Annotated in this window: 55 protein-coding genes (2 of these 55 only partly in view); 23 read left to right on the top strand and 32 right to left on the bottom strand. The window is 38.5% G+C overall.

Annotation, left to right across the window (positions count from 1 at the left end):
- From pdxR to IW16_RS13035, 3 genes are all read left to right on the top strand, one after another.
- A protein-coding gene (pdxR, locus tag IW16_RS13045) for a MocR-like pyridoxine biosynthesis transcription factor PdxR (RefSeq protein ID WP_034744928.1) crosses the window boundary here: on the top strand, nucleotides 1-727 show its 3' end. Its footprint begins 737 nt before the window's first position; only the last 727 of its 1,464 coding nucleotides appear in the window; its start codon lies beyond the left edge, outside the window; its stop codon occupies nucleotides 725-727.
- An 88-nt stretch (nucleotides 728-815) separates the two neighbouring features.
- A complete protein-coding gene (gene map / locus IW16_RS13040; RefSeq protein ID WP_034744926.1) occupies nucleotides 816-1,580 on the top strand; it encodes a type I methionyl aminopeptidase in 765 nt (254 codons plus the stop codon).
- A gap of 328 nt (nucleotides 1,581-1,908) precedes the next feature.
- Nucleotides 1,909-4,800, top strand: a complete 2,892-nt coding sequence (locus IW16_RS13035) for an AsmA-like C-terminal region-containing protein (protein ID WP_051890203.1) — start codon at nucleotides 1,909-1,911, stop codon at nucleotides 4,798-4,800.
- Nucleotides 4,801-4,831: 31 nt separating this feature from the next.
- On the opposite strand, the gene IW16_RS13030 is transcribed toward IW16_RS13035, so the two are convergent.
- Complete coding sequence (locus tag IW16_RS13030) at nucleotides 4,832-7,885, bottom strand: DNA polymerase III subunit alpha (RefSeq protein WP_034745324.1); 3,054 nt, start codon at nucleotides 7,883-7,885, stop codon at nucleotides 4,832-4,834.
- A 16-nt stretch (nucleotides 7,886-7,901) separates the two neighbouring features.
- On the bottom strand, nucleotides 7,902-9,050 hold the full coding sequence (gene dinB / locus IW16_RS13025; protein WP_034744924.1) for a DNA polymerase IV: 1,149 nt from the start codon (nucleotides 9,048-9,050) through the stop codon (nucleotides 7,902-7,904).
- Between the two features lie 970 nt (nucleotides 9,051-10,020).
- Here dinB and IW16_RS13020 point away from each other — a divergent pair.
- The 4 genes from IW16_RS13020 to IW16_RS13005 all read left to right on the top strand — a co-directional run bounded on the left by IW16_RS13020 (nucleotide 10,021) and on the right by IW16_RS13005 (nucleotide 13,864).
- Nucleotides 10,021-11,052, top strand: a complete 1,032-nt coding sequence (locus IW16_RS13020) for an SDR family oxidoreductase (RefSeq protein WP_083536178.1) — start codon at nucleotides 10,021-10,023, stop codon at nucleotides 11,050-11,052.
- Nucleotides 11,049-11,693, top strand: coding sequence for an NAD-dependent epimerase/dehydratase family protein (locus IW16_RS13015; RefSeq protein WP_034744920.1), 645 nt, complete (start codon nucleotides 11,049-11,051; stop codon nucleotides 11,691-11,693). The genes IW16_RS13020 and IW16_RS13015 overlap by 4 nt, the downstream gene beginning before the upstream one ends.
- Nucleotides 11,690-12,496 carry a helix-turn-helix domain-containing protein gene (locus tag IW16_RS13010; RefSeq protein WP_034744919.1) on the top strand — a complete coding sequence of 269 codons (807 nt, stop codon included), beginning with the start codon at nucleotides 11,690-11,692 and terminating at the stop codon, nucleotides 12,494-12,496. Before IW16_RS13015 ends, IW16_RS13010 begins: the two co-directional genes overlap by 4 nt.
- A 315-nt stretch (nucleotides 12,497-12,811) precedes the next feature.
- A complete protein-coding gene (locus tag IW16_RS13005) occupies nucleotides 12,812-13,864 on the top strand; it encodes a hypothetical protein (RefSeq protein WP_131327891.1) in 1,053 nt (350 codons plus the stop codon).
- A gap of 117 nt (nucleotides 13,865-13,981) precedes the next feature.
- Here the strand turns inward: IW16_RS13005 and IW16_RS13000 are convergent, their stop codons facing one another.
- Nucleotides 13,982-14,731, bottom strand: coding sequence for a DeoR/GlpR family DNA-binding transcription regulator (locus tag IW16_RS13000; protein WP_034744915.1), 750 nt, complete (start codon nucleotides 14,729-14,731; stop codon nucleotides 13,982-13,984).
- 6 nt (nucleotides 14,732-14,737) lie between these two features.
- Nucleotides 14,738-15,910, bottom strand: coding sequence for an MFS transporter (locus IW16_RS12995; protein ID WP_034744912.1), 1,173 nt, complete (start codon nucleotides 15,908-15,910; stop codon nucleotides 14,738-14,740).
- A 70-nt stretch (nucleotides 15,911-15,980) separates the two neighbouring features.
- Here IW16_RS12995 and IW16_RS12990 point away from each other — a divergent pair, with 70 nt between their 5' ends.
- The 3 genes from IW16_RS12990 to IW16_RS12980 all read left to right on the top strand — a co-directional run bounded on the left by IW16_RS12990 (nucleotide 15,981) and on the right by IW16_RS12980 (nucleotide 17,931).
- Nucleotides 15,981-16,379, top strand: a complete 399-nt coding sequence (locus IW16_RS12990) for a VOC family protein (protein WP_316931924.1) — start codon at nucleotides 15,981-15,983, stop codon at nucleotides 16,377-16,379.
- A 133-nt stretch (nucleotides 16,380-16,512) separates the two neighbouring features.
- On the top strand, nucleotides 16,513-17,295 hold the full coding sequence (locus tag IW16_RS12985; protein WP_034744909.1) for an XRE family transcriptional regulator: 783 nt from the start codon (nucleotides 16,513-16,515) through the stop codon (nucleotides 17,293-17,295).
- Between the two features lie 21 nt (nucleotides 17,296-17,316).
- Nucleotides 17,317-17,931, top strand: coding sequence for an alpha-ketoglutarate-dependent dioxygenase AlkB family protein (locus IW16_RS12980; protein WP_034744907.1), 615 nt, complete (start codon nucleotides 17,317-17,319; stop codon nucleotides 17,929-17,931).
- Nucleotides 17,932-17,954: 23 nt separating this feature from the next.
- Here IW16_RS12980 and xth read toward each other — a convergent pair whose 3' ends face one another.
- Nucleotides 17,955-18,728, bottom strand: coding sequence for an exodeoxyribonuclease III (gene xth, locus IW16_RS12975; RefSeq protein WP_034744904.1), 774 nt, complete (start codon nucleotides 18,726-18,728; stop codon nucleotides 17,955-17,957).
- 176 nt (nucleotides 18,729-18,904) lie between these two features.
- On the opposite strand from xth, the gene IW16_RS12970 reads away from it, so the two are divergent.
- The 3 genes from IW16_RS12970 to IW16_RS12960 all read left to right on the top strand — a co-directional run bounded on the left by IW16_RS12970 (nucleotide 18,905) and on the right by IW16_RS12960 (nucleotide 20,084).
- Entirely contained in the window at nucleotides 18,905-19,132 is a 228-nt protein-coding gene (locus IW16_RS12970; protein ID WP_034744902.1) for a hypothetical protein, read from the top strand.
- An 11-nt stretch (nucleotides 19,133-19,143) separates the two neighbouring features.
- Complete coding sequence (locus IW16_RS12965) at nucleotides 19,144-19,371, top strand: hypothetical protein (protein ID WP_034744900.1); 228 nt, start codon at nucleotides 19,144-19,146, stop codon at nucleotides 19,369-19,371.
- A 146-nt stretch (nucleotides 19,372-19,517) separates the two neighbouring features.
- Complete coding sequence (locus tag IW16_RS12960; RefSeq protein WP_034744898.1) at nucleotides 19,518-20,084, top strand: YciE/YciF ferroxidase family protein; 567 nt, start codon at nucleotides 19,518-19,520, stop codon at nucleotides 20,082-20,084.
- 77 nt (nucleotides 20,085-20,161) lie between these two features.
- Here the strand turns inward: IW16_RS12960 and IW16_RS12955 are convergent, their stop codons facing one another.
- Genes IW16_RS12955 through IW16_RS12945 form a run of 3 tightly spaced genes read right to left on the bottom strand, consistent with a single transcriptional unit; the run spans nucleotide 20,162 to nucleotide 21,654 of the window.
- Nucleotides 20,162-20,584, bottom strand: coding sequence for a hypothetical protein (locus tag IW16_RS12955; RefSeq protein ID WP_034744895.1), 423 nt, complete (start codon nucleotides 20,582-20,584; stop codon nucleotides 20,162-20,164).
- A gap of 9 nt (nucleotides 20,585-20,593) precedes the next feature.
- Nucleotides 20,594-20,950: a hypothetical protein gene (locus IW16_RS12950; RefSeq protein WP_034744893.1), complete on the bottom strand. Its 357-nt coding sequence runs from the start codon at nucleotides 20,948-20,950 to the stop codon at nucleotides 20,594-20,596.
- A gap of 26 nt (nucleotides 20,951-20,976) precedes the next feature.
- Nucleotides 20,977-21,654: a hypothetical protein gene (locus IW16_RS12945; protein ID WP_034744891.1), complete on the bottom strand. Its 678-nt coding sequence runs from the start codon at nucleotides 21,652-21,654 to the stop codon at nucleotides 20,977-20,979.
- Between the two features lie 232 nt (nucleotides 21,655-21,886).
- Between IW16_RS12945 and IW16_RS12940 the strand changes: the two genes are divergently transcribed.
- Together IW16_RS12940 and IW16_RS12935 are read left to right on the top strand one after the other, a co-directional pair.
- Complete coding sequence (locus tag IW16_RS12940; protein ID WP_034744888.1) at nucleotides 21,887-22,579, top strand: aspartate/glutamate racemase family protein; 693 nt, start codon at nucleotides 21,887-21,889, stop codon at nucleotides 22,577-22,579.
- Between the two features lie 106 nt (nucleotides 22,580-22,685).
- A complete protein-coding gene (locus IW16_RS12935) occupies nucleotides 22,686-23,294 on the top strand; it encodes a DNA-3-methyladenine glycosylase (protein WP_034744886.1) in 609 nt (202 codons plus the stop codon).
- Between the two features lie 54 nt (nucleotides 23,295-23,348).
- Here IW16_RS12935 and IW16_RS12930 read toward each other — a convergent pair whose 3' ends face one another.
- The 3 genes from IW16_RS12930 to IW16_RS12920 all read right to left on the bottom strand — a co-directional run bounded on the left by IW16_RS12930 (nucleotide 23,349) and on the right by IW16_RS12920 (nucleotide 26,382).
- Nucleotides 23,349-24,746, bottom strand: a complete 1,398-nt coding sequence (locus tag IW16_RS12930) for an alkaline phosphatase (protein WP_034744884.1) — start codon at nucleotides 24,744-24,746, stop codon at nucleotides 23,349-23,351.
- A gap of 83 nt (nucleotides 24,747-24,829) precedes the next feature.
- Complete coding sequence (locus tag IW16_RS12925; RefSeq protein ID WP_034744882.1) at nucleotides 24,830-26,032, bottom strand: GTP-binding protein; 1,203 nt, start codon at nucleotides 26,030-26,032, stop codon at nucleotides 24,830-24,832.
- 11 nt (nucleotides 26,033-26,043) lie between these two features.
- Nucleotides 26,044-26,382, bottom strand: coding sequence for a MerC domain-containing protein (locus IW16_RS12920; protein ID WP_034744879.1), 339 nt, complete (start codon nucleotides 26,380-26,382; stop codon nucleotides 26,044-26,046).
- Nucleotides 26,383-26,540: 158 nt separating this feature from the next.
- Between IW16_RS12920 and IW16_RS12915 the strand changes: the two genes are divergently transcribed.
- Nucleotides 26,541-27,068 (top strand): hypothetical protein, encoded by a 528-nt coding sequence (locus IW16_RS12915; RefSeq protein WP_131327890.1) that lies wholly within the window; start codon nucleotides 26,541-26,543, stop codon nucleotides 27,066-27,068.
- 5 nt (nucleotides 27,069-27,073) lie between these two features.
- Here IW16_RS12915 and IW16_RS12910 read toward each other — a convergent pair whose 3' ends face one another.
- Entirely contained in the window at nucleotides 27,074-27,538 is a 465-nt protein-coding gene (locus tag IW16_RS12910) for an NUDIX hydrolase (protein ID WP_034745320.1), read from the bottom strand.
- 38 nt (nucleotides 27,539-27,576) lie between these two features.
- Nucleotides 27,577-28,428, bottom strand: a complete 852-nt coding sequence (locus IW16_RS12905) for an AraC family transcriptional regulator (RefSeq protein WP_034744875.1) — start codon at nucleotides 28,426-28,428, stop codon at nucleotides 27,577-27,579.
- A 90-nt stretch (nucleotides 28,429-28,518) separates the two neighbouring features.
- On the opposite strand from IW16_RS12905, the gene IW16_RS12900 reads away from it, so the two are divergent.
- The 3 genes from IW16_RS12900 (at nucleotide 28,519) to IW16_RS26300 (ending at nucleotide 30,312) form a co-directional block, all read left to right on the top strand.
- The gene (locus tag IW16_RS12900; RefSeq protein WP_034744872.1) at nucleotides 28,519-29,484 is read left to right on the top strand and encodes a polysaccharide deacetylase family protein; all 966 of its coding nucleotides are present in this window, start codon (nucleotides 28,519-28,521) and stop codon (nucleotides 29,482-29,484) included.
- Nucleotides 29,485-29,534: 50 nt separating this feature from the next.
- Nucleotides 29,535-29,924 carry a DoxX family protein gene (locus tag IW16_RS12895; protein WP_034744870.1) on the top strand — a complete coding sequence of 130 codons (390 nt, stop codon included), beginning with the start codon at nucleotides 29,535-29,537 and terminating at the stop codon, nucleotides 29,922-29,924.
- Between the two features lie 220 nt (nucleotides 29,925-30,144).
- Nucleotides 30,145-30,312: a lmo0937 family membrane protein gene (locus IW16_RS26300; protein ID WP_034744868.1), complete on the top strand. Its 168-nt coding sequence runs from the start codon at nucleotides 30,145-30,147 to the stop codon at nucleotides 30,310-30,312.
- A gap of 82 nt (nucleotides 30,313-30,394) precedes the next feature.
- On the opposite strand, the gene IW16_RS12885 is transcribed toward IW16_RS26300, so the two are convergent.
- From IW16_RS12885 to IW16_RS12865, 5 genes are all read right to left on the bottom strand, one after another.
- Nucleotides 30,395-30,943 (bottom strand): GNAT family N-acetyltransferase, encoded by a 549-nt coding sequence (locus tag IW16_RS12885; RefSeq protein ID WP_316931923.1) that lies wholly within the window; start codon nucleotides 30,941-30,943, stop codon nucleotides 30,395-30,397.
- 11 nt (nucleotides 30,944-30,954) lie between these two features.
- On the bottom strand, nucleotides 30,955-31,485 hold the full coding sequence (locus IW16_RS12880; protein WP_034744866.1) for a GNAT family N-acetyltransferase: 531 nt from the start codon (nucleotides 31,483-31,485) through the stop codon (nucleotides 30,955-30,957).
- An 88-nt stretch (nucleotides 31,486-31,573) separates the two neighbouring features.
- Nucleotides 31,574-33,049, bottom strand: a complete 1,476-nt coding sequence (locus IW16_RS12875) for an aminotransferase-like domain-containing protein (protein WP_034744865.1) — start codon at nucleotides 33,047-33,049, stop codon at nucleotides 31,574-31,576.
- Between the two features lie 161 nt (nucleotides 33,050-33,210).
- Nucleotides 33,211-33,738 carry a TlpA family protein disulfide reductase gene (locus tag IW16_RS12870; protein ID WP_228376938.1) on the bottom strand — a complete coding sequence of 176 codons (528 nt, stop codon included), beginning with the start codon at nucleotides 33,736-33,738 and terminating at the stop codon, nucleotides 33,211-33,213.
- A gap of 1 nt (nucleotide 33,739) precedes the next feature.
- Entirely contained in the window at nucleotides 33,740-34,174 is a 435-nt protein-coding gene (locus IW16_RS12865; protein ID WP_034744863.1) for a rhodanese-like domain-containing protein, read from the bottom strand.
- A 150-nt stretch (nucleotides 34,175-34,324) separates the two neighbouring features.
- On the opposite strand from IW16_RS12865, the gene IW16_RS12860 reads away from it, so the two are divergent.
- Together IW16_RS12860 and IW16_RS12855 are read left to right on the top strand one after the other, a co-directional pair.
- Nucleotides 34,325-35,992 (top strand): FAD-binding dehydrogenase, encoded by a 1,668-nt coding sequence (locus tag IW16_RS12860; protein WP_034744862.1) that lies wholly within the window; start codon nucleotides 34,325-34,327, stop codon nucleotides 35,990-35,992.
- Between the two features lie 52 nt (nucleotides 35,993-36,044).
- Complete coding sequence (locus IW16_RS12855; protein ID WP_034744859.1) at nucleotides 36,045-36,848, top strand: SDR family oxidoreductase; 804 nt, start codon at nucleotides 36,045-36,047, stop codon at nucleotides 36,846-36,848.
- Nucleotides 36,849-36,913: 65 nt separating this feature from the next.
- Here the strand turns inward: IW16_RS12855 and IW16_RS12850 are convergent, their stop codons facing one another.
- Together IW16_RS12850 and IW16_RS12845 are read right to left on the bottom strand one after the other, a co-directional pair.
- On the bottom strand, nucleotides 36,914-37,450 hold the full coding sequence (locus IW16_RS12850) for a hypothetical protein (protein ID WP_034744857.1): 537 nt from the start codon (nucleotides 37,448-37,450) through the stop codon (nucleotides 36,914-36,916).
- 48 nt (nucleotides 37,451-37,498) lie between these two features.
- On the bottom strand, nucleotides 37,499-38,491 hold the full coding sequence (locus IW16_RS12845) for an aldo/keto reductase (RefSeq protein WP_034745314.1): 993 nt from the start codon (nucleotides 38,489-38,491) through the stop codon (nucleotides 37,499-37,501).
- A 292-nt stretch (nucleotides 38,492-38,783) separates the two neighbouring features.
- Between IW16_RS12845 and IW16_RS12835 the strand changes: the two genes are divergently transcribed.
- Nucleotides 38,784-40,628, top strand: a complete 1,845-nt coding sequence (locus IW16_RS12835) for a chloride channel protein (protein ID WP_034744853.1) — start codon at nucleotides 38,784-38,786, stop codon at nucleotides 40,626-40,628.
- 87 nt (nucleotides 40,629-40,715) lie between these two features.
- Here the strand turns inward: IW16_RS12835 and IW16_RS12830 are convergent, their stop codons facing one another.
- The 11 genes from IW16_RS12830 to IW16_RS25715 all read right to left on the bottom strand — a co-directional run bounded on the left by IW16_RS12830 (nucleotide 40,716) and on the right by IW16_RS25715 (nucleotide 55,817).
- Complete coding sequence (locus IW16_RS12830; protein WP_034744850.1) at nucleotides 40,716-41,660, bottom strand: aldo/keto reductase; 945 nt, start codon at nucleotides 41,658-41,660, stop codon at nucleotides 40,716-40,718.
- A gap of 208 nt (nucleotides 41,661-41,868) precedes the next feature.
- Nucleotides 41,869-43,674 (bottom strand): hypothetical protein, encoded by a 1,806-nt coding sequence (locus tag IW16_RS12825; RefSeq protein ID WP_034744846.1) that lies wholly within the window; start codon nucleotides 43,672-43,674, stop codon nucleotides 41,869-41,871.
- 323 nt (nucleotides 43,675-43,997) lie between these two features.
- Nucleotides 43,998-45,149, bottom strand: coding sequence for an efflux RND transporter periplasmic adaptor subunit (locus IW16_RS12820; protein ID WP_051890200.1), 1,152 nt, complete (start codon nucleotides 45,147-45,149; stop codon nucleotides 43,998-44,000).
- Between the two features lie 7 nt (nucleotides 45,150-45,156).
- Entirely contained in the window at nucleotides 45,157-49,494 is a 4,338-nt protein-coding gene (locus IW16_RS12815) for a CusA/CzcA family heavy metal efflux RND transporter (protein WP_034744843.1), read from the bottom strand.
- A gap of 84 nt (nucleotides 49,495-49,578) precedes the next feature.
- Entirely contained in the window at nucleotides 49,579-49,941 is a 363-nt protein-coding gene (locus IW16_RS12810; RefSeq protein ID WP_034744841.1) for a hypothetical protein, read from the bottom strand.
- Between the two features lie 75 nt (nucleotides 49,942-50,016).
- Entirely contained in the window at nucleotides 50,017-50,703 is a 687-nt protein-coding gene (locus IW16_RS12805) for a hypothetical protein (protein WP_034744838.1), read from the bottom strand.
- 155 nt (nucleotides 50,704-50,858) lie between these two features.
- The gene (locus IW16_RS12800; protein WP_034744835.1) at nucleotides 50,859-51,428 is read right to left on the bottom strand and encodes a Crp/Fnr family transcriptional regulator; all 570 of its coding nucleotides are present in this window, start codon (nucleotides 51,426-51,428) and stop codon (nucleotides 50,859-50,861) included.
- A gap of 36 nt (nucleotides 51,429-51,464) precedes the next feature.
- On the bottom strand, nucleotides 51,465-52,241 hold the full coding sequence (locus IW16_RS12795; protein ID WP_228376937.1) for a siderophore-interacting protein: 777 nt from the start codon (nucleotides 52,239-52,241) through the stop codon (nucleotides 51,465-51,467).
- 18 nt (nucleotides 52,242-52,259) lie between these two features.
- Entirely contained in the window at nucleotides 52,260-53,435 is a 1,176-nt protein-coding gene (locus tag IW16_RS12790; RefSeq protein WP_034744830.1) for an MFS transporter, read from the bottom strand.
- Nucleotides 53,436-53,514: 79 nt separating this feature from the next.
- Nucleotides 53,515-55,125 (bottom strand): Na+/H+ antiporter, encoded by a 1,611-nt coding sequence (locus tag IW16_RS12785; RefSeq protein ID WP_034744827.1) that lies wholly within the window; start codon nucleotides 55,123-55,125, stop codon nucleotides 53,515-53,517.
- An 83-nt stretch (nucleotides 55,126-55,208) separates the two neighbouring features.
- Nucleotides 55,209-55,817 (bottom strand): hypothetical protein, encoded by a 609-nt coding sequence (locus IW16_RS25715; protein WP_051890195.1) that lies wholly within the window; start codon nucleotides 55,815-55,817, stop codon nucleotides 55,209-55,211.
- 456 nt (nucleotides 55,818-56,273) lie between these two features.
- Between IW16_RS25715 and IW16_RS12775 the strand changes: the two genes are divergently transcribed.
- A complete protein-coding gene (locus IW16_RS12775) occupies nucleotides 56,274-56,876 on the top strand; it encodes a Crp/Fnr family transcriptional regulator (RefSeq protein WP_051890194.1) in 603 nt (200 codons plus the stop codon).
- Here the strand turns inward: IW16_RS12775 and IW16_RS12770 are convergent, their stop codons facing one another.
- On the bottom strand, nucleotides 56,877-57,671 hold the 3' portion of the coding sequence (locus tag IW16_RS12770) for a helix-turn-helix domain-containing protein (RefSeq protein ID WP_034744825.1). 189 nt of this gene lie beyond the right edge of the window; the window shows 795 of its 984 coding nt (coding positions 190-984); the start codon falls outside the window, past its right edge — the gene reads right to left on this strand; its stop codon occupies nucleotides 56,877-56,879.

Raw genomic sequence — 57,671 nt, 5'->3', positions numbered from 1 at the left:
TGGTATGGATATCGATTTTTTGGAAGGTGTCCTAAAGAAAAAGTCTGTTAAGGCAGTCTATATTATTCCGCATCATCATTTTCCTACGACGGTTACAATGAGTATGGAACGCAGACTGAAACTCCTGAAACTCGCGAAAGAACACAGGTTTGCCATTATTGAAGACGATTACGACTTCGATTTTCATTACAACGCAAAGCCTTACATTCCTCTTGCCAGTATTGACCACAACCGGAACGTAATTTATATCGGATCCATTACCAAAACATTTGCCCCCGCTTTACGGATAGGATTTATGATTGCTCAACCGGAATTTGTGAGGGCAGCATCATCTTTGCGGCAGCTGATCGACAAACAGGGAGATTCTCTTCTGGAGGAAGCTTTTTCTTCTCTTTTTGAAAATGGAGAAATGGAACGGCATTTTAGAAAATCGCTGAAAATATACAGATCCCGCAGAGACCTTTTTTGTGAGATCCTGAAAAGCAATTTCAATGGCGTGATTGATTTTAAAATCCCCGAGGGTGGAATGGCTGTCTGGTCCGTTTTTGACCCATCCATCAGTCTGCCTAAACTCTCTATGGATGCCGGGAAAAAAGGACTTAAGATCGCTGACGGTTCTTTTTACAACAACGAAATTTTTATTCCAAACGGCCTCAGGCTGGGTTTTGCGTCACTTAATGAAAATGAAATTGAGAAATCTCTGGAACTGTTAAGAACCGTAATTTAACAGTTCGCTTTGCTCTTATTGAGGCTAAAACTTTTTAATTTGCTAACTTTGCCTATTATAATTGATATTTAACCATAAAAAACAGATTATGTCTATAACCAATGAACAGGAATTGGCGGGAATGCAAAAAGCAAGTGAAGCGGTTGCATATACTTTAAAAGAGATGATTAAGTACGCTCAGCCTGGCATGACCACTAAAGATCTTGATGAATATGGAGCAAAGATTCTTGCCGGTTTCGGTGCAAAATCTGCCCCCCATCTTACCTACGGATTTCCGGGATGGACCTGCATCAGTGTAGATAATGAGTTCTGTCACGGTATTCCTACAGAAAAAAGAGTTTTGAAGGAGGGAGATCTTATCAATATTGACGTATCTGCAGAGCTCAATGGATATTGGTCTGATAACGGAGGTTCCTTTGTGATCGGAAAAGATATTCACCAACATCAGAAATTGGTAGATGCTTCCAAAGAAATTTTGAAAAAAGCGATTAATAATATAAAAGGCGGTGTAAGAATAGCAGATATTGGATTTCTTATGGAAACCGAGGCTAAAAAAAGAGGTTTTAAAGTCATTAAAAACCTGGCCGGACATGGTATCGGAAGAAGTCTGCATGAGCAGCCGGATGAACTGATGAATTACAGAAACCGTTACGATGTAAGAAGATTCAAGAAAAATTCTGTAGTGGCTATTGAAACATTTATTTCCACAGACTCCAATATTGCAGTAGAGCAAAACGACGGATGGACCATGGTCGGTAATAAAGGCGGTTATATGGCACAACATGAACATACGATTGTGATAACCGACGGAAAACCTATTATTTTAACCGAAATGAATGAAATATTGAATTAAGAATATATCCTTCTATATGTAAAAAGCATCTGTAGTGTACAGATGCTTTTTTTATATTCAAAATAGAAAATGAATCGTTGATATCTGTTCTATGTACTTTCCAGGTTCCGAAAGTGCTGAATCCTATTCATAGGTCTGGATATAAGGCTTTTAGATGAAGATGGCACTAATGGATAAAAATTTGAACATGACAATTGAAAACCAAAAAGAAAAGTCAAACTTTGCTGCTCTTTATATTGTTTCAATCAAATGGCGTAATTTTAGATTGCGATAACTCATTATTATTGTTAAACAGATAATAGTATACACCCATCAAAATTATGGATTTATGGAAAAAGCTAAAAAAATAATTTTGAAAATTCTAAAATGGACAGGAATTTCAATAGCAGCCCTTTTATTTTTGATGTTTATCATTCCCATTCTGTTTCCGGGAACGATTTCTCAGCAGGTAAAAATATTTGCAAACAAGCATCTTGCAGGAAAGCTTGATTATCAAAAGACCCATCTTACTTTTTTCCGGCACTTCCCTTCCCTTACGGTTTCTGTGGATAACCTTGTTTTACAGGGTTCAAAGCCTTTCCAGAATGATACGCTGCTGACGGCAAAAGAATTGGCGGTAGGTATTAATCTTAAACATCTTATTTTCAATCGTGAAGTAAAGATCGATGAAATCTACGTCACCGATGCCAATGCCAATGTTTTTGTAAACAGCAAAGGAGAAGCAAATTACAATGTTTACGTTTCCAAGCCTTCTGGAAAACCCAAAGACAGTACAGAAACAGGAGCATCTATAAAGCTGGATCTTATCAAATTTAAGAACTGGAATATCAAATATAATGACCATTCGGCAAGAGTTTTAGTTGATGCCAAAGGGTTGAATTATACCGGAAAAGGAGGATTGAGCGAAGATATTTTCGACCTTCAGACCAATCTTGATATCCATAAAGTAGATTTCAGCCTGAACAGGATTTATTATGCAAAACAAAAAACCTTACACGCTGATCTGATTACGAGAATCAATACCAATGCCTTAACTTTTGTATTAAAGAAAAATGAATTAAGAATTAATGATCTGCCTTTGAAATTCATCGGTTTTATCAGTATTCTTAAAGACGGTTATAATATGGATATAAAAGCAGCCTCGGAAAAAACGACCATCCGTGAAATGATTTCCGTATTGCCTCCTCAATATCTGGATTGGGCAAAAGACACCAAAATAGAAGGAAACAGTGATCTGTATTTCCATATCAAAGGAAGGTTTAGTGAACCCAAAAGCCTTAAACCGAGAGTCAAAGTACGTCTTTTGGTTAAAAAAGGTTCTGTGTCTAACGGAAAAGCACCTGTTCCGATGAACAATCTGAATATGGATCTGAACGTAGATTTACCATCATTAGATACCAATCAGCTTGCGGTAGAATTAAAAAAACTGAATTTCGACCTTGGACCGAATAATAATTTCCGTGCCTATGTAAAAACGAAAGGTTTAAATGAAATGCAGGTGAATGCAGACATAAAAGGTGCTGTAGATCTTCAGACACTGGATCAGGCTTTGGGACTTAAAGACATTGATATAAGAGGAATGCTGGATACCAATATTAAAGCTAATGGAATCTTCAGTCTCGATAAAAAACTATTCCCTAAAACCGACGGTTATCTGAATCTTAAAAACGGTTTGGTTAAAACAAAATACTATCCCAACCCTATTCAGAATATCAATCTGGTGGCCAATATCATCAATACAGACGGTACTTTTAGAAGTCTTGGTGTAAAACTGGATCCATTCAGCTTTGATTTTGAAGGCAATCCCGTTTTTGTGAATGCTGATCTTCAGAATTTTGAAGACCTGCTGTATAAAGTCCGTGCAAAAGGCGTTTTGAATGTGGGAAGAATTTATAAAGTTTTTGCTAAAAAAGGATTTGATATCAGCGGGTTGATTATGGCAGATCTTTCACTCAATGGCCGGCAAAGTTATGCCACAACAGGCCAGTACAGTAAACTTGATAATAAAGGGACTTTAATCTTAAAGAACATTAAAGCCACCACAGAATATCTTCCGAAATCATTTTTTATCAAAGAAGGAAATTTCCAGTTTGAAAATGAAAAAATGTGGTTCAGAAAATTCCTGGCCACCTACGGAAAATCTGATTTTGCACTGAACGGTTATCTTTTAAATACCATCAATTATTTTATTGAAAGAAAAGGAACCCTCCACGGAAAGTTTGTCTTAAATTCCAATTATATCCTGATCGATGAATTTATGGCTCTGAAAAGCGGAGACAATACCGATAAATCCATTGAAGTGGAATATGCAAAAGTAGAAAATCCAAAAAGCAGCGGTGTGGTCATCGTTCCGAAAAATCTGGATGTTTCCCTGGAGGCCAATGCAAAAAAGGTTGAATTTAAAGGGCTGGCTCTTAATCATCTTAAGGGAACCGCTTCTGTAAATAAAGGTGAAGTCTATCTTAAAAATACATCATTTGATATTGTTGGAAGCCGCATGAATATTGATGCCCGGTATCAGGATGAGTCTCCGCTGACTGCCAATTATGATGTCGCTCTTAAAGTTCAGGATTTTGATGTTCAGCGGGCTTACAAAGAAATTGATATGGTCCGTGAAATGGCAACAGCGGCCAAAGATGTCAAAGGAATTGTATCTCTTGATTATAAAATGAAAGGAGATTTTGATAAAAATATGAGCCCGATCTACCCTTCATTGGAAGGCGGTGGGACTGTTAATCTGCGGGATGTAGAAGTAAAAAACTTAAAAATGCTTTCTGCTGTCGGAGATAATATCGGAGCGAAAGCTTTTGACAATCCTGATATGAAAGGCGTAAATATTGAAACGACCATCAAAAACAACCTGATTCATGTGGATACATTCACTTTTAAAGTTTCCGTTCTGAGACCTTCCATCAGCGGAACCACAAGCTTCAACGGATTGCTGGATCTGAGAGTGAGAGTCGGTCTGCCTCCTGGTGGATGGATTGGATTTCCGGTCGTGGTAACCGGAACCCACAGTAAACCGAAAATCAAAATCTTCAGCAAAACCGGACAGGGAATTCTAGACGCTTTATATAATCAGAAATCAAATAAAGTGATCCGTGAAGAAAGACGCGCTGAAAAAAAATCAAGACGTCAGCAGCGGAAAGAAAAAGAAGCGCAGGAAGAAAAAGCTAAGAATGCAGAAAAGCAGATCGGTAAAGATCTCAAACAAAAATAAAATAAAAGACTGTCCGTTGCGACAGTCTTTTTTACTGGAATTTCTGCCTTGGCAATCCTATTTCATGGGCCTGCGGATAAGGTTTTCTGGAGGTCATACTCACATCTTCTTTAATTTGCCGGTGAATATCATATTGCTTCTCTTTATCATAAGCATAACGGGGATCAGGAATCATGGGCATTTTAGCCATTTTATGAATGGTGACGGTTGGAAAATGAAAATCAACTTCCACCGTTCCTAAAAGTAAATAACAACCTCCTCCCTGAAAATCATATTGCTTCAAGCTATCGGGAAAATGTGCTGTATCAAAGTAATCACCATTCACATCAATCCAGGTTCCGAAATACATGGTTCCTTTCTTTGTTGGGACATGTTTTCTCGCAATAAGATAGGCCAGCATCTTTACCTGTCTTTTGTGATATTGCAGTAAATCTTTCACCAAAACTGAACCTCTGTATCTTGTCTGCAGTAAATCAAACGGACTGCAGGAAACAGGAAAACCAATTAACTCAATTTCATCAAAAGCATCTTCAAAATTTTCTCTTTTTAATTGCGGTAATTTAAATTCCTGAACAGGTTCTTCAATTAACATAAGCCCCCTATTCTCAGGTTTAAAATTCACTAATAACAGCCGCGCTTCAACCAGCAATTCATTTTTGGGTTTACCGGTAAATCTGAACGCTCCAATAAAAATTAAAATTTGTACCGTTTCAATACCAATAGAAATCCGTCTTATAAAATTTTCCAATGATTTATACTCTCCGTTTCTTTCACGCTCCTCAACAATTCCATGAGCAATTTGCGTTTCCAGCCCTTCCAAAAGCATTAAACCTAAGTAAACATCTGCTCCTCTTAGTGTGGTTTGATATTCACTTGTGTTGACACAGGGAGTCTGAATATTTCCTCCTGACATTTTTGCTTCATGAATATACACTTCAGTACGGTAAAAGCCTCCCTGATTATTGATCGCCGAAACCATGAATTCTAACGGATAATATACTTTCAGATAAAGGCTCTGATAGCTTTCCACGGCATACGATGCTGAGTGAGCTTTACAGAACGAATATCCCGCAAAAGATTCAATTTGCCGGTAAGCTTCGGCAGTCAACTCCTCAGAATGTCCTTTTTCTTTACACGATTCAAAAAAATTAGCCTTTACCTCCTGTAGCTTTTGAATAGAGCGGCCTTTCCCACTCATGGCTCTTCGTAGAATATCTCCATCTGCTAAGGAAAGCCCACCGAAATACTGGGCAATTTTAATCACATCTTCCTGATACACCATGATACCATAAGTCTCTTTCAAATGTTCTTCAAACACAGAATGAAAATATTCAAACTGATCGGGATGATTATGCCTGAAAATGTATTCCCGCATCATTCCACTTTGCGCTACTCCCGGTCTGATAATAGAAGAAGCTGCAACGAGGGTTCTGTAATTGTCACATTTCAATCTTCTTAAAAGCCCACGCATTGCCGGGGATTCTATATAAAAGCATCCGATGGTCTTTCCTACCGCTAAATATTCATTTGCTTTTTCTTCATTTTTTGACAAGGTAGTATCCCGGATATCAATGGTGATTCCTCTTGTTTTTTTAACCAGATTTACAGTGTCAATAATGGTCCCAAGACCTCTTTGTGAAAGAATGTCAAACTTTTCAAGTCCAATATCTTCTGCCACATTCATATCAAACTGAACAATAGGGAATCCTTTGGGTGGCATTTCTAATGCTGTATAATGGGTAACAGGCTCTTCTGAAATCAAAATTCCGCATGCGTGCATACTTCTTTGATTGGGAAACTTTTCCAATAATTTACCGTATTTCTGAACCTGTTGTACCACTGAATTCCGGTCATGGCTCTCTATCGGGTTTTTAGACAAATCATCCAGTTCTTCTTTGGGTAAACCGAATACCTTCCCCACTTCTCTGAAAATAGACCTGTATTTAAATTCTACATTGGTTCCGCAAAAAGCGACATGCTCTTTTCCATATCTCTCAAAGATATATTCTAAGATCGTATCTCTGTTTTGCCAGCTCCAGTCAAGGTCAAAATCCGGTGGTGTCTTTCGGTTAAGATTAAGGAATCGTTCAAAATACAAATCCAGCTCCAGCGGACAGATGTCGGTAATTCCTAAACAGTAACTGACTATTGAATTCGCTCCGCTTCCCCGCCCTACATGCATAAATCCCATCTTATTGCTGTAACGGATAATATCCCAGGTAATCAGAAAGTAAGAACAGAAGTTGAGCTCATCAATGACTCCCAGTTCTTTCTCCACTCTTGTTTGAGCAATTTCATGATTGAGTCCATATCTTTTTTTCAAACCTAAATACGCCAGCCTGCGGAGAAGCTTTACATCAGATTCTTTAGATTTTGTATAGAATTGTTTGTTCTTAACTTTTTTAAAATCAAATTCAAAATTACACTGTTCAAGAATATTCTTGGTGTTTTCAATAATTAGAGGATATCTCTCAAATGTCTTTGTAATATGCTGTTCGGAAATGAAATATTCAGATTGACGACAAACCTCTCTTTTTGTTAATTTTGACAGCAATATGTTATTGTCAATAGCCCGGAGGATTTTATGCAGTCCATATTCTTCATCTGTACTGAAAGTTATAGGGTGAAGAACGACCATTTTAGACATGTACTTTTTGTATTCCGGACGAATCAGAAAGTTTAACTCTTCTATTCTGACCCCTATAAACTCATTGACTTTCAATTCTGCAGGAATATTACTCATCGGATACACAACAAATACCTCTTTAAATTCCGGTGCAGTTTCAAAAAGCTCTTTATCATCACAATTATGATCAGTGATTATTGTATTAATTTCACCAATTCCTGAGAACTTTCTGGCAATCCCCACATACAGAAGTTTTCCTTCTTTCCTAACTTCAACTCCGGGAATAGGTTTTATCCCAAATTCTTCACATTCTTTTTTAAAATCATAGATTCCGGTCACTGTATTGATGTCAGTCAATACCAATTCTTTGATGCCCAATTCATGTGCCTGCCTTACCAATTCTTCAATGGATAAAGTTCCGTAACGGAGACTATGAAAAGAATGACAATTAATAAACATGTTGAAAGATTTAAAATTATTTCCCGAAATCAAACCCTGACGCACGTCCTACGGCATCAGATCCAAAACGGTTCTTGATATAATCCATAGTCTGATACAAACTCATTTGCTCCTCGGTATCTTCAAACAAATTCATTTGATGATTCCCATGGACCAATCCTGTAAACCGTAAGCCTACCAGCCGGAGCCTCATTCTCCTTGTATAGACTTTATTAAAAAGGTCCAATGCCACTCTCGACAAGGTATGATCAGCAGATGTATAAGATACTTTACACTGCTTGGTTTCCGTATCAAAATTGGCATAACGTATTTTTATAACGACTGTTGAAGTCAACCATTTTTCCTGTCTCAACTGATAAGCCAGCTGTTCTGCCATTCCCGATATCAATCTTTTCAATTCTATCATATCCATGGTATCGGAGGTAAAAGTTCTTTCAGTTGATATGGATTTTCTTTCAGAATAAGGAACCACAGGATTTTCATCAATTCCGTTAGCTTTTTTCCATAATTCTTTTCCGTTAAGACCAATCATCTGCTGCAGGACCAGGACCGGCATTTCTGATAATGTATGGATGGTACGGATTCCAATTCTTGATAATAATTGAAAGGTCTTGTCACCAACCATTGGAATTTTTTTGATTGACAGGGGGTTTAAGAATGGCTTAATTTCCATTTCATTGATTTCCATTCTCCCAACAGGTTTTGCTTCTCCGGTGCCAATTTTGGAAACGGTTTTATTCGTTGACAGAGCGAAACTTATCGGAAGCCCGGCCTCTTTAGTAACCGCCTCTGCAATTTCTTTTGTCCATTGATAGCATCCAAAAAATTTATCCATCCCGGATAAGTCGAGATAAAACTCATCAATACTGGCTTTTTCCATCACAGGAACTTTTTCCTGAATGATTTCCGTAACCATATGTGATAAATTCGAGTACATTTCATGATCGCCACGAATCACTTTTGCATCGGGACAAAGCCTTAGTGCCATCCGAATTGGCATCGCTGAGCGAACACCAAATTTTCTTGCTTCATAGGAACACGAGGCGACTACTCCACGGTCACCCCCTCCTATGATCAAGGGAATACCGTCAAGCTGCGAGTTATTACGCCTCTCACAGGATACAAAAAATGTATCCAGGTCCATATGTACAATTGCTCGGTTCACGTTACAAAATTAGATCCTTTTTATATCAAACCAACAATTAAGATTGATATAATTCATATCAATATCAATTTTACCAGATATCATACGTTTTTTAAGAGGTAAGAAAGGAGAAATTCAATCCCAATATTCTAATGATTAGCAGAGAACGATATGTTAAATACGAAAGTGAACGTTCTGAGTCGCCTTATGAGATTTTAATTAAAATCCTCAAATATTTTCTAAAAATCTTCAGCTCAACTCTTTTCCCTTAATCAATGGGAAATACATGGCCTTCCTGCTCAGGGAGATTCGATACCTCCTTTTATAAATGGATCATATATTATTGGAAAATATGTTGAGAATATAGAGGATCTGAAGCCCAATAAAAGCTACATCTTCGTCACTTTAAATGACGGTATTTCTTACAAAAGATTTAACGCTAAAAAGAAAAAATCAATCACTGTAGCTGCTGACAATTCATTTTACAAGCTTTATGATATTCCTTTAGGAGAAATTGTAGAAATATGGCAGCATGCCTCAGAGATATTCCCTGAAGATTTTGAACCTGATAATTTTGAAAATTATAATTTGAGGGATAGTCTCTACTTTTAAATATATTCAAGTAAAATTAAAAACTAAGTACGCAATGTTTTCGCATACTTTATAATAAAATTATTTTTTCCTAATTTAACAGATCAAGATTATCTAATTTAATAAAATATAACAAGTCTAAAAGATCTTGTATAGTCTCATCAATTCATAAAATAATAATGATCAAAGTAAATTTTAAATTAGTTGCAGATAATGCTTTACCAAATATAATAAGTTTCATTGATATACCGTTCAAATTTGAAATTAGCGACAAGGGTCAGTCAACAAGGCAAAATATAAGCCACACAAACTTGGACTTTTCAATAAAAAAACTTGGACTTTTAAACAAATAATTTACGCCTGCCATTAATGAAATTTGGTGCATCAAAATTTTAAAAAAATGGAAAACAAAAAAACGGTTTTAGTTACCGGTGGTTCAGGTTTCATCGCTTCTTATTGTATGATTGCGTTACTGAATAATGGGTACAAAGTGAAAGCCTCACTTCGTTCTCTTAAAAAGGCGGAGCTTGTAAAGCAAATGCTCAAAGAAGGTGGTATCACAAACTTAGATGATTTATCTTTTGTAGAAGCTGAATTGAGTAATGAAGCAAGTTGGGCAAATGCTGCACAAGGCTGTCAATATGTAATTCATACTGCATCGCCTACACCCAACACCGATGCAAAGACAATCGATGACTTTGTAAAACCAGCAGTAGACGGGGTTTTGTTTGTTATGAAAGCGGCAAAGAAAGCAGGTGTAAAACGAGTGGTGCTTACTTCTGCATTTGGTGCGGTAGGTATGGGAACCAATAAAAAAACGCCTTATACTGAAGACGACTGGACAGAACTGAACGATAGTGTAGCGCCTTATCAGCGTTCGAAAACGATTTCAGAAAAAGCAGCCTGGGATTTCATAAACAGTGAAGGTAAAGGAATGGAGCTGTCTGTAGTGAACCCGACAGGTGTGTTAGGTCCTGTCTTGTCAAACGATTTTTCCCACTCTATTCAAACCATAAAGCAAATGCTGGATGGCGAAATGCGGTCTTGCCCCAAATTAATTTTTGGATATGTAGATGTGCGTGATGTAGCAGATTTGCACTTCAAGGCAATGACAATGCCCGAAGCAAACGGACAGCGTTTTATTGCAGTTGCGGGACAGTCGCTTTCTTTTTTGGATACGGCAAGTATTCTTAGAGAAAATTTGGGCGGAAAAGCAGCTAAAGTCCCTACCAAAGAAATACCTAACTGGTTAATAAGATTGCTCGCAATTTTTAATCCTAAATTAAAAATGATAACACCTCTCTTAGGTTCTGTAAAACACGCGAGCAATGAAAAAGCAAAAAAACTTTTGGGGTGGAAACCAAGAAGCAATAAAGAAGCTATATTAGCCACTGCAAATAGTCTAATCGATTTAAAAATTGTAAACGTATGAAAGTAATTATTACAGGCGCTACAGGGATGGTGGGTGAAGGTGTTTTATTTGAATGTTTGGGCAATCTGACAGTTACAGAAGTGCTGATAATCGGCAGAAAACACTATGATAAAACCCATCCAAAGCTGAAAGAACTGATTGTAAAAGATTTTTCAGAAATCGACAATTACTCGGAACTATTGAAAATGTACAACGGATGTTTTTTTTGTGCAGGCGTAAGTTCTGTTGGCGAAAATGAAGAAAGTTTTACCAAAAAAACCTACGATTTTGTAGTTCCGTTTGCTACAAAACTCTCGCAAATTAATCCTGCAATAACCTTTGTTTATGTATCGGGAAACCGCACCGACAGTACCGAAAAAGGAAAAGTAATGTGGGCAAGGGTAAAAGGACGGACAGAAAATGCATTGATGAAACTTCCTTTCAAAAGTCAATACAATTTTCGTCCTGCGATTATGACTGGAACCAAAGGACAAAAAAATGTAAAAACCATTTATAAAATATTGGGTCCGCTGATGTCGCCATTTTTTCCGGTAAAAACATTAAAACTTTCTGAAGTTGGAAAAGCGATGATTAATGCAGTGTCAAAAGGTTATCCGACCCAGATTTTGGAAGCAGATGATATTTTTAAATTGGCAAAATGAAGATAACCGAAATAAAGTCCTGCATTGTTGGCCCGGCGCTTTCGGCAGAACAATTCATAGCCGAGCATTTCTTTGTGTTTCTGGCAAAAGGAAAGATGAATGGTTATGATGGCAACAAACATTATGTTTTGAAGCCAGGCGAAAGTTGCCTTGTTCGTAAAAATCATTTGGCACGGTACAACAAAGTACGTGATAATAATGAATTCGAGAAAGTGATTATTTTCTTGGATGAAGCTTTTTTAAGAGTATTTCAGAAAAAGCATTCTATTGTATTTAAAAAATTCATTTCAAAGGATGCATTTGTGAAGTTGAAAAAAGATGATTTAATTACCAGCTTTTTATTGTCTCTGGAACCATATTACAATAATTCAGGCAATATCAGTCCTGCATTTTCCGATTTAAAAAGAGAAGAGTTACTGCTCATTTTATTGCAACTCCATCCTGAACTCTCAGATATTCTTTTTGATTTCGGTATTCCCGGGCGATTGGATCTGGAGAAATTTATGCAGCAAAATTATAAGTTCAATGTAAATATGGAACGGCTCGCATTTCTTACAGGACGTAGTTTATCGGCATTTAAGAGAGACTTCAAAACCATATTTAACGAAACACCCAATCGTTGGCTTGTGAAAAGGCGTTTGCAGGAAGCACGCTTTCTTATTGAAGAAAAAAATCAAAAGCCCGCTGATATTTATCTGGATTTAGGATTTGAAGATTTATCACATTTTTATTTTGCTTTTAAAAAGGAGTTTGGAGTATCGCCTGGAGAAATGATAGAGGAAAAGAAAAATCCTATCTTTTAACTGCAGTATGACTTATAAAAGTTAATTTAAAATCATACAAACGAATTTTGCTTTTTTCATCCTCAATAAAGGTTTTTTATGATTATTGGGATAAATCAGAACGACCCATCGTATTGATTGGTTTATTAAGTATTAAATAGAAGACTACGCTGGGTTTATAAGAATATCGCAAAAATATTCGAAGCAAAAATCGTAAAAAACGATAAAATAAACACAATAACACCAGAGCTTATATCCATATGTGACTATGTTAAGAAGGCAAAAATGAATGTTTAAAGGACGAATTAGCGTAAATTAAATAATTTGAGTAGATAAATGAATAATAATACTGAAGAAAACTTTGATTTAAAGAGGTTGCGAATGGTATATGGCTATCATTCCAAAGCCATGAAAATCAAAATTTTAGATACTGATTTTAAATTGAACAAGGAATTTCAGGAAACATTTCCAAAAATGACGGCGTTGATTAATACCGCACGAATATTAAATTTAGAAATAGATCAACAGCGGCATACGCTTTTCTCATGGACACACAAAGGCAGAAGTTGTGGCTGGCTAAGTATTTTTGAGGATGTTAAAGATCAGGATTTAGATATTATAGATGAACACCAGCTGGTGTTAAGCCAGATAGGTGGCATTACTACGGATTACGGTTATTTTAACTATAATTTTTTTTTATTACAACAATTTATTTTTACAGAATATCAATGTATGAAAGGTTTGGGTGATTGGGGAGAAGATTATGAATTAGCTTGTACTAAAAATAATATTCCATTGCAGGATAAGATAAATCATGAAGAGTTAATAGTTTTTGCTAGTGCATACAGAGGAAAGCTTACAGCATACAATCCTGTAACCAAAGAAATCCTGCAATTTATTCCTGAGGAACAAAATTACACAAGGGGTGATTGGGGTTATTATAGGGAAAAAATGGAGAATCAACCCGATGATACTTTCTATACTATTAAAGGTGTCACATATTTTAGAGATTTTGTAGAACATCTTGCAGAGGAATGCTGGAAAGTTATTTTTTCTACCTATAATAAAGTTCACAAAATTTTAGAAAATAAACAATTGGACGAAGCAAAAGCAATAGCGGAAAGCCTAGTTGACAAAACAGAAAGAGGTTCAGTAGAAAACGTTATTGGAGAATTTTACTTTTATCAAGAGGACTACAAAACAGCATTAGAATATTATGTAATGGCATACAACAATGGGTATTCTATTGATAACATTATTGATTATAATATTTGGGAAGTATGTGAGTTGCTGATGCAAAAAGATAACGATAAGGTAAAATGGCCGCAATACTACTTGAGCCTGTACCCTGATGGCAGATATACAGAAGATGCAAAAATGAATTTATAAAAATATTCTGAATAAAATCTCAAAAAACGATGATTTTAGTGGTTTTAGATGATTGTTTTTTTTTATAAAAAAATCCCCTGAAAGCTATTTTCAGGGGATTCTCCAATCAGATATTTTTTATATAATCTGAATATTTGTATTTCTGAACGGTTCAAGCTCTGCATCCGCTGAATCCAAATCTGTGATCAGAATGTCAACAGCGTCAATAGCACTTATTTTAAAGACTTCTGTACGTCTGAGTTTATTTTGGTTGGCCAGCGCAATGACTTTTTTTGAAGATCCTGCCATTGCTTTTTTGCTTTCTCCGTCAGGAATGGAAGTGGCTGAAATACCAAAATGAGCATCTACAGCACAGGTTCCCATGATGAAAAGATCAGCAATATACTGAGCCGCTTCATTACAGGTAACAGCGCCTGTGGTTACGGCCAGCTCATGATCATATATTCCACCAAGCATGACCAGTTCTATATTATTGAATTTACTGAGTATAGGGGGCAGTGAATAGTTATTGGTGATGATTGTGAGTTGTATATCCAGAGGCATATAACTCACAACTGCGCAAACAGTAGTGCCTCCATCCATGAAAACCGTCATTCCGTTTTTAAGAAACGGCTGTGCTTTCAGGGCAATAATATCTTTCTCTTTGGTAAGAAATGACTGCCTGTCATGGAAAGAAAGCGGATCCTTTTCTCTTAATATGGCTCCTCCCCTTGCTTTCGATAATAATCCGTTCCGGTGAAGAATGTCGATATCTCTCCGGACTGTATCTTCGGATACATGAAGCAGTGAGGCCAAATCTTCAAATTTTACCTTATTCTTTTCTTTTAACTGGCTAAGTATAATTTCGAAACGCTCTTCTTTTAACATGATCGTTTATGATTTCCTGAATTTATAAATTAAAGCAACTGCAATAAACAGCAAAGCTATGGCTTCAAAAGCTATTGTCAAAGAAAAATGGTGGGCAATAAAACCAAGCAGTGCCGGACCGGCAAGCTGACCTGCATATCCCATGGTAGTAATCACCGGAATAGTAACGGCCGGAGACAGTCCTGGTATTTTCCCTCCCTCGCTGAAGAAAACAGGAACTATATTGGCCGCTCCAATGCCCAGAAGAATAAATCCCGTAAGCGATAACCCGATCCAGGGACTGATTGTCAGCATAAATATCCCCAATGAAGCGATGATACTTCCTGCTATAACGACTGTTTTGCTGCTGAGCTTACTTACGATTGCATCTCCTGTCAGTCTCATCACAGCCATGGCTACAGAGAAAGCAGCATATCCGGTTCCTGAAAACTCAGGCTGAATATTCTTGTTATCCCTCAAAAATATAGCACTCCAGTCCAGCATCGCTCCTTCTGAAAGGAAAACAATAAAACACATCAACCCTAAAAGCAATACACTTGAATTGAACCACTGAAAGCGACTGGAAACAGCTTTGGCTTCATCAATATGAGAGAATTTCAGGATGATTTCTTTTTCTGTTGTATAATTAAAAAGGTTTCTGAACTGCATAACCATCAGTAAGACCAGTAAAATAGAGATGGTAATGGCTGCGTGAACAGGATTAAGCTCCATTTTAATGAGAAAGCCCAGCCCAAGAGATCCAAACAGTCCTCCAACGCTGAATAATCCATGTAATGATGACATAATGGGCTTTCCATAGCTGTTTTGGACCTGAACGCCATGAGCATTCATCGCTACGTCTATACTTCCAATGCTGCACCCGAATGCAAACAGTGCCGCCCCCATCATATAAGTATCGGAAATTATTAATAAACACGGAAGTAATACAGCAGCCGACAAAACACCGGCCAGCATGATCTTTCTGGTTCCCAGCTTACTGATCAGAATTCCTGATAAAGGCATCATCAGCAAAGCTCCAAATCCAAGCAGAAGCAAAAGCAGGCCCAGGTCGGCTTCATTTAATCCTAATCTGTCTCTGGCTAGAGGAACCATAGGTGCCCAGCTTGCTATTCCTAACCCACAAACCAAAAATACAAACTGGGTAGCTATTTTGGCCTTGACAATTTTTCTGTCGATCATATTTGATAAATTTATCTTGCAAACTTATGCAAATTTGCATAAGTTTGCAAGATATTAATTCAAAATAATAATGAAAATTAAAATTGAACATTATGCCGTTTGGTGTAAAGACCTTGAACTGATGAGAACATTTTATATGGCCTATTTCGGAACGTTCAGCAATGACAGATATATAAATCCAGTCAAAAAATATGAATCTTACTTTCTGAGTTTTGAAGGAAATTCGTCTCCGAGACTGGAGCTGATGAAGCGCCCGGACATTATTGAAAATAAAGAAGTAAGAGGTCTGATGATGGGATATGCACATATTGCTTTTTCTGTAGGAAGTAAGGCAGCTGTTGATATCTTAACTGAAAAATTCCGGCAGGATGGATACTCTATTGTCAGTGAAACCAGAGTTACAGGAGACGGGTATTATGAAAGTGTTATAGAAGATCCTGAAGGAAACTGGATCGAAATTACAGAATAATCATGTTTTTGGTTTACTTTTGTTTGAAATTGAGGAATCCGGTATAGAATAAGGGGTTCCAATGCACGATTCATTCTGGAAATTAGTGTATTTTGAATCAAAATTTGTACATTTGTTGATATATTTTGTATCAATGTCAGTTTTTTCAAATAACATCCGTTTTTTGAGAGGAAAAAGAAGCCTCTCCCAGCAATCTGTAGCCACTGAACTCGTGATCTCCCGCGTACGCTATTCCAAGTACGAAAACGGAGTATCTGAACCGCCTATTGAATTGCTTGTAAAGATGTCCAAATATTTCCACGTCAGCATCGACCTTTTGGTATCGGTAGATATCCGCAAATATCCAATGGAAGAAATGCTGAAGCTTCCGGACAACAGAATTGTCCTTCCGGTAGCGGTAGATAACCTTGGCAATGATACTATTGAGATCATTCCGCAGAAAGCTTCCATGGGTTACCTTGAAGGCTACAGCGATGTCGGTTATATCGAAAGCCTGCAGAGAATTGCTCTGCCATTCCTTACCAACGGCAAATATAGAGCTTTTCCGGCAGACGGAGACTCTATGCCGCCATTTAGAAACGGTTCATTTATCGTAGGAAAATATGTAGAAGGCATCAGCGAACTGAAACCGGGAAAAACCTATGTTTTCATTACTTTAAATGACGGAATTACCTATAAACGTTTTAAAGAAATAAAAGGAAATACAGTTTCTGTAAGCGCTGATAACTCATTCTATGAGCCTTATGATATCCCATTCAACGAGATTGTGGAAATCTGGCAGTATGCTTCAGGAATTTTCCCGGAAGATTTTGAACCCGGTGATTACGAAAGTTATAATTTTAAAGAAATGTTCCGTGAACTGAAACAGGACATTAAAGATCTAGACCGTAAAGTTTCAGGACGCAGGAAAGCATAATTTCCTAACACATATGCTGCAATGGACCAGTTGAGTTTATTTGATTCAGAAGAGTTTTTCCGGTTTCCGGAAGAGCTGCTGGAATATACTGATCATTTTTTGCCGGAGAATGAAGCTTCCGAACTTGAGGAGCTTCTGACCCACACTGCCCCCTGGAAACAGAGAACGCAGAAAATGTATGATAAAATGGTTCTTACCCCACGGTTAACAGCCTGGTACGGAGATGAAAGCAGAACTTATAAACTGGGAGGAAATGATTTTACTGTTAATCCCTGGCTGCCGGAACTCTTATCTTTAAAACAAAAGATAGAGGTATCATCAGGATATCGGTTTAATTCTGTACTGCTTAATTTATACCGTGACGGTAATGATTCTGTAGCATGGCACCGCGATAAAGAAAGCGAACTGGGAAATCGCCCGGTTATAGCTTCCGTAAGTCTCGGGCAGGTAAGAAATTTTGATTTCAGGAAAGCAGATGATCACCGCAATAAGTACAGCTTGCCACTTCAGCATGGCTCCCTTCTCATTATGAAAGGAGATCTGCAGACCCACTGGGAACACCGGATTGCCAAGTCTGTGAAAGCGATGAAACCACGGATCAATCTTACATTCCGCATGGTACACGAAATACAATAGTCAGAGGTAAAGGATATCATTTTTTATTTTTCCAACTGGATCCATACGGGGGCATGATCACTGCTTTTTGGCCAACCACGGACATGCTTGTCGACACCACCGGACTGTAAACCCGAATGCAAATATGGACTCAACAGAATATGATCAAGTCTGATGCCCGCATTCCGGTCATAGGCTTTATAAAGATAATCCCAGAAAGTATAAACAGTTTCATCCGGGTAGAGCGTACGGATAGAATCCAGCCATCCTTTATTCAGCAATTCATGGTAAGCTTTTCTTACTTCTGTTCTGTACAGGGCGTCATTTTCCCAGCGTTCAGGTTTGTAGACATCTACAGCTTCCGGGATAATGTTAAAATCGCCAATCAATACGGCGGGAAGTTCCATTTTTATAAGCTGGTTGGTACGTCTTTTAAAACGTTTGATCCAGTCTAATTTATAGTCAAATTTAGGTCCCGGATAGGGATTTCCATTGGGCAGATAGAGACAGCAGATCACCATCTGGTCAATAATAGCTTCAATATAACGGCTTTGAATATCTTCCGCATCTCCAGGCAAAGCAGTCTGAACTTCTGTGATCTCAAGGTCTTTGGCAAGTATGGCTACCCCATTCCAGCTTTTCTGCCCCTTCCATATCGCTTCATACCCTGCAGCATTGATTTCTTTTACAGGAAAACGTTCCTGTGGAGCTTTCAATTCCTGTAAACAGACAATATCGGGTTGAGCTTCTTTCAGCCACTGAAGCAAAACCGGCAATCTGCCATTGATTCCATTCACATTATATGTTGCTATTTTCATAGGTGGAGTGATTTGATTAAAGGGCTTTATACTTATTTTGATGGGCAATAATTATTCCATCCTCCTGAATAACAGTAAGGTTATTTCTAAATGAAATATTTATTTTTTTTGCCTAATCCATTACCTGTGTATATTGGCATAGTTTATTCATTAAGTTAAAAATAAAATCTTATCCCATGTTACATAAAAATTTCACAAAAGCAGATTTCGTATTGAATAGCGAAAATCAGTATCAGTTAGAATTTACCATTGATGAAATCGGTCAGGGATCCAATTTAACCATTGAAAGGAAAAAAGAAAATGGGGAATTTGAAACTGTTCAGGCGAATATAAGCCGACTTAATGACCATATTTTTATAAAATGGAGTGAGCCTTTCGACGGCAGACTTATTTTTGAAAGCTAAAAAAATATCTTATGAAATATAGTGAAGCCTTAGAGCATAAAAAAGAAGCTTTAAAGAACGCGGATGAGTCCGTACTGAAAAGCTACCATATTATTATAACGCCTGCTGATACCAGCGAAAGTGCAAAGTATATTGAAGACTTTTCGAAAAAGCCTGAAGACTTTAATGATAACAGCTGCAAAAAATACAGTTCGAATGATGAATATGAGGTGGTAAGTTTCAGAAAAGAAGAAGAGTAATCATGGATATTTTTACTTTTAAGTATAATCTTCGTCATTTATTGTCAGTAATGAGGTATTACCTACCACATAAATACCCGTAAATAAAGGGTGGTCCTATAATTGCACACACCTGACGATACAATAATCACTAAATTATAATTATTATGGAAACTAAAAAAACAGCAAAAAAAACAGCGTCGAAAACTGTGACAAAAAAAACGGGGAAAACTCCTGCTAAAAAAGATGCCGCAAAACAGTTGAAGGATTTGTTTGAGGATTCACTGAAAGACATTTACTGGGCAGAAAAAGCTTTAGTAAAAGCCCTTCCTAAAATGCATAAAAATGCTACAGACAAGAAATTGAAGACTGCCATTGAAAAGCATTTTAACGAAACTCAGGTTCACGTAAAAAGACTGGAAGAATGTTTTGCTTCACTAGGAAAAAAGGCACAGGCTAAAAAATGTGATGCCATGCAGGGATTACTGGATGAAGGAAAGAGTATCATGGAAGAAACTGAACCGGGAGCTGTAAGAGATGCAGGGATTATTGCTGCTGCTCAAAAAGTGGAGCATTATGAAATTGCCACTTACGGATCGTTGGCAGCTTATGCCAAAGTTCTCAAAGAAAAGGAATGTCTTAATAACCTGCTCGCTACCCTTTCCGAAGAAAAAAAATGTGATGCATTACTGACAAAAATAGCAGATACGGCTATTAACAGCAAAGCAAAATAACATCATACCCTACAAAAGAGATCTGGAAACAGGTCTCTTTTTGCATTAATTAAAGATTTCGCTCAGCCTGTTTTATATTATCGGTTCAGGCTGTCTATTTCCCTGTTGATCCTGATCCAGTTGATGCTGTCCAGCAAATGAAGTTCCCTGTCAAACTGCTGTTTCCAGTTCTTTCCCAGTTTTTTCTCAAGACTTTTGAAATATACGGTATTGGAATGCTCATATGCCCTCTCTAATTTCGCCATACTATCGTTTACCTCGCATCCCGCTTCTATACGTTCATAGCATAAATGCCATTTTTTCACCAGACTGTCAATTCCATCATAAGCTCCTACAGGAGGCAGTTCTCCAATCCGGATATCCTTCCAGCAGAGCGGTTCCGTTTTTTGTGCAGTTTTTTTTACAGCATCGGGAGTGCACGAAATCACAAGCAAAGGTATAATGACCAATCCCCTACTGACAGAGCTGAAGAACCTTTCTGAAACAGTGTTTTTTTTCATAGCAGTGGTTTAGAGTGTTATATCATTTGAAAGTCCAACAAACTCCATCAAACGATTTCTTGTAATAACCTGATTGTTCCGGTAAAATTCAGCATCATCCCTACGGGCCAGTGATTCTGTCGATTGAGCAGCAAGCCAGGCAACAAATATTTCTTTGGTTTCAAAAATTCTTGGAACATGAAAATCTTCGCCATCATACAACTCTCCATATAAAAACTGCTGATTTTCGTTTACCTTCATAGCCATTCCACAGTAATCCCTGTGACAGTACCCGAGAATAGTACCACTTTGCAACTGATCAGCTACAAGAACGGCAATTTTATATCCAAACGGTTCGGTTGTTATTAAAGAGTGTTGAGCGTCCATAGATTTGCAGTGAATACCTTTTGGTCTTATTTCAAATTATTACTTTCTTTATACAGATCATTACCAGGTTCTTTAATAAAATCAAGGTAACTGGAATCGGTAGATTTACGTTTACGGTAATTCAGATACTCTTTATAATATCCAAATGTCCCACCGAGCCTGGAGTTCAGTAAAGAAATTTCCTGGTCATTAACAGCATCAATATACCCACTGGCTTTACCATTATTATATATGGATAAAACCAAATATACCGTTTTATTTTCCTGACAGTTAAAGATGCGGGCTCTCTCCTCATGATCTTTTCCGTTATCATAAACCAATTTGAATTTATTTTTATGAGCCAGAAAATAGCCTAATATTTTCGCAAAACTCTCAGGATTTTTAATGTTAAGCGTATATCCCTGAAAGCTTTCAGCATCATTTTTATTATAAAAACGGATCACACTTCCCGAATAAGTATTGGTATTCATTTCATTTTTAATAGGGATTCCAGCGAAATTGAGAAACTGGACTTCATCAGTAAAGTAAGAAGAATACTGGACGGATTCGTCACCAATTCCTGCTCCCGAATTGGCAAGGTCCAAATTTTTTAATTCTAATGGATCGGCTGGCAAAATCAACTTTTCTAAATCCAGATTTTGCCCATTGTATGACTGAAATAAAATAAGTGAAGCAATCAACAAGATAAAATTCAAATTTTTCATAGGATTCTGCGTTCAATTTGTACATAAGTGGATTATTGATGTAATAAATTACCCAATAACCTTATGTACAATTTTTGTTGTTTTTTTAAAGATATGAAAAAATATACTCACTAAGAGACTAAAGCCAATACCCTATTCTATACCTTCCTGTTTCTATTGAAATCAAACGTTTTTCACAAATAGTAAACGGATTATTACTATCTTTCTTTTCTAAAAAACATTAAAATAGAGTATGAAAGTAATTGGCCTTATAGGAGGGATGTCGTGGGAAAGTTCGGTTTTATATTATCAAATTCTGAATAGAAAAACGCAGGAAATATTAGGAGGAAGTCATTCTTCCGACTGCCTGATGTATTCTGTAGATTTTGGTGAAATTGCGATGTTACAGCATCAGGGTGACTGGGAAAGCCTGGAAAAAAAGATGATCGCTGCAGCCCAAAGACTGGAACGGGGCGGTGCTGATATTATTTTAATCTGTACCAATACCATGCACAAAATGGCAGAAGCGATTGAGCAAAACACAAATATTCCCTTACTGCATATTGTAGACAGTACAGCAGAAGCCATTCAAAAGAAATCATACACAAAATTGGGAATGCTGGCTACCAAATTTTCGATGGAAGAAGATTTTCTGAAAAACCGGTATAAGACGAAATATGGTATTGAAACGATGGTTCCGGAAGCAGAACAGAGAAATGAAGTGCACAGGATCATCTACGAAGAACTCGTGCAGGGAATTATTAAAGAAAGTTCCAGACAATACTATTTAAAAATCATTGATGATTTGGTCAAAAATGGTGCAGAAGCTATTATTTTAGGCTGCACAGAAATTGAACTGCTGATCAAACCTGAGGATGTATCAGTAGATCTGTTTGCAACCGCAAAACTGCATGCTGAAAAAGCCGTTGACTGGGCTTTGTCTTAATAATGTAATCGAATTCTATAATGATAGAAAATTACACCATCCTTTCGGTTCATTATTTTGCTCAACAGAGCCAGATGTTTATTTTTGTTTAAATGTTTAAAAATATATGCATTTGAAACTGCCTCTCTCCTATTATCTGAATCCGGATGTTCTTTTTCTTGCCAAAGATCTTTTGGGAAAAGTACTTTTCACAGAGATAGACGGTTCTGTCACCGCAGGTATTATCGTAGAAACCGAAGCCTATTTTGGAATCGTGGATAAAGCTTCTCATGCTTATGGAGGCCGCCGCACCGACCGAACGGAAACACTATACAGTAAGGGCGGTATTTCCTATGTTTATCTGTGTTATGGGATTCATCACCTCTTTAATATTGTAACCTCTTCTGAAGGAGAACCCCATGCTGTCCTGATACGTGCAATAGAGCCTTTAACAGGTAAGGAAATAATGGAGTCCAGAAGGAATATGCCTGCTGATAAAGCGGCCATATCCTCCGGACCCGGCTCAGCAGCTAAGGCACTGGGTATTGACCGTTCTTTTAATAAAAAACCCCTGAACGAAAATGAAATATGGATCGAAGATCACGGAATCAGATATGCTCCCGAAGAGATTATTGCCGGACCCCGCATTGGAGTTGCCTACGCCCAGGAAGACGCATTGCTTCCCTGGCGCTTTTACATCAAGGGTAATAAATATGTAAGCAAACCCAGATCTTAATCTCTGTATCCTTTTCTAAATTTTTCTATGAAAATTGATTAGATATAAAACAGTTTATATCTGTGCTGCTTTTAACATCAGATAATGTAAATCTGTATTTTTAATAAATGCCGGCAAAAGCTCTTTTCCCGGACCGAATACAGCAACTTCAACATAATCACCTGAATGGTCCATACTGATCCAACCGACAGAATTATGCTTCTTTTGAATATCTGAATAGGCCTTAAATGGCAGTTTTTTATAATTATAAAGTCCGGCTTCCTGTTTTTCAAGCCCTGAATAAAAGCTGAGTAAATGTTGGGCTTCATCATCTGCAAGACTTATTTTATTGGTCTCGTAGATCCAGTCCTTCATTTGCTGAAGGTTAAAATCCGGATGAATGGCATTCAGAATATATTCATTGGTGTACCGATAGCTGGCAATGCTGTCAAAGTTTTTCGTAGCCTCAGCACCATAAATGGTTCCTGGATTGGCATTTCCATGATCTGTCGTAATGATCACCATGGTATTTCCATCTTTTTCTGCAAAATCAACAGCTGTTTTTACGGCTTCATCAAAGGCAAGCTGGTCATGAATTAAAGCAGCAATATCATTGGCGTGAGCGGCCCAGTCTACTTTTCCGCCTTCAAGCTGTAAGACAAAACCTTCTTTATGATCTTTCATCTGGTCAATTGCAGTTTGTGCCATTTCAGCCAGAGACGGTGTAGTCTGCAGTTCCGGAATATGTGTCCTGTCTATGGAATAAGGCAAAGCTCCGGAATTGAACACACCTAAAATTTTCTTTCCTTTTTCTGTATTTTTTAAATCGTTTTTATTTTTAAGGATTTGATACCCTTTTTGTTTATACAGATCATAGACATCTTTTTTATCTTTTCTTTTTAAAGGATTAAAAAATTCATCACCCCCGCCCATCATCACATCAAAACCTATCTCCGCATACATTTCTGCAATTTCGTTTTCCGCATTTCTGCTGTCTGAATTGATGCAAAATCCGGCTGGTGTTGCATGGGTGATAGTCACCGTCGTTACACATCCCGTCTTTTTACCCGCTTTTTTGAACTTTTGCCAGACAGGAATATATTTTTCTCCATTGGCTCCTACATTAAGAACTCCGTTTTTCACGCGGAATCCTCCCCCGAAAGAAGAGCTTGCTGCTGCAGAATCCGTAACAATAGAACTGGCAGAAGCGGTGTCCATTAATGCCCGGGAAACTCTATTATCATGATACAGATTCATCCAGTTTCCGTTTTTCCCGAGAATATTTTGGGAATAGAGGTTGGCCATGGCTAAAGTACCGGAACTCATTCCGTCACTGATCATGAAAATAATATTTTTTGCCTTCTTCTTAGGGTCAGGAGCACCCTGTACATTGCTGGCGAAAAAATCACCCGGATTTAAAGTCAGCAGGCCAGACAATAAGGCTGAACCTTTTAAAAATTTACGTCTGTTCATGATAATAAAATTTCTTATGCAAGTTAAACAGTAATAATATTTATTGAAGTAATGTTGCGTTAATTGATTGTGAATTTTTCCGCTTAAATGTTCTCAGGAAAAGGGTCCTGAAAACTTTTACCTTCGTCAAAGAGCTCTTTTTCCTGTTCGGTGATAAGGCAGTGCTGTAAATCTTTTAGCATTTGTTCTTTATCCAGATCCTGACCGATAAATACCAGCTCATTCAGTTTATCACCCCAGTCTTTATCCCATCTGTTTTCAATAAATTTCTGATTTCCTACAAATGAAGTATATTGTATGCGATGATTCAATGGCATACTGCTCCACCAAACTCCGGCCTTTTCTAATCTGAAAGATCCTCCTGCCTGGGAAAAATTCAAAGCATCATCCGGTCTGGATGCTATCCAAAACAGTCCTTTAGCTCTCAATATTCCCTCCGGATAATGATCATTAAGGTATTTCCATAAGCGCAAAGGATGGAAAGGCTTTTTATCTCTGAATACCACAGACCCTATTCCATATTCTTCTGTTTCAGGAATATGATGATCGGACTGTAGTTCTTTTTGCCAGCCTGCAGAAGCCTGAACCTTATCAAAATCAAAAAGTCTGGTATTGACAATTTCTTTAAAATCAATCTGGCTGAATTCTGAACTGATCATTTTAGCTTCAGGATTTAGTTTTTGAATGGCAGCTCTTAAAAACCCAAGCGTTTCAGGATCTACAAGATCTGTTTTATTTAAAATAATCACATTGGCAAATTCTATCTGATCGGTAAGGAGATTAACAATGGTTCTGTGATCCCCTTCCATATCGGTAAGATGTCGGTCTGCCAATAATTCGACGGATGCAAAATCTTTCATAAAATTGAAGCAGTCCACCACCGTTACCATCGTATCTACAAAGCTGAAACGGGAAAGGTCTATCCCACTTTCTTCATCAGTATAACTGAAGGTTTGAGCAACAGGAATAGGCTCGCTGATTCCGGTACTTTCAATGAAGAGGTAATCAAAGCGGTCTTCTTTTGCCAGGCGCTCTACTTCGATCATCAAATCTTCTCTTAATGTGCAGCAGATACAGCCATTGCTCATCTCCACCAGCTTTTCTTCTGTTCTTGAAAGTGTTTCCTGGTTTTGAACCAATCGGGCATCGATATTAATCTCGCTCATATCATTGACAATAACAGCAGCCTTCAGCCCCTGTTTATTATGCAGAATATGATTCAGTAAAGTTGTTTTTCCAGCTCCCAAAAATCCACTAAGTACGGTTACAGGCAGTCTTCTATTCATGATTATTAGGGTTAATGTTTATGGTTTTTAAAATTTAAAATATGGCCTGTAATCAATCCTGCTGCTCCTGCATAGATAAGAGGAATATGTGTTTCAAAGATCAGGTCTGCCAAAACTGAAATGAAAATCAGGGAAATGGAAATCCAAAACAGAAGTTTAAGCCAGCGGAGCGTCATGTGCCTGGTGACTCTATAAACCACAACAGCTCCGATAAAAAGGAAAGCCAGATCGATATAAGGATTGTGTGATATTCCCAATGGAATGATCATTAACAATGGAAATGCAATACAGTGAATAAGACACAAAACCGCTGCAGAAATTCCTACTGCATCAAGAATTTTTGATTTCATAAAATGAGGGGGATTTAATTTTTATTGTAACTCTGTTGCAAAAGTAAAGATAAAAATCCAAATATTGCAACTTTGTTGCATTAAAATAAAACGAACAAAACTCTTTATATTAAAACGAAGATTTTAAATGGTATTAAACTTGGGTAAAGCAAATAAAAATGCTATTTTTATTTTTTGAAAAGAAAACACTAATTATGCTGACTGAAGCTTCCCACAAGCTGATCCCGATGACAGATTTTGTTATCGAGTATTATTCAAACGAAGGATATGCCGATCTTCAGACCTTGAGCCTGATGAAAAACTATGCCAATTTTCTAAGAAAACCCTTGACTCTTGGCATGTTTGTTCCTGTAGACACCAATGGAAATGTAATAAAAGAGCCCAAAAATTATACTGCCTGGAAATCCCTTGATCATAATGACGGAAAAAGAAGCGGTACTGCTTCTTTTGAGGAATACTCGCTGTACCAGAAGGCAGAACAGAACTGTATGTTTGAAGGATTTGTCATGGCTTACAATGGATACTCTGTCGTAAGAATCGAGGCTTCCTATGATTCTGGTATTGAGTTGTCTTTTAATAAAAATGATTTGATATCCCCTGCATTTCCTGATGTGGAATCACTGACTGTTTTTGAAACCATATATCTGGCAGTAAATGCCTTAAAGCTTATAGGTATTAAAAAATAAAAAATCTACTCCCTTTCACTGATTATTTTTTCCAGTTGTATTATAAAATCTGCCTGTGCGGGATTGATTCTCATCTGGGCCTCTTCTGATATGAACCACTCCCATTGATCAACTTCAGGGATTTCGATCAATTTATCTGATTTAGGAGGCCATTCGATATGTAAAGTATTGCTGTAAAGTCCTGAAGTTTCAATGTCGCCTTCCAAAGCCCATGCATAGACGGTTTTGCCTCCTTTCTGTTGAACAGGAATTAAAGGTACAAACTCTCCTTCTACTGCCTGCCCCGTTTCTTCTTTGAACTCAATAAGCGCACGTTGCATTGGATCTTCATCAGGCAGAAACTCTCCTTTTGGAATAGACCACGCACCGGTATCCTTATTTTTCCAGAACGGGCCGCCCGGGTGAACAAGAAAATAATACAAATGGTCTTTGTCTCTTTTAAACAGTAAAATTCCTGCGCTTGTTTTCATGTTCTCAAGATACATTATTTTAACAGAAGAATGGAGGATCAGATTGCTTTGTCATTTTTTCTGAATTCAGATGGTGATCTGTTTTTATATGCTCTGAAGATTTTATTAAAGTGGCTGGCATCATTAAATCCCAGGCGATCTGCAATTTCATTGATGTTGTAACGGCTCTGTGTCAGAAGTTTTTCTGCAGCTTTTATTTTGTGACGCATCACGTGCTGCTGAACGGAAAAGCCCGTCTGTTTTTTAATGTAAATACTGATGTAATTGGGTGAAAGCATAAACTCGCGGGCAAGATGCTCCAGTCTCATTTTGTCAGTATCCATTGCGTTGACATTGATGTAATAGAGAATTCTTTCCGTCAGATTAAGGCCTTGCGATATCTGTTCCAGACGACCGCTGCTCATGCTGTTTCTGATTAGAATCGTCATTATCGCTGAGAAAAGATCTGAAGAAGTCTCCCTGTTATACAAACCCTTATGGCTGAATTCGTGAAGGAGGATTTTCGAGAGCAGTAAAAGATGTTCCCTGTCTGCTTTATTCCTGATGGCAGATTCATATACGAAAGAGCGGTCTTCCATCAACAGCTGGATAACCTTGCTTAATTCACTTTTTTTATCAGCCTGAAGATGTTCCCAGAGATGCTGCTCTGTAAATTTTATATAAATGAACTTGGTTTTGGTTTTTATAGAAAATTCGTGTCCATCGCTGGGCCTGAGCAGAAAAACATCTCCTTTTTTATAGGTAAAAGTAATCCCATTCAGATGATGAGTCCCTTTTCCACTTTCAATGACGATCAGCTCATAGAAGTTATGATTGTGATATTCAATGTCCCAGATCTCCTTTTCAATACTGAACACATTGAATGAACTGAAATTGACAATACGTTTCATGTAACATGGATTTTTACAAATTTAGCCTATTTTCTTACAACATATATCATTCGTTTATAGGTCAATTTTGCATAAACAAAACCATTACAAATGAAGTATTTAAAACAATCAGCTTTATTGATCGCATCGGCAGTATTTTTAGTCTCCTGTTTTGAGAAGAACAGAAAAGAGACCGCAAAAACCGAAACCACTTCTAAAAAACACTGGTCGAACGGTGCCCAGCTGGTGATTTCTGTTTCAATGCAGTTTGAAACAGGCGGACAACCGGAAGGAGCAGAAAGTCCGTTCAGTGGAACTCCCCTTCCCAAAGGACAGCCGGATCTGGCGGCAGAGAGCTGGTACCGCTATGGAGCCAATGAAGGAATTTACCGCATGCTGGATCTCTGGAAAAAATATGATATCAAAGTAACATCTCACGTCGTAGGAACTGCAGCAGAAAAATATCCGGATATTGCAAAAGCCATCGCTGCTGGAGGACACGAGATCGCTGCTCACGGAATTTCCTGGGATAACCAGTGGGATAAAAATTATGCAGATGAATTACGTTTTGTAAAAGACGGTGTCGATGCCGTGGAAAAAATTACAGGACAGAAAGCAACCGGCTATAACTGTAACTGGCTCAGAAGAAGCCCGAATACCTTAAAAGTATTACAGGAACTTGGGTTTCTTTATCATATTGATGACCTGAGCCGTGATGAACCTTTTATCACCAAAGTAAGCGGAAAAAACTTTGTGGTCATGCCGTATACACTCCGGAATAATGATATTGTAAATATTGAAGGTAAAAACTGGAGCCCGGACCAGTTTCTGGCTCAGCTGAAATTTGAGTTTGACCGTCTGTACGAAGAAGGTGCTTCCAGGAGAAGAATGATGAGCATCAGCTTTCACGACAGGATTGGCGGAACTCCTGCAATGGTACACGCAATGGAAGAATTCATCAAATATACCAAAGAAAAAAAGGGAGTGGTCTATATGCGAAAAGACGAGATTGCCAAAATGATTGTGAATGATCCCGAAACACCGATCGATAACAGCGAAGATATGTATAACAACTAGCGTTTAAGCGGGAAGTTTGAAGAAATAAAAGTAATCTTAAAATAACAACTATGAATAAAAACACAGCCTATTTTCTTTTGCGCCTGTCTATGGGCATTAATCTCATGGGACATGGACTTGCCAGAATCCCTAAGCTTTCTGTTTTTGTAGAAGGAATGACCACAGGTTTCGAAAAAAGCTGGCTTCCAAAGCCTTTGGTCCAGATCTTCAGTACAGCCCTTCCCTTTCTTGAATTGATCATTGGAGTAATGTTGATTCTCGGTTTTAAGACCCGTATAGCCAATCTTGCAGGAGCCACACTAATTATTATGCTCCTTTTTGGAAGCAGTACAGTGGAGAACTGGAAAGCAATGGGAATACAAATGATTTATGCTTTATTCTTTTATGTCCTGATCAGTAGAGTTGAAGATAACAGTTGTTCTGTGGATCAAATGAAGTAAACCATAAAAAAAGGGACAGCAATATTCCGTCCCTTTCTATTTCTGATTTTACCATGGTTAATTTACTGCTTACGAGCATTTTAATTCTCGCATAAATGCTGCTTTCACCTTATTTTATGTCTACAAATAAAATAATATAGGTACCACATTTTCATTATTAATTCCATAAGGGCATAAAATATGTATTAAATAGAGGAAATAACATTAAAAATTTAAAGTCATGAGAAATTTATTATGGTTAGTTGCTGTCATTTGTATCGTAGTATGGCTTCTGGGAATGTTAGGTGTCGTACCGGGAATCAGTACCGGTTATTTAGTACATGTTCTGCTGGTCATTGCCATTATTGTAGTTCTTTACAATATCATTTCAGGTAAAAAGCCACTTTAATCTATTATTTTAATCCTTAAAGAATCACAGTACAGAGCTGGAAATAGCTTTTAGCCAACATTAGATGTACAATGAGCCCTATTTAAGTTGTAAGTTTCATTGCTTCCCACTTATCTTTGGTGATTTCATAAATGTAATTGATCTGAGGTTGTTCTTCATAATAAGCAATTTCCTGCTCTGCTGTTTTTTCTCCCCCGATTCGTCCTACGGCAATCTGTGACCGTATATTGTATTTTCCTACATGAAATCCTACTTTTGAAACATACTGTAAGATATAATCCATCATCATTGTTTTTACAGACGTATTGATTCCGGTTCCCCAGCACGCTCTTGTAAAAAAGGTATATCCGATGAAGATGATATCTTTTTCTTCATTATAATCATAAAAACGGGTACTTCCAATGATTGCGTTCGTCCGTTTATCAACAATTTTAAAAGCTCCTTTGCTCACCAGTGCACCTTCGAAGAATTTCGTAAACTCGTCTTTTCGCCAGCGGTTTTTACTGGGATGCTGTTCCCATATTTTTGGATCAGATGCCAATGTATATAAAGTTTCAAAATCGTCCTTTTCCAAAGGGACTAAAGCGATATTTTCATTCTCCAGCGTCGGCTGTATGTTAAAATTCATCATAATATTGATCTTTAAAAAGTTGCTGATACTGTTTTTTTCATCATAATGTCCGTTTGGGCCTCAGTTCCTAGAACAAAAATATGCCTGTCGAATTCCGTAAAACCGTTCTTTTTATAAAAACTGATTGCTCTTGGATTTTGTTCCCATACTCCCAACCATACATATTCGGCACCTGCTTTTTCTGCAATTTCAATAGCTTTTTCATACAAAAGCTGCCCTGCTTTTCTGCCATGGAATTCTTTCAAAACATAAATCCTTTCGATCTCTGCTCCTTTTTCATCTTTCAATTCCGTCTGTGATTTTCCGAAATTTAACTTTAAATAACCGATGGTATTGTTTTCGTATAGAGCAAAATAAAACTCAGATTCTGAATCTTTAAGTTCAGCAGAGAGTTTCTCATTGGAAAAACCTTCACTCAGATATTTGTCCATATTTTCCGCTGCATTATTCTCTGAGAATGTTTCTTCAAAAGTTTTTCTTCCTATTTTTTGCAGTTCATCAATATCTTGTAAAGTGACTTTTTTAATGTGTGCATTTTCCATTTTGTTTGTTTAACCTGAACAAAAATAAAAACACATTGGATAATAAAAACAGTCCATTATGAATAAAACAGATAGACCAATTTTAATGTTAGAGTAATTGTTTCAAGATGGATATACTTTTTTCAAGTTCTTCATGGGAAGGTGAAGCAAATCCCAATCTCAATGCGTTTTCATCAAATTGAGGATATTGATGACTCTTTCCATCTGAAACGTATAATCCTTTTGTCAAAGCCTTTCCGGCAAGCTTTGTCAGATCAATAGACCTGTCAAATTTCGTCCATACAGACATTCCGCCTGCGGGTACAGTAAATTCTACTTTATCTTTTAATACCTCACTCAACTGCTGACAAAAGAAATCTCTTTTCTGCTCATAAACGACCAGTGTTTTTCTCAGATACCGCTGCACAGTTCCGTCATTCAGAATTTCTCCCATCGCGTTATCCAGAATATGATCTCCCTGGCGATCCAGCAGAAGACGTACTTTGGCAAGATGTTCAATTACATTTTCAGAAGCGGCAAGATACCCCATTCTGAAAGCAGGAGAAAGGCTTTTGCTGAATGATCCACAGTAAATGACCATGCCACTGTCATCTGCACTTGCCAACGGAAGTAAGGGACGGTGGCTGTAGTGAAAATCAAAATCATAATCATCTTCAAATATGATAAACTGATGTTCTTTGGCCAGCCTGAGCAATTCCAGGCGCCTGTCAATTCGAAGAGGAACTGTTGTAGGATAATGATGGTGTGGAGTCACATAGACCATTCTCACCTGCTGTTTTGCACATATTTTTTTTAACTCATCTACGACAAGACCATGTTCATCCACTGGAATCATGATGTGTTGAGCTTTGGCATGAACAAAATTGGCTTCAGCCCTTCCCCATCCCGGAAAGCCGGAAACAATGACATCCCCGGGTTTTATAAGACCATTGCACACAACATTAATCCCCATTAAAGTGCCTCTTACAGAAAGGATATTCTGAAAAGTGGTTTTCAGAGCACGTGTTTCATTCAGGTGTTTTGAAATAGCCTGTCTATAATAAATGGAACCATCCGGATAGCTGTAGCTGCCGAATTTGTCATACAATCCACTTCGGGTCAGTTGGTTTCGGTAGGCTCTGTATAGCTCATGGAGCGGAGCTAATTTAGGATCAGGAAATCCATCGTCCAGATGAAGTTTTGCGGTGACTGGTGAGTAAGAAACGAGGTACTCTTTTTCATCAATTTTAAAACCCGCCTGCTTCTGTGCGGTATGCTGATGGGATTCCTGAAGGGTTTCAGGCCTGTATTCGGGAAGATAGGAAGATACGAAAGTTCCTTTTCCTACAAAACGCTCCAGCCATCCCTGGGTCTGTAGTTCTTCGTAAGCCTTTGAAACGGTAATCCGGTTAATCTGTTTTAGTTCCGCCAGTTGTCTGGAGCTTGGCAGCTTCTGTCCGGACTGAAGTTTTCCGGTCTTGATGAGGGAAAGGATGATTTCTGCCAGCTGAAGATACACTGGCCGGTCTGAACTGCGGTTCAGTTCAAAACCGTTCAGCATCTGTTCGAATATTGGACTATCCATTTTGTAAATATTGGAGTATAAATATACACCAATATTACGGAAACATTTTTAGAGATAATAAGATCAATAAGATTAGAAAACAGCAGGCTTTTTTACTTTACAGGAATAATTTCTCCATTTTTATACCAAACAGTAAATCCCTCTTCAATCCAAATCCCCTATCAGTTCATTGAAACACTTTTGTTTTTTGTATTGAAATAGGTCTTCAGAAAATCCTCCAGGTTCGTTCCGTGCAAATTTTTAGCAATAATATTTCCCTGACCATCTATAATCACATTAAAGGGAAGTTCCTCAATCTCGTAAGCTTTTGCCACAGGACTTTTCCAAAATTTCAGATCACTCACCTGAATCCAGTTGATACTGAAACGGTCTATGGCTTTCTGCCAGCTTTCTTTATTTTTATCCAGGGAAATTCCCAAGATTTCAAACTCCTGCCCTTTTACCTGCTCAGAAAAGGTCTGGTATAAAGTTTTCAGTTCGGGCTGTTCGCCAACGCATGGCGCACACCAGGTGGCCCAAAAGTCGATGAGAACTACTTTTCCCTTTAGTGATGAGAGAGAAAATGAACTGCCGTCCGTTTTTGAAAGATTGATTTCCGGAGCCTGCTGTCCGATTTCTATTTTGGTTTGCTGTGCTGCTGTATATCCTGTAAGAATCAATACAGAAAGAAAGGTGAAGAAAGTTTTCATATTAATCATTGGTAGGATAATCTTTATCCAGCCAGTCCACTTTAATGTTTTTGGGCAGATTTAAAAGTTTCGCATTTTTGAATCCCATTTCCTGCAGCAGCTTAAAGGCCGGGCGAATATTCGGGCACTTAACGAATGGACAGCATCCACAGTAAATGATCACTTCTTTTCCTTTGGGAATATTTTTAAGATAGTTTCTTAATTTTTCGAGATTTTCAGGCTCATGGGTTGGACCGATATCTACAGAACCTTTGATAACAGCTTCCGGACCTACAGAAATAATAATCACATCTTTTGCTTTATTGGCTGTAATTCTTGATGCTAAAAGTGCAGGATCCATCAGTTGGCTTTCATTCCATGGATCCTGTGTCTGCTGGGCAGAGAACTGGCTGAACATGGAGCAAACCATACAGGCCATGATAAACAGGTATTTCATTTTTCTATTTTTAACAAAGATATGAAATTAGGCATCAGCTCTATGATGAGCATAGTGATGTTTTACCTGTTTTTACTGATCTGATTGTAAATATTTTATATATTTATTGTAGAATATCTCATACAAGTACAAACAAAAGCAAATCATACAATGGAAGAAAAATTCCGGCCTGACGCTATTATTGTAGGGACAGGGTTAGCAGGACTAACAGCTGCAATGGAAATTACCAATGTTGGAAAAAAAGTGCTTCTACTGGATCAGGAAACAGAACAGAATATAGGTGGGCAGGCTTTCTGGTCATTTGGAGGACTGTTTCTGATCAATTCTCCACAACAACGCAGGATGGGAATTAAAGATTCTTATGAACTTGCCCTTCAGGACTGGAAAGGGACTGCCGGTTTTGACCGTAAAGAGGATTACTGGCCCCGAAAATGGGCGGAAGCTTATTTGAAATTCGCAGCCTATGAAAAGTACAGTTATATATCTAAACTGGGCATCAAGCTGATGTTTATGGTAGGCTGGGCAGAACGAGGCGACGGTTCAGCAACCGGTCATGGAAATTCTGTTCCCCGCTTTCATGTCAGCTGGGGAACCGGAACAGGCGTTATAAAGCCTTTTGTTGATAAAGCTTACCAGGCCAGAGAAAAGGGTCTTTTGCAGATGAAATTCAGGCACAGAGTTACGGATCTGATTTTGGAAAATGGTAAAGTTAAAGGTCTCAAAGGAGATATTCTTGAAAATGACAATCGGGAAAGAGGCGCTGCTACCAACAGAAATGTCATTTCTCAGTTTGAGTATCATGCTCCTCATATCATTGTTGCATCCGGAGGAATAGGAGCCAATCATGAGCTGGTAAGAAAAAACTGGCCGGAAAGATTAGGAAAGGCTCCTGAAAATATGGTGTGCGGTGTGCCTGCTTATGTGGACGGAAAAATGATAGGCATTGCAGAAAATTCTGGGGCACATATTATTAATCCTGACAGGATGTGGCATTACACAGAGGGGATACAAAACTGGAACCCGATATGGCCGAAGCACGGTATCAGGATCTTGCCCGGCCCGTCTTCTCTTTGGTTCGATGCTAAAGGAAACCGTCTCCCCGCCCCTTTTCTGCCTGGATTTGATACGTTGGGAACCCTGAAACATATACAGGATACAGGGTTTTCTTATTCATGGTTTATCCTGACGCAGAAAATTATTAAAAAAGAATTTGCACTGTCAGGATCGGAACAGAATCCGGATATTACAAATAAAGACTATGGACTTTTCTTAAAAAGAATCTTTGGAAAAAAAGCACCGGGGCCGGTAGAAGCTTTTAAGGAACACGGGAAAGATTTTATCGTCTCTGATGATCTGAAAGATCTGGTAGAAAGAATGAATCAGCTTTCCGGAGAAAATCTTTTAAATTATGACAAAATAAAGGCTCAGATCGAAGCCAGAGACCGTGAACTGGACAATAAGTTCTCAAAAGACACCCAGGTTAATTACATAAGAAATACAAGAAATTATTTGGGTGATAAGCTGGGTCGGGTTGCAGCTCCGCATAAAATATTAGATTCTCACAATGGACCTCTTATCGCTGTGCGTCTCCATATTCTTACCCGAAAAACGTTAGGCGGAATTAAAACCAATCTCAATGGGCAGGTCTTAAGGGAAGACGACAGTGTTATTGAAGGTCTGTATGCAGCAGGAGAAGCCGCAGGTTTTGGTGGCGGCGGTATGCATGGCTATCGTGCACTGGAAGGAACATTTCTCGGAGGATGTATTTTTTCAGGAATGACGGCGGGAAAACATATTGCCGGAATTTCAAATCATTAAGAGCTTAACAGTGAGTTTTATAGCCGCCATTAAATCTTAGATAAAAATAAATATGAGCAGATATTTTGATCATAAAGTAGTTTGGATCACAGGAGCCTCATCAGGAATTGGGGAAGCTCTTGTTAAAGAACTGGCTCTTCACAGCAGTGCGAAAATTATTCTTTCTTCAAGAAATAAAACCCAGCTGGAAGCCGTTGCAGAAAAGGCCGGGCTTGATAAGAGCCGTTTTGCTGTAATACCTTTAGATTTGGAAGCCTATAAAAAGATGCCGGATATCGTGGAAGAAGCAATAGAAAAATTTGGAAAAATCGATATCCTGATCAATAACGCAGGTCTTTCACAGCGTTCGCTGGCCATAGATACTGATATAGAAGTGGATAAGCGTTTAATGGATGTTGATTTTCTCGGAACAGTAGCACTTACCAAAGCTGTACTTCCTTATATGATCAGCAGTGGAGGCGGTCATATTGCTGTGGTAACCAGTTTAATGGGTGTTTTCGGGTCTCCGTTGCGAAGCAGTTATGCCGCGGCAAAACATGCACTTCACGGATTTTTTGATTCGCTCCGTGCTGAATTATTTACAAAGAAAATCCTGGTAACCCTCATTTGTCCGGGTTTCATACAGACCAATGTTTCAATTAATGCAGTTACGGGTAATGGCTCTGCACAGGGAACAATGGATGATGCGACAATGAAAGGAATGCCTGCTGATGTTTTTGCCCGAAAAATGCTTTCTGTGATAGAAAGAAAGAAAAACCAGGCTTCTATTGGCGGAAGGGAAATCATGGGAGCATATCTAAAACGATTTTTCCCCAATCTGCTGGCAAAGATTATCCGAAAAGCAAAAGTCGTCTGATTCATATACACAAAAACCTCTCATGATGAGAGGTTTTTTGTACCGGGTGTCATTATAGATGGGTATTAATCCAGATTATTTTCAGTCTCGAACTGCTTTTGCACCATAAAACGTTTTTCATCTGCTTTAAAAACTTTCTGATACAACTGCTGTTTCTGCCGGCCGAGTTCAGTCATCTGGTCCTGTGCTTCGTATATTTCTTTATCAGATTTTCCGTAACGCATAAGCTGTTCCTGTTTTATTTCCTTTCTTGAGAACATGAAAAGATCTTTCAGAGCCTGATAATAATCGATGGATGTCTGCCGGACCTCCTTTCCCATTTTAATACCATCCGTATTTACGTTTTTAATCTCTTTGATGATCCTATTGAATTCAGCTTCCTCTTTTTCAATGATGTTAAGGGCTTTTGTATAATCTCGGGCGATAAGATGCTCCAGTTTGGCAGATTCAAAGCCCTTTTCACCAATCAACATGGCGGAGACTTGTGATTCATTTTTATCAAGGAGTTCTTTGAGGCCCTCTGCTTTTTTATCACTGCAGGAATAAAGAACAGTAAAAACTGAAAGTATCAGAATAACCCGAATAATCTGTCTGCGAATCATAGAAATAGATTGAATGATTTATTAAAAGTATAAAAATTATTTCTGCTTTTAATGGCCGGGAACCTGTGCTTTTTCATAGATGAGTCCTTCAGCCTTTAATTCGTTCCAAAAATCCGCTGGAATCACTGATTCAAGTGCATTTATATTATCTTTGACCTGCTCTGATTTGCTGGCTCCGGGAATGATCGCTGCAAATTCATCAGATGCCAGTACAAAATGCAGGGCAGCATGTACAATATCTGTGTTGTATTTTCTGGCGATATCAGTTATTTTTGCCCTTTTTTCATGCATTCCTTTGGGAATTACATCTTTATAATTATACCTTTCCCTTCCGGCAATATATCCCGAGTTATATCCTGCACCGGAAACTAACTTTACTCCTGCTTTTTTTACAGCCGGAAGCAGCCTGTCAACAGCATCTTCGTGTTCAAGAATTGAATATTGTGTGGCAGAAAGGCAGATATCCGGATCCGCAGAATTAATACAGTCTAAAATTGGCTCAATCTTATTGACTCCCATACCCCATGCCTTGATAATTCCCTGATCACGAAGCTCGGAAAGTACTTTGAACGCACCTTCCCTGGCCTGTTTCAAAAAATAGGGATAGCGGTCTCCTACCTGATCTTCCGATAAATCATGAACATAAACGATATCAATATGATTGAGTCCGGTTCTCTGAAGGCTTTCTGCAACGGATCTTTTGATCGCATCCGCGGTATAGTCATGTTTAAAATCGTAGTTCAGCGGTTTTTTCCACATCGTAGGGGGAACTTCGGATTCCTGAACTTCATGGAACAGCCTTCCGACTTTGGTGGAAAATATAAAATCATTACGGTCTTTATCTTTCAGGAAATGGCCAAATCTTCTTTCACTTTTTGTAAGGCCATACCACGGAGAGGTATCGTAATAACGGATTCCCAAATCCCATGCGGTCTGCAGAATCTTTTGGGATTCTTCATCAGTTATATTTTCGAAGGCGGTTCCAATAGCAACTCCTCCTATTCCTAACCTGTATTTTTCTGTTAAAACGTCTGTTTTCATATGACTGTATTTATGTGTTGATCTTTTATCAGATGCAAACATCGTGCAGAGGCCGTCTGAAGATTATTTGGAAGTAAAAACCATAGGAGTAAAAATCCTGTCAGTGTGACGCTGGAATGTTAACATATGGCCTCCCATAAAAAAAGGTGAGAAATATTTAAAATCACTTAACCAACTTGATAACAAATGGTTGTATGGTTGAAAAAGGTTTTTTTGCCCTTCAGAGGTCAATTTTTTATAAAGATATTTCATAAATTTACGAAACCATTACGGTTTTAAAATTGGTTCCCAGGTGAAAATTCACAATAAAAAAAAATATTTAAGCTTTCTAAAATTTAAAAGAGACTTTCAAAAGTACGGACTGGAAAAGGCGCGAAGCTATGAACTCATCCTTCATTGGCTGAACAACAGGCTCAGCAGAAACCAGTTTCTTGTCCTCTCCGGAATTCTGGTTGGCTGTACAGCTGGCCTTGCAGGAGTGATTCTGAAAACACTGGTGCACACGATTCACAATTTTATTACCCATATCCATTTTGAATATCAGATTCTCTTTTATATTGTCTTTCCTTTTTTGGGAATTGTGCTCACGACAGGTATCGTAATTACTTTGTTTAAAGGCCAGGACAGAAAAGGGATTGGTGCCATTCTGTATGAAATTGCCCAGAATTCAAGTATTGTAGCTTCGGTAAAAATGTACTCACAGGTCATTCAGAGTGCGGTGACGGTTGGCCTTGGTGGTTCTGCAGGACTGGAAAGCCCTATAGCGGTTACTGGTGCCGCGATCGGATCCAATTATGCTCAGACGTACAGGCTCAGTTATAAAGAACGGACACTCCTTTTGGCAGCTGGTGCTACGGCAGGTATCGCATCCGCGTTCAATGCTCCGATTGCCGGAATCATGTTTGCCTTTGAAATCCTTCTTACAGGCGTTGTTTTTACAGACTTTATTCCTCTTGTTGTAGCGGCGGTCTGCGGAAGTCTTTTGTCGAGAATTCTGCTTCAGGAGGATGTGCTTTTCAGGTTTTATACCCGTGAACCTTTTAATTATAAAAATGTCCCGTATTATCTGATCCTCGGCATTGTAACCGGGCTTTATGCCCGATATTTTGTGGTCATTTCCCAAAAAGTAGAACACTTTATCAAAGGACTCCAGCTTTCGAGGATGCGTAAGGCAATGTTCGGAGGTTTGGTATTATCATTACTGTGCGTTCTTTTTCCTCCGTTGTTTGGAGAGGGTTACGAGACCGTAAAAGCATTTACAAACGGAAATACGCATTCCATCATCAGAAACAGTTTTTTCAGGTATTTTGAAATCGGCGAATGGACCATTATTATCTTTTTGGTGCTGGTCTGTCTTTTAAAGGCCTTCGCGACATCTTTTACGATATTCAGCGGAGGTAATGGCGGTAATTTTGCTCCTTCTCTTTTTGCAGGTGGTACAGTCGGTTATTTATTTGCTTTGGTCTGCCAGCATATCGGATTTACAGATGTTCCGGTAACGAATCTTGTTCTGGTGGGAATGGCAGGAGCCATGAGCGGTGTACTTTATGCTCCGCTTACCGCTATATTTCTGATTGCCGAATCCAGTTTTGGGTATGATCTTTTTATACCGTTAATGATTGTGTCCATTATCTCCTATCTTATTGCCAAATGGTTTTCCCCGATTTCTCCGGAATTGAAATCTCTTGCCGATCAGGGGAAAATATTCACTAATAAACATGATAAGAACCTTCTTTTTGCTTTAAGAACAGAGGATTTTATCGACAAATATTCTGAGACCATCAATGAAAATGCATCTGTCACTGAACTGTTTGAACAGGTGAAAAATGGAAATAAAAATGTTTTTGCTGTAACAGATGACGCTGGAAAACTGAAGGGGATTCTGACTCTGGATGACATCCGTCCCTATCTTTTTAATAAGGAAATAGATAACCCGCAAACCGTAGCTCAGATTATGAAAGCACCACCGGCAGTTATTTACCGCGAAAATAAACCGTTGGAGATTCTTCAGGTCTTTGATGATACCGGAGTGTGGAATCTTCCCGTTACCAGCGAAAATAATGATTTTGTAGGGTTTATCTCCAAATCATCTATTCTGATGAGCTACAGACAGCTTTTAAAAGAGTATTCTGACTAATTTTTCAACCACCAAAAATAACAAAAATATCCGTTCAGTTTTGCTGAACGGATATTGTGTATTTAAAATGAACTTTTTAAGATTAAATCAGTTGCTTGCCTGATTAAGCAGTTCAATATCTTCCTGGTCCAAAACAAGTTTTGGAGCATTGAATAAAGTATCCAGCTGAGAAGCGCTGGTTGCGCTTACAATAGGTGCTGTGATTAAAGGATTGGCAAGAAGCCATGCTAAAGCAGCGGTTGCCTGTGTGGTCTGGTGCTTTTCACTAACCTTATCCAGAGCTTTCAGCACTTCAAGACCTCTGTCATTCAGATATTTTCTTACGCCTTCACCTCTCTGGCTTTTGCCCAGATCTGCTTCTGTACGGTATTTTCCTGTAAGGAAACCTGCTGCTAATGACCAATAGGAAAATACACTTAGATCGAACTCTTCTACCAATGGAGCATAATTTTTTTCGAAACCTTCTCTTTCCATTAAATTATAATGAGGCTGCAATGCAACATACTTTGGAAGATTATTTTTTTCTGAGGCCTCAAAGGATGCTTTCAAACGTTCCGGAGAAAGATTGGAAGCGGCAATATACCGTACTTTTCCGGCTTTGATGATCTCGTCATACGCCGAAAGTGTTTCTTCTACCGGGGTAATGTTATCATCAAAATGAGTATAATAAAGATCAATATGATCGGTCTGTAATCTCTGTAAAGACTCATCCACAGACTTTAGGATATGTTTTTTGCTGATATCAAAACCATGCTCTTTCGTTTCGGATCCCACCTTCGTGGCTAATACGATATCCTGACGGTTGGAACGGCTTTTCATCCATTTTCCGATGATTTCCTCAGACTGACCTCCTTTGCCATTCACCCACCATGAATAGGTGTCTGCTGTATCTATAAAATTGAATCCCGAATCTGTAAACTTATCCAATATATCAAAAGACTGCTTTTCGTCAAGTGTCCATCCGAAAACATTTCCCCCAAAATTAAGAGGTGCTACCGACAGATCAGTATTTTTTATTTTCCGTTTTTCCATAAAAATGAATTGTAATTAAAATATTAAGAAACATCTAAGGTACGGAATATAAGAGAGGATTTCAGATTCAAAATAAGCATAGGGCTTATAGTTATTATAAATGAAAACACTTATTATTACTCATTTTTTTAATAACAGAACGGAGATCAAATACAAAAACAGCTTTCGCGATGAAAGCTGTTTGATCTATCAATTAAAAAAAAGACTGTTACTTTTCAACCTGAGGAACCTCAATGGCTGTCAGCATCAGTTTGTATTCCTGCAGTTGCAGGTCTATGGTTTTCCATCCACTTTTAAAGAAAGTTGATGTCTGAAAAAGGTTGTGATAATATTCGATACCTTCCAGTATATTTTTTTTGAACGCATTCCATTTTTTTGTTTGGGAATGGGTAATCTGTGCTGAAGAACCGGCAATTTCTTTTTTTAGATAATCAACATACATTTTCAGTTCATTGATGAACATATTCGGACGTTGGTTGTCCGGAAGAACATTAGCGTTTCCATAAATATGCTTAACCATTTCAGAAAGCGAAACTTCCTTATCAAAAAAGGCAAGGTTAGGTCCCGGACATATCACTACGCCCTGCTTTTCTCCTTTTATTTCCATGTTTTGCTCTATATAAGCGGCATTCACCAATCCTACACACAGACAGGCTTTATCTGTAATTTCAGTTTTTCTCCGTCCAAATTCTTCAGCTGTTAGTTCCTGATCAGCCTGAAGTTCTTTTAACTTAATGTTCTGATACTTCTTAGAAGCGGTACAGGTTCCCTGAGGTGAAAACTCTTTGCTTAGGGCCAACAGTTTTTTAGGACACGAACTTCCGTATTTTCCGGCAGCTTCTTTCTTTTCTTTTAATAATTCATTCGATGTTCCTCTTACGGTGTTGAAAGGAACGCCCAAAGGTGACATGTTACTCAGATAAAAATCTTTTTCTCCTGATTTTAGAAGCAGATTTCTGGTTTCTGTATCTACAGAAGTAGCTTCAGGAACCAAGAGGAATGGTGATCCCCATCCTACACTGTCTACAAGATAGTTTTCAAGCAGAAATTCATGTTCTTCCGAAGTTCCTACTCCCCCCTGAACCGTAATTTTCATAGGCAAAGGTTCAGAGACCGTATGTTTTCCTTTCTGTTCCAGTGCAGTGATCATTAGTGCGTGGGCAGACTGGATCAGATCATTCTTTTTCTGTTTAAACTCTTCCATGATAGGTCCGAGCAGCATGCCTTCCGTAGCAAATGCATGACCTCCGCAGTTCAGTCCGGATTCTATTCTGTATTCTGAAATCCATAATCCTTTTTTAGCCAGAAAATTTCCCTGGATCATTGCTGAACGGAAATCACTTACTTTCAGAATAATTTTCTTTTTCAGAATGCCGTTCCGGTCAGGAAAAAAATCATCAAATTCTTCAATATAGCTGTAAAGACGGGGGTTCATCCCGGCAGAAAGGACCATAGAAGAAGATAATTTACTTTGTGCAAAACCACGAAGCGAAGCATGGGCATCATTGAACATCACTGGAAGCTGCTCGTCATTCTTGTAGTTGTCTTTGTCAACTTTCGTCATAATGTTGACGTCGATACTTCCGGGTTTCAGATTGGATTCAATGAAATTTTTGATGCCTGAACCCAGATTGTCTTTTTGACTGATCAGATTCTGAAGTCCGCTTTTCAGATCAGAAGTATTGGGCAGTATGGCCATAAAGTTTTTTAAAGCTTCCTTGTTTTTGGTGATTTCCTGTTTGAAAGATTCAAATTTTTCATTCACGATATCATCCACCATGTCCAGGTAAGCGGTAATTCTTTTGGCCCTGTAATCTTCTGTTTTTGTTGAAATTCCTAAATAATCAAGATTAAATTTCTTGTTATAAAAGCCTTTCATTTTTTCCAGGATCTCATCATCGATAATGGAAATTACGGAAGAAATTCCATACTGGGCAACGCGGATCGGGCTGTCTATGGTATACGCCAGACCCATCACTGGAATATGAAAATTGTGTAACGGTTTATGTGTCATTTTATTTAGATAAAAATTCTTTCTTTAAGAATGGAATCAAAATCCCGAAATCCTCTTCTGTTTCTATTGAAATGAGCGGCTTCGTATGGAGTTTAATTACCTAAATTTATCATTTTAATATTAGCTATGCATCAAATAATACTTGTTAAAATCGGAAATATGTTAAATATCATCCTTTTGGGAAGACCGGCATCGTTATCTCTGATATTTATATAAGATGCGCTATCTGCCTGGTCTGCAAAGTTTTTTGAGAAACAAATCCTGATTTATTTTCTCTTACAGATCGGGCGGATAGCGCAGGTTATTATTGTGAATACTAACTTCTATTCCGCTTTGTTCTTAAGCATCATCAGAAGGCTATAAGCCCCTTTCTGTACTATTTTTTTATCCTTTAGGAAATCTGCTTTCAGAATTTCTGTGAACTGGTCATCAGAAATTCCTGCCGTAACCGGAATCATCTTATAACTGCCTTTTCCAAGATCCTCAAAAACATAGTTTCTGTTTTCGAAAGAAACTACCGATTCATTGGGAAGTCCCAAAGTATTACGGCCGCTGATGCTTACTTCTGCATTGATATACATTCCTTTTACGAATTCAGAATGGGCAGACGAAAGTTTAGCAACCGCCATAGCTGCCCCTCCGTTTTCAATGCTGGGAACCACGCTGACAATCTTGGCATTTAATTTAAGATCAGGATTTTCATTGCTGTACACTGCAATTTCCTGTCCTGTTTTGATATCATTGACATCGTTTTCAAAAACTTTAAGTTCAAGAAGTAATCCTGCCGGATCGATCAGTTCAAATAAGGTGTCAGCCGGATTGATATACTGACCGTTATTAACCGTAATTTTACTTACAAATCCACTGAAAGGTGCATGAATACTGATTCTGCTCCTGATATTCCCTGAACTCAGCCCCCTGGCATTGATTCCGATGATCCTCAGTTTTTCTTCCAGTCCTTTTAAAGTAGCGTTCAATGTAGAATAATCGGCCTGTGCGGTTTGAAGGGTTTTATCACTGCTCGCCTTACTGGTATTAAGATCTTTCTGACGGTTCAGGTTGAGTCTGGCAGATTCAAGCTGTGCCTTTGTAACCAGATAATCCTGCTGCAATTGTATAAACTGCGGATCTTCCACCACAGCCAGGACCTGCCCTTTTTTGAAATGGCTTCCGCTGATGACATTGATAGACTTGATATGTCCGCCCATAATACTGGAAACCGAGCTCATATGTGAAGGAGCAATCTCTGCTTTTCCGTTCAGTCTGACCAGCTTTACCATATTTCGGTTCTGAATCATCGTCGTCGTCACTCCTACTGTCTGCAGCTGCTTGTCCGAAAGCTGAACAGTATGGTCTTTATTTTGGGCGAATTTTTTATTTTCGTATATTGTTTTTTCTTCTTCTTTTTTTCCGGAACATGAAGATAGAACAATCGCTAAACTTAGGCTGTATATAGATATTTTTTTGAATTGCATTCCGCTGTTATTTTGAAATTAAATAATTAAATTCTGCTGCGATCTGGTTAAGCTTTTCCAGGTGATCAATGTAATCTGCTTTGGTTTTTACAGCCTGATTGACCAATAAAACCCAGGTCATATAATCGATCTCCCCGGCATCCATCTGTTTTTGTGCAGCAGCCAGAATGGTTTCCGATTTCGGAAGCTGTTTCTGTTCATAGTTTTCAATGATCTTCTTTTGATTCATATAATTGCTGACCTGCTGCTTTATTCTGCTTTTAAGTTCAACTTCTTTACGCTGGTATTCATTTTCAGAAACAGCAATTTTGGCCTGAGCAGCTTTAGCTAATGCCCTCTGTCCTTTGGTAAACAGAGGAATACCTACACCGACCTGAACGGAATTGAAACGGTTATTATTAATGTTCTTCATGCTTTGGTTGGTATATCCTACAAGAAGTTCCGGAAGAAGTCTGCTTTTTTCGAGTTGTACTTCAGCTTCATTTATTTTGATCTGCTGTTGCAGATATTGAAGCTCTGGGTGCTCACTGATGGCTTTCTCAGAGAAGTGCAGACTGATATCCATAATGGATTGGTCAGCCACAGGCTGATAAGGTGTTTCGGACTGAAGCAGTAACTGGAGCTGCAGTTTGGCAATATCCAGATCATTTTCAAGCGTATTCAACTGAAGATCTGCCTGCTCTTTTTGAATGGATCCGGTAGATTCCTCTAAAATATTGGCTTCTCCTTTTTTTAATCTTAAACTGGCTTTTTCTGCAAAATTCTGATAGAGACGGCTGATATATTCGAGTACTTTTTTCTTTTCCTGAAGTGTTAAGATTCTGTAGAAAACCTCCGAAACTTCTTTTGTGAGCTGAGCTTTGGTAAGGTTTTGATTAATCACACTTGCCGTCCACGAAGCATCCAGCATCTGCTTTCTTTTTGAATACACAGTCGGAAAACTGAACCTTTGAGATACAGAAAAAGAATTGTCTGTTTCCTGTCCCTGAATCTGACCTATAGCTCCTGCTACTTCCAGCTGTGGAATATCGAGATAACTTCCCTTAAGTTTCTCTTGGTAATCTGAGATCAGTTTTGAATTTTTAAGCGTACCGTTTTGCTGGTAAGCCTTTTCCAGAGCTTCTGCATAGGTAATATTTTCCTGAGCATTGATTCCTCCTACAGAAAGAAGCAATATGAGGACAGACAATTTCTTATAATTATTTTTTTTAGAGAATTTCATTTTCTTTTTATTAATAGGTTCAAATAAGACATAGAGAATAGGAAGGACAAATAGCGTCAGTAACGTTGCCAGCATCAATCCTCCGATAACTACTGTTGCCAGTGGACGCTGTACTTCTGCTCCTGCTCCGCTGCTCAATGCCATCGGAAGAAATCCTAAAGAAGCTACAAACGCAGTCATTAAAACCGGGCGCAGTCTGATTCTTGTTCCCATCAATACAATTCTGCTGGTATTGGTTATCCCGTTCTTTTTTAATCGGTTAAACTCTGATATCAAAACAATTCCATTAAGTACAGCAACCCCAAACAGCGCAATAAACCCAACTCCTGCACTGATGCTGAAAGGCATTCCTCGTAAAGCCATAAAATAGACACCGCCTATGGCTGATAAAGGGATCGCAGTGTAAATGATCAAACTGTGTTTTACAGAACCGAATGCAAAGAATAACAGTAAAAAGATCATCACCAATGAGATCGGAACGGCAATTCCCAGTCTGGCTTTGGCTTCATTTAAGTTTTCAAAAGCACCTCCATAAGAGATCGTGTATCCTGAAGACAGTTTAAGCTCTTTATCAGCCTTCTTCTGAAGTTCTTCCACAATGCTCTGTACATCTCTTCCGCGAACATTGAACCCAACAACAATTCTTCTTTTGGTATCCTCCCTTTGAATCTGATTCGGGCTGTTTTTCAATTCTACCCTCGCTAACTGAGATAACGGAATCTGTTCTCCTGAAGCTGCAGGAACCAAGAGATTCTGGATGCTTGTGATATCTTTTTTATGTTCATTATCCATACGGACTACAATATCAAACTTCCTTTCCCCTTCATATAAAGCTCCTGCAGTCTGCCCCGCGAAAGCCATATTGATCACCCTGTTGATCTCTGCCACAGAAATACGATGACGGGAAAGTTCTGCGCGGTTGTACCCAATAACCACCTGAGGAGCTCCTACAACAGGTTCGAGATAAAGGTCCTGAGCTCCCTTCACTGTATTAATGATTCCACCCAGCTTTTTGGCATATAGCGCCAGGCTGTCCAGATCTTCACCGTAAATTTTACATACGACATCCTGCCTGGCTCCTGTCATCAATTCATTGAAGCGCATCTGCACAGGAAACTGGAATCCTGTGGTTAATCCAGGAATCACCTTGAGGGCTTCGCTCATCTTTGCTGACAGTTCAGGAAATGATGTCGCGGAAGTCCACTCTGTTTTAGGTTTTAAGACAATGATCATATCTCCTGCATCCATTGGCATAGGCTCTGTAGGAATTTCTGCACTACCGATTTTGGTAACCACTTTTTCCACTTCAGGAAACTGTTTCAGAAGAATCCCGGCAGCCTTGCTGGTTACTTTTTTCGTTTCATTGATATTACTTCCCTGGAGGATACGCATTTCAACTGCAAAATCTCCTTCTTCCAGAGATGGAATGAATTCCCCTCCCATTCTTGAAAGGATAACAACAGCTCCTGCAAAAAGGATTAAAACAGCGAGGAGAATTGTTTTTCTGAACTTAAGCGCTTTCATAAGGAGTTTCTGATGGCCTGCTTCCGCTTTAGCCAGTACCCGGTCTGAAATATTGTCTTTTTCTTTTTTCCTGCGGCTTAAAACAAGCGAGCTCATCATGGGAATATAAGTCAGGGAAAGTAAAAAAGCTCCCACTAAAGCAAAAGCAACAGTCTGAGCCATAGGCTTAAACATTTTCCCTTCAATACCCTGAAGCGTAAAAATCGGAAGATAAACAATCAGGATAATAATCTGTCCAAAAACGGCACTGTTCACCATTTTTGAAGCAGAGCTGGATACCTGTTCATCCATTTCCTTTTTACTGAGCATATTGTCTTTCCCGAAATGCTTTTTATGCGCGAGCTGATGCAGAACGGCTTCTACGATAATAACAGCTCCGTCTACAATCAATCCGAAATCAAGTGCTCCTAGACTCATCAGGTTTCCACCCACACCAAAAATATTCATCATGATGATAGCAAACAGCATGGCTAAGGGAATGACCGAAGCAACCAGTAATCCTGCCCTGAAATTTCCTAAGAACAAAACAAGGATAAAAACAACGATCAGCGCTCCTTCCATCAGGTTGGTTTTTACGGTGCTGATTGTATTATTTACCATTTTAGCACGGTCAAGGAAAGGTTCTACCACAACGCCTTCCGGTAAAGATTCCTGAATCTTTTCAAGCCTTTGCTTGATGTTTCCGATCACCTCGTTGGCATTTTCACCTTTTAACATCAGAACGATAGCGCCTGACACTTCTCCGGTGTCATTATAGGTCATGGCTCCGTATCTCGTTGCAAAGCCGATCTTAACAGAGGCAACATCTTTGATATGAACCGGAATTCCGTCTTTGGTATCTGCTACCTGAATATTTCCGATATCTTCCGTGCTTCCTAAAAGGCCTTCACTCCGGATAAAAAGAACAGTTTCTTTTTTCTCGATATAAGCACCACCGGTATTTTGATTGTTTTTTTCCAATGCGGCAAAAACATCATTGATATTGATGTTAAAAGCCTGTAATTTATTGGGATTAATTGCTATTTCATATTGTTTCAGCTTGCCTCCGAAGCTGCTGACATCTGCTACTCCTTTTGTTCCTAAAAGCTGACGCCTGATCACCCAGTCCTGAATGGTTCTGAGTTCAGTTTCGTCATAGACATTTTCATAGCCTTTTTTGGCTCTTACAACATATTGGAAAATTTCTCCGAGTCCGGACGAAATTGGTCCCAGTTCGGGCTTCCCTATGCCTTCAGGGATGTTTTCCTGAACAAGCTGAAGACGTTCCTGAACCTGCTGACGTGCCCAGTAGACATCGGTTTTGTCATCAAAAACGACGGTTACCAGTGAAAGTCCAAAACGGGAAAAACTACGGAGTTCAGTGATTCCGCTGATATTGCTCGCAGCCTGTTCTATAGGAAAAGTAACAAGACGTTCTATGTCTGCCGCTCCATAAGAAGGTGCTGTTGTAATGATCTGAACCTGGTTGTTGGTAATATCCGGCTGGGCATCAATAGGAAGTTTGGTGGTTTCATAGATCCCAAAAAGGATGAGCCCCATTGTAAAAAGGGCAATGATGAGTTTATTCTTTACAGAAAACTCAATAATTTTATTTAACATGGAAAAATTATTAATTGATAGGTAACAAGAAATTGACTGCTTCAAGGAAAAATCCTAAAGCATTAATTTTCAATTTAAAATCAATTAAGAAAGTCGTGGAGGCTGGAAAATTCTCGACAGGCAAAGGCTTGGAAAGTTTTTTTCCTGATAGGTACTGTTTTTCTGAGGTATGGTAATTTCCTTAGGTTTTTCTATGTGAAAAATAAGTTCAGGAAGCTGTGCATTAACCGTGAGAACAATGGGTGGATTGATGAATGGCAGTTTCTGGTCTGTATCCCAATCTGAATCTTCCTTGTGATTGTCATAGTGCTCCATGACAAACTCTGCGAAGTTACCTTCATATTCCATCAGATGTTCCACAAAGAGAGGCACTTTTAGTACTTCCGCCATATTGGTGGTAGCAAGCACATACATCATCGAACACACTATGGAAAGCCATTTTAACATTGCGATGCAAATATAGGGCTTAAATTTTTTCTAAAAATGTTTGTCAGTATTAATTTTATGAGAATTTTCCAGGTTTCAAAAGTCTTTCAGATATATTTTTCTGATATCAAAAAAGGAATTACCCTGTAAATAATTAGAGATCAGCGAACTGATTTCAGTATTTCCAAGAATATAGACAATGGTGTTTTTAGAGGTCTCTGGAAAATTTTGCTTTACAATTTCAATAATCTTCTCCGGTTTCAGAGAATCGATGAGATAAAATGTCAATGGAAAGCTATGGTCCAGATCCGAGAATAATTCTTCATTCCGTTCAGTATAGATAAGGCTGTCTACTTTTTTGCTGACAGCCAGAGCTCTGTTGATTTCATAAAGATATGATAATGCTTTAGAATCCCCGATAAGAAAATAATGACTTCCCGAATCATCTAACATTAATTGACCCGAAATGTTCCTGAAAAAGACAGTGTCACCTTCCTCAACTGCTTTGATCCAATCTGCAGCTTTATCCTTCTCTTTTATATTGACAGCAAAATCAGCCGTATGATATACCGGTTCGTAATTCCAGAACGCATATTCCCTGGCTTCACTGCAGGGACTATAATAAGGGTTAGAAAGGAAAAATTCCGCCATACATCCTGCAGTATATTGAATCTGTGAAAAGTCCCTGCTCTGAACCCTGATATGAAAAGTGTTTTCAGCAATTTTATTTTTTGAAAGAATAATACCCATAAAAAAATCAGAAGTTTTGATCTTGCTGTTCATATTTTGAATTATTGAATACAAATTTGCGGACTGGCCGGATGGAAAACATTGATTTGGGTCAAAAAGAACGAAGTGGATGTTAGATATTAGACTTTAGAGGTTAAAAATTAAGGGTAAATAGAAATACAGCTGACAGGTATAAATATCAGATAGAATCAGAGTTTTGATTTCAGTCGGCTTAATGTTTCCTGGGAAATATTAAGGTATGAAGCCACCATTTTGTTGGAGAGTCTCCGTACGATAATCGGACTTTCATCCAGTAGCTGGCGGTATTTTTCCAGAGCATCCTGAACGAGAAAAGACATTAACCTCCGGGTATTGTTTACATAAGCCCCTTCCAGATAGATTCTGTAAAATTTTTCCCACTGCGGAATCTGATCCAGCAGATGATAAAAGCTTGCGTGGGTGATATAATAGATTTCTGAATCTTCTACTGCCTGGATAAATTCATCCGACGGTTCTGAGGTGATGAAGCTGACCAGAGCAGTTGCAAACTGATTTTCAAAAGCAAAATACCGGGTAGAATCCTGCCCTTCTTCATTGATAAAGAAGATACGGAGGCAACCTTCAACGACAAAAAAAGTTCTTTGGCTGGACTGTCCGTTGGCAAGAAGCAGTTCATTCTTTTTTAATTTCATCGGTTTGAAATGCGAAAGGATGATATCCATCTCTTCATCATTTACCGATATTTTGCTTTTAATATATGAAACTAAGAGTTCTTCCATTTATTTAAAATCAGTCACAAATGTAGGAATAAATGCTCAATCTCTCTGTATCTGTCTGTCTCTGGATGTTTCGTCTTCGGACTGACCGGATTTCCAGTAAGAAACAGCATGTATTCCGTGGGGATCCCAGCACAATTCAGTTTTGAAATAGCTGCGAATTTCTTTTATGGTGGTATATTCAGCTGCGGCATAGATGTATTTTTTTAACATTCCAGTCGGAAATTCATAATCTCTGGCAAGATCTGCGAGTTGACTTCCCTGTTCGGGATGTGGATTATACACCCATTCTACAGATAAATCGGCAGCTGAGCAAAGCACGGTTTCATCCTTTTTTCCATGTACCTCCAGCAATACTTTGGCTCTTACAAAAGAAGGCAGCTGTTCTGCGATGGCAGAAATAACAGGTAATGCCGTTGCATCACCAATGAGCAGATAAAAATCTGCTTCAGGCACCAAAGGCCGCGAACTTTCTTTCATTCCTATTTCAAGCAGGTCATCCGGTTTTGCCTTTAATGCCCATGCTAATGCCGGGCTGCTGTCACCATGCGCTACAAAATCTACCGACAGTTCTCTGTTTTCAAGATCAATCTTCCGGTTGGTATAGGTTCTGGTGATCAATACCGACTCCGGACTTTGATCTTCCGTATGAACAGGAATAAAAATTTTGTTGTTGGATCCTGATTGGACATTCGCTAATAGTTCCATCTGATGTTCATCAATATTGAATACCACCCGAATCAGATGCGGTGTGATATTTTTCTTATTTTTAACGGTAAATACAGAACGTATTTTTCTCGCTGTCATTGAATTCATTGTCATTGTTTAAAATCATTATTTTTTGTTAAATATTAAGATGATCATAGAGAGGATACAGCAGATTACACCGAAGAGATAAACCGTCTGATAATTAAACCATCCTGCGGCAAGACCCGCAGCCGGACCTGCCAATCCCAATGAAAGATCAACAAAAGCTACATAGGCACCCAAAGCTGTTCCTCTCATCTGTGGTTTTACTTTCTGGATAGCCAATACCCCCAATGCCGGGAAAATCAGCGAAAACCCTATCCCTGTCAGTCCGCATCCTATGATCGCCATTTCTTTTGATCCTGAAGTCCAGATCATCATCTGCCCTGCTGCTTCAATAATCAGTGAGACAAAAGCCACTCTAAAGCCTCCAAATCTGTCAGGAAAAGAAGCGAAGAAAATTCTGGTAAGCACATAACATGCCCCGAAAGTCATGAAAGCCAGTGATGCATCACCCCAATTTTTTTCCATAAAGAAAAGACCTACAAAAGAAGCAATACATCCAAATGCAATAGAAGAAAATGCGAGGCTCAATCCCTGTCCCGCTACTGTTTTAATCACCTTATAGAAAGGAGTTCTTACATGATCTATATCCACAGGAACTGCCGGAAGTTTTGCTGTAGAAATCCAGCTGATCGCTGGTAGAATCATAATAAGAACAAATGCATTAAGTTCTCCGAAACCTTTACTCAGCCAGATGCTTAACGGTGCTCCGATCGCAATGCCTGCGTACATGGCAATACCATTCCAGGTCATTACTTTTCCTGAACTCTGATGGCCTGCCAGCCCGATTCCCCACGTTAAAGCTCCTGTAACAAGGAAGCTTTCGCCTACCCCATGAATGATTCTCGCAAGCAGCAGGAAACCCAGTGCCAACAAAGGAGAAGACTGGCATGAAACGGCAATAATATAGGTCACTCCGGCGATGATAGAGAGTATAACTCCTGACATTTTGCTTTTTTTCGCACCTTTTGTATCTGTTATCTTTCCGGAGTAAGCCCGGGTCACCAGTGTTGCCAGCGACTGAAGTCCGATCACAAGCCCTATGATCAGGCTATTGAATCCTAAATTGTTCTGGACAAATTTCGGAAGCGCGCCCAAAGCAATTCCTATTGTCAGGTATATGGTAAATACGGAAAGAATAATCGGCATGGTCGCTTTATAGAAATTGATGGTCTGTCCTTTTTCTAATGTTGTACTCATAATGTTGTTTAAAATATTCGGTGCAAATGTCCTGGTACAGCGAAAAAAAAACTTTGACTTAAGTCAAAAAAGTAAAAACCTACTCTTTTGTTACTGATATATGACTGTTTAGAGCTTCAATTTCCTGATCAATGGTGGTGGTCCAAAAATCAAGTTCCCATTCTTTTTTTCTGATCATCTCAAGAGAGAAGTCTCCTTTATGATAGCTTCTAACCAGTTCCTTTCTCTGGTGGTCTGCCAGTTTCAGCTCCAGTTCATAATAGCCTTTTTTCCAGTAAGTCTTATATGTATAGGGTTGTGCTCCATGCTGCTGAATAAGCTTTTCTTTTTCGAGCTTTTGAGTCATGGTATTGATTATACTTTGTGTCATTTTATGATCTGCTTTTAAATCTTTAAGAAATAAAACAGATTGCTCAAGCAGTAATTTCTTGAGTTCTTTTTCATTCTGTTCTTCCTCTGCGGCAGGCTTGATCAGTTTGATCAGCTTTGGAAGAGTGAGTCCCTGAATGAACAGGGTAAAAATAATGACCACAAAAGTGATGAATAATACCGTACTCCGCTGTTCTATAATAAATCTTTTATCATCCTGAAAAGGTAAAGCCAACGCTGCTGCCAGAGAAACAACGCCCCGCATTCCTGACCAGGATAAAATGATGTACTCTTTTTTATGCCGGGTAAGAAAATTCTTTTCTTTTTCGGGTTGGGTTCTGGAAAAAATGGGAAACACAGCCAGAACAAACAGCCTTATAAAGAATAGAATAATCCCTATAAAAAAACCATACAGAACCAAAACAGGAATTGCCGACGAAGGGATATCCGAAATAATTTTTGGCAGCTGCATTCCTAAAATAAGGAATATCAATCCATTCAGTACAAAAATAATTACATCCCAAAAATGGCCCATCTGTATCCGACTTCCGGCACTGAACAGGGAAAAGGAATTCCAGGAAAGAAACATTCCCAGGATTACTACAGCAAGCACTCCTGAACATCCCAAATGCTCAGCAAGACTGTATGTGGCAAAGGGAAGCAAAACAACAGCAAATGTTTCGGCACTACTGTTCCCATTAAAATATTTATGAAGTTTTAGAAATACAAATCCAATGACCGATCCGGCAGCAAGACCACCCATGCTTACTATAATAAATTGAAAACCAGCATTCCAGAAAGAAAAAGCACCGTTTACAATGGCTATAACTGCACATTTATAAGCAATAAGTGCAGAAGCATCATTCAGCAGACTCTCGCCCTCCAGAATGGTGGTCAGTTTCCGGGGAAGCGGGAGGTTTTTGGTAATACTGGTTGCGGCTACGGCATCAGGCGGAGAAACAACAGCTCCCAATACAAATGCCATTGGCCAGCTAAACTCGGGAATAATACTGTGAACAATCAGCGCAATGATTGTCGTGGTCAAAAATACCAGTCCGACAGCGAGCGTGGAAATTTTAGGAAGTTCTTTTTTGAAGTCAGGAATTGAGGTATTCCATGCAGCATCAAATAATATCGGAGGCAGCACCACATAAAAAATCATTTCGGGGCTCATCTCAATAGATGGGATAAGCCTCGTTAAACTCAAGATAAGTCCTGCCAAAACCAGAAGAATGGGGAGCGCAAGTTTGAGTTTGTCTTTAACGGAAATAATAATGATTAAAATAATGGATATCCATATCATTTTTTCGATTTCTGCCATAGCGTACAATTAAGCCGCGAAAATAGGCAGATGATTTCTCCGGAAGTTTGACTCAGATCAAAAAAAGGTAAAACAGAAGCTTTTTATTCAAAATCAAGAAAACCATCTGAAAGCTTTTTCCACTGAATTTTAGAAACCCCCATCATTCCTCCGGCAGCGACCATCAAATTTCTTACCATATCGGTAAAGCTTGCGTTGAAATTCGGACTTTCATTCCTTCCGTAAACGGCAGCCTTCAAATGAGTCGGTGTTCTTGAAATCATAAATGAAGAGGTCGCTTTAGCACTGTAAAAATGAGCAATATGACGTTTTTTTTTGTTTTTGGGATCTCTGGATGGTGTACAGGTGATGATGATGCTTTCTGAGTTGTTATCTTCTGTAAAACAAATGTCAGTCACTTCTACCCAGTCATAGCCTTTTGATTCTATTTCTCCCGGACCGGGAATGTCTATTCTCATAAAATCTCCTTTCTGTGGAATTCTTTGCGTTTCAATCCCTTCCGCATCATAAAGTTTAAAATCAGCAAAACCTTCTCCGCAATAGCTTTTCCAGTTTCTGACACAGAAAAATCTTTCTTTCAGCATTTCAAACTTTTGCAAAAGAACGGCGGGTTCAACCATTTTCTGGCTTTCTGTATCGTGAAATCCACCAGATTGCTGCTGTGGAACTCCTTTGACCTGTTTTGGTTTCATGATATTGAATTTGTACTAAGGTATGAAAACTGAAAGGATTTGTTTATGAGCCGAATCACAACAGGAAATATTGTCAACACCATGAAACAATCAATGAAGAGAAAAGTTTCATTTTTATACCCGGCATTTTATACGTTGACATCAAAATTTTTATTATATTCAAAGTTTCCAAAAACAGAAAAACCTCTCAATTGAGAGGCCGATGTTAAAACGTAATGTATTGAGATATATGGAGTTTGAAATGCCTAAATTCAAATGTAGAAAGAAAGAATGAGGTATTTTATGACTGGAATCATGTTGTCGTGGTTTTGTTATGAATTTGTTAAAATTTAATTATTATATCTCGTTTTTATGAATTAATATATATTTTTGAATGACAAATTGAGGTTTGCAGAAGTAAAATTCATTTAAAAAGATAAATTTTGGGGTTGCCAACCAACCAGAACAGTTTTATAAATGCCTATGATAATCGATGAAGAACTTTTATTTGATTCAGGAGCAGAATTGATCCTTTATCCAGCCAATGATTTTATCTTTAAAGAAGGTGAAATGCCCAAATATTATTTTCAGATCAGAAAAGGAACCGTTAAAATCAATAACTATCACGAAGATGGACGGGAAATTATTCAAAGTGTCCCTTTTGACGGCCACTGTATTGCAGAGAGTTCCTTATTTATTGATAAAGCGTACCCTGTCAATGCTGAGGCTATGACTGGCTGTGAAATCGTAAGACTGGAGAAAGCAAGGTTTCTGGAGCTCATCAGCAGTTCGCCTGATCTTCTTTCAAAGCTGTACAGCTACACCGCAGAAAGAATGTATTACAGACATGTGATGCTGAATAATATCTCAGCACCGGATCCGGGTACAAAGGTAAAACGGGTCATGGACTGCATGAAGTCCTATAATCAATATACCGGCAAATACTCTTACCAGTTTCCCTTTACCCGACAGCATCTGGCTTCTCTTACAGGGTTATGTGTAGAAACGGTGATCAGGGTCGTTAAGAAAATGGAAAAGGAAAAAACGGTCCGCATACAAAACGGAAAAATATTCTACTGATCAGAATTTTTTCAGCTGGCTTGGTATAATCCCGAATTTCCTTTTAAAAGCTGTAGAAAAATGGCGTGAATTTTTATAACCCACCGCATCCGCAACTTCACTGATGTTCATTTCTTTTTCAAGGATCATTTTTCGGGCCTCTTCCATTTTCAGGTCATTCCAGAATCCGAAAACGGTAGTTCCAAAAAGTTCTTTAAAGCCTTTTTTAAGAGTAAATTCATTAGTCCCGGCATAATGTGCCAGCTCGATCAGTGAATGATCTGATTGGCTGTTTGCTGTGATAAAATCTTTTACAGCCTGGATTTTGTCTATTTCTGCTCTTTTCAATGCGCTTTTGGTCTGCGACTGATCAGCAGCCTGTTCAAACTGAAGAAGCAGCAGCTCGATGGTCTTTGCCTCGATCAGCATTCTTTTGAACATTCCTTTCCGATCACAGCTGATGATTTCATTAATGATCTGATACATTCTGGCACTGATCTTATGATGGGAAGGACCCAGCTGACAGCCGATACCTTTTTCCATACTGTTTCTGAATGTTTCAAATAAAAGAGAATCATCAGGAAGAAATCTTTTAAAAAAATCCGGCGAAAGATTAATCTCAAAAAGTTCAAAATTCCGGCTCTCCCATTCCATCGTTCCTTCCATTCCGGACGCATATATGATATTGTTCTGGCAGTCTGAAAAATCTATGTTTTTGGAAAAATTTCCGGATGCTGCACTGCTTCTTCCCTTTAAGGCAAAATGCATTTCTACCGTTTCGTGATCCGTTTCAAAATTCAATAAGACTTTATCTGC

The sequence above is a fragment of the Chryseobacterium vrystaatense genome (assembly GCF_000737765.1).
Lineage (GTDB): Bacteria > Bacteroidota > Bacteroidia > Flavobacteriales > Weeksellaceae > Chryseobacterium > Chryseobacterium vrystaatense.
Note: the sequence above shows the minus strand (reverse complement) of the source record. Positions and strands in the feature narration are given on the sequence as shown.

Bases quoted from the DNA above. Each gene is read 5' to 3' on its own strand.
- IW16_RS12810 (WP_034744841.1), bottom strand. From the start codon at position 49,941: ATGTTAAAATGGCTTTCCATAGTGTGTTCGATGATGTATGTGCTTGCT.
- IW16_RS13005 (WP_131327891.1), top strand. From the start codon at position 12,812: ATGAATAATAATACTGAAGAAAACTTTGATTTAAAGAGGTTGCGAATG.
- IW16_RS12885 (WP_316931923.1), bottom strand. From the start codon at position 30,943: ATGATGAATTTTAACATACAGCCGACGCTGGAGAATGAAAATATCGCT.
- IW16_RS12955 (WP_034744895.1), bottom strand. From the start codon at position 20,584: ATGAAAAAAAACACTGTTTCAGAAAGGTTCTTCAGCTCTGTCAGTAGG.
- IW16_RS12825 (WP_034744846.1), bottom strand. From the start codon at position 43,674: ATGACACATAAACCGTTACACAATTTTCATATTCCAGTGATGGGTCTG.
- IW16_RS12830 (WP_034744850.1), bottom strand. From the start codon at position 41,660: ATGGAAAAACGGAAAATAAAAAATACTGATCTGTCGGTAGCACCTCTT.
- IW16_RS12860 (WP_034744862.1), top strand. From the start codon at position 34,325: ATGGAAGAAAAATTCCGGCCTGACGCTATTATTGTAGGGACAGGGTTA.
- IW16_RS12805 (WP_034744838.1), bottom strand. From the start codon at position 50,703: ATGAACAGCAAGATCAAAACTTCTGATTTTTTTATGGGTATTATTCTT.
- IW16_RS12845 (WP_034745314.1), bottom strand. From the start codon at position 38,491: ATGAAAACAGACGTTTTAACAGAAAAATACAGGTTAGGAATAGGAGGA.
- IW16_RS13030 (WP_034745324.1), bottom strand. From the start codon at position 7,885: ATGTTTATTAATTGTCATTCTTTTCATAGTCTCCGTTACGGAACTTTA.
- IW16_RS12815 (WP_034744843.1), bottom strand. From the start codon at position 49,494: ATGTTAAATAAAATTATTGAGTTTTCTGTAAAGAATAAACTCATCATT.
- IW16_RS13000 (WP_034744915.1), bottom strand. From the start codon at position 14,731: ATGTTAAAAGAAGAGCGTTTCGAAATTATACTTAGCCAGTTAAAAGAA.
- IW16_RS12870 (WP_228376938.1), bottom strand. From the start codon at position 33,738: ATGAAAACTTTCTTCACCTTTCTTTCTGTATTGATTCTTACAGGATAT.
- IW16_RS12990 (WP_316931924.1), top strand. From the start codon at position 15,981: ATGAAAATTAAAATTGAACATTATGCCGTTTGGTGTAAAGACCTTGAA.
- IW16_RS12865 (WP_034744863.1), bottom strand. From the start codon at position 34,174: ATGAAATACCTGTTTATCATGGCCTGTATGGTTTGCTCCATGTTCAGC.
- IW16_RS12980 (WP_034744907.1), top strand. From the start codon at position 17,317: ATGGACCAGTTGAGTTTATTTGATTCAGAAGAGTTTTTCCGGTTTCCG.
- IW16_RS12920 (WP_034744879.1), bottom strand. From the start codon at position 26,382: ATGAAATCAAAAATTCTTGATGCAGTAGGAATTTCTGCAGCGGTTTTG.
- IW16_RS12950 (WP_034744893.1), bottom strand. From the start codon at position 20,950: ATGGACGCTCAACACTCTTTAATAACAACCGAACCGTTTGGATATAAA.
- IW16_RS12930 (WP_034744884.1), bottom strand. From the start codon at position 24,746: ATGAACAGACGTAAATTTTTAAAAGGTTCAGCCTTATTGTCTGGCCTG.
- IW16_RS12905 (WP_034744875.1), bottom strand. From the start codon at position 28,428: ATGAAACGTATTGTCAATTTCAGTTCATTCAATGTGTTCAGTATTGAA.
- IW16_RS12855 (WP_034744859.1), top strand. From the start codon at position 36,045: ATGAGCAGATATTTTGATCATAAAGTAGTTTGGATCACAGGAGCCTCA.
- IW16_RS12795 (WP_228376937.1), bottom strand. From the start codon at position 52,241: ATGAATTCAATGACAGCGAGAAAAATACGTTCTGTATTTACCGTTAAA.
- IW16_RS12820 (WP_051890200.1), bottom strand. From the start codon at position 45,149: ATGCAATTCAAAAAAATATCTATATACAGCCTAAGTTTAGCGATTGTT.
- IW16_RS13035 (WP_051890203.1), top strand. From the start codon at position 1,909: ATGGAAAAAGCTAAAAAAATAATTTTGAAAATTCTAAAATGGACAGGA.
- IW16_RS12925 (WP_034744882.1), bottom strand. From the start codon at position 26,032: ATGAATAGAAGACTGCCTGTAACCGTACTTAGTGGATTTTTGGGAGCT.
- IW16_RS12915 (WP_131327890.1), top strand. From the start codon at position 26,541: ATGCTATTTTTATTTTTTGAAAAGAAAACACTAATTATGCTGACTGAA.
- IW16_RS25715 (WP_051890195.1), bottom strand. From the start codon at position 55,817: ATGAAACCAAAACAGGTCAAAGGAGTTCCACAGCAGCAATCTGGTGGA.
- IW16_RS13020 (WP_083536178.1), top strand. From the start codon at position 10,021: ATGGAAAACAAAAAAACGGTTTTAGTTACCGGTGGTTCAGGTTTCATC.
- map (WP_034744926.1), top strand. From the start codon at position 816: ATGTCTATAACCAATGAACAGGAATTGGCGGGAATGCAAAAAGCAAGT.
- IW16_RS12985 (WP_034744909.1), top strand. From the start codon at position 16,513: ATGTCAGTTTTTTCAAATAACATCCGTTTTTTGAGAGGAAAAAGAAGC.
- IW16_RS12790 (WP_034744830.1), bottom strand. From the start codon at position 53,435: ATGAGTACAACATTAGAAAAAGGACAGACCATCAATTTCTATAAAGCG.
- IW16_RS12965 (WP_034744900.1), top strand. From the start codon at position 19,144: ATGAAATATAGTGAAGCCTTAGAGCATAAAAAAGAAGCTTTAAAGAAC.
- IW16_RS26300 (WP_034744868.1), top strand. From the start codon at position 30,145: ATGAGAAATTTATTATGGTTAGTTGCTGTCATTTGTATCGTAGTATGG.
- IW16_RS12960 (WP_034744898.1), top strand. From the start codon at position 19,518: ATGGAAACTAAAAAAACAGCAAAAAAAACAGCGTCGAAAACTGTGACA.
- IW16_RS12995 (WP_034744912.1), bottom strand. From the start codon at position 15,910: ATGATCGACAGAAAAATTGTCAAGGCCAAAATAGCTACCCAGTTTGTA.
- IW16_RS12945 (WP_034744891.1), bottom strand. From the start codon at position 21,654: ATGAAAAATTTGAATTTTATCTTGTTGATTGCTTCACTTATTTTATTT.
- IW16_RS12970 (WP_034744902.1), top strand. From the start codon at position 18,905: ATGTTACATAAAAATTTCACAAAAGCAGATTTCGTATTGAATAGCGAA.
- IW16_RS13010 (WP_034744919.1), top strand. From the start codon at position 11,690: ATGAAGATAACCGAAATAAAGTCCTGCATTGTTGGCCCGGCGCTTTCG.
- IW16_RS12900 (WP_034744872.1), top strand. From the start codon at position 28,519: ATGAAGTATTTAAAACAATCAGCTTTATTGATCGCATCGGCAGTATTT.
- IW16_RS12895 (WP_034744870.1), top strand. From the start codon at position 29,535: ATGAATAAAAACACAGCCTATTTTCTTTTGCGCCTGTCTATGGGCATT.
- IW16_RS12850 (WP_034744857.1), bottom strand. From the start codon at position 37,450: ATGATTCGCAGACAGATTATTCGGGTTATTCTGATACTTTCAGTTTTT.
- IW16_RS12775 (WP_051890194.1), top strand. From the start codon at position 56,274: ATGCCTATGATAATCGATGAAGAACTTTTATTTGATTCAGGAGCAGAA.
- IW16_RS12935 (WP_034744886.1), top strand. From the start codon at position 22,686: ATGCATTTGAAACTGCCTCTCTCCTATTATCTGAATCCGGATGTTCTT.
- IW16_RS12910 (WP_034745320.1), bottom strand. From the start codon at position 27,538: ATGAAAACAAGCGCAGGAATTTTACTGTTTAAAAGAGACAAAGACCAT.
- IW16_RS12800 (WP_034744835.1), bottom strand. From the start codon at position 51,428: ATGGAAGAACTCTTAGTTTCATATATTAAAAGCAAAATATCGGTAAAT.
- IW16_RS12785 (WP_034744827.1), bottom strand. From the start codon at position 55,125: ATGGCAGAAATCGAAAAAATGATATGGATATCCATTATTTTAATCATT.
- IW16_RS12940 (WP_034744888.1), top strand. From the start codon at position 21,887: ATGAAAGTAATTGGCCTTATAGGAGGGATGTCGTGGGAAAGTTCGGTT.
- IW16_RS13015 (WP_034744920.1), top strand. From the start codon at position 11,049: ATGAAAGTAATTATTACAGGCGCTACAGGGATGGTGGGTGAAGGTGTT.
- xth (WP_034744904.1), bottom strand. From the start codon at position 18,728: ATGAAAATAGCAACATATAATGTGAATGGAATCAATGGCAGATTGCCG.
- IW16_RS12875 (WP_034744865.1), bottom strand. From the start codon at position 33,049: ATGGATAGTCCAATATTCGAACAGATGCTGAACGGTTTTGAACTGAAC.
- IW16_RS12880 (WP_034744866.1), bottom strand. From the start codon at position 31,485: ATGGAAAATGCACACATTAAAAAAGTCACTTTACAAGATATTGATGAA.